Genomic DNA, 57671 nt, shown 5'->3' with positions numbered 1-57671 from the left:
CTGATCCTGAGTTTAGGACGGCTGGGTTTCTGCCGCCACTTCGTATGTACACCAGCAGTCTGCAAGTTACTTTTTAAACCAAAAAAATATCGTGATGAAAAAAGACATTAAATTATTTGTATTGACTTGGAGAATATCGTTTTTGGCAGGTATAGTTTCCTTTCTTATATCAGGATGCGACAGCTTTACCGAAGTTGATCTCCCTGACTCGCAACTTACAGCTAAGGCTGTTTATCAAGACCGAACCACTGCCAATGCGGCTATGGTAGATATTTATTCCAAAATTCGTGATGGCGGTTTGCTTACAGGATCTTTGTTAGGACTGTCAAGCCGATTGGGACTCTATGCTGATGAGCTTGATCTCTATGGAGGAGAAATCAATTTTTACAACAATGCTTTATTGCCTTCCGGGAGTGAGGTCAGTGAATTATGGAACAGCAGTTACAACCAGATATATGCTGCCAATGCTGTTATTGCCGGAGTAGAAAACTCAGTTTCGCTAAACACAACGGATAAAGACCAGCTGAAAGGGGAAGCGTTATTTGTGCGTGCACTGCTTCATTTTTATCTGACCAATTCCTTTGGATCTATTCCGTATATCGGCACAACCGATTATGAAGATAATAAAGGAGTGCACCGGATACCGGAAAATGAGGTATATGCTTTAATTAAGACTGATCTTGAAAACGCCATTGACTTGCTTCCGGAGGACTATATTACTGAAGAACGAGTTCGCCCCAACAAATGGACAGCCGAGGCTTTATTGGCAAGGGTAAACCTTTATATGGGTGCTTGGGATGAAGCTTCCAATGCTGCCTCTGCAGTGCTTAATGAGACAGGGCTTTATAGCTGGGAATCGGATCTAGACAAGGTGTTTTTAAAAGAAAGCACCACGACGATCTGGCAGTTAATGCCCAAAATTCCCGGTGACAATACCCTGGAGGCTGAGACTTTTAGTTTTTTCAGCGGGCCACCGCCATTGTCGGCATTATCAAGCTCACTGATGACATCCTTTACTGCAGGTGACCAAAGAAAAATGCAGTGGATAACGGCAGTTTCAGATGGAACGGATCTTTGGTATCATGCCAGCAAGTATAAAGCCGTGGGTAATACTGGGAGTTCGATGGAATACTCAATAGTGTTTCGTCTTGCCGAACAATATTTGATTCGGGCAGAAGCGCGGGCGCACCAAGGAGACTTGATTGGAGCCAAGGAAGATCTAAATAAAATCAGGAATGCAGCAGGACTGCCTAATACGGAATCTACAACTGCCGCTACTATTATTGATGCTGTAATTGCCGAAAGAAGGCTGGAACTATTTACTGAATTTGGACACCGTTTTTTTGACCTTAAGAGAATTGGAAAACTTGATGCTGTGCTCTCACCTGTAAAAGCAGGCTGGAATTCAACCGACCTTAATTTTCCGCTGCCTGAATCGGAATTGTTGTTAAATCCAAATCTGGCGCCGCAAAATGCCGGTTATTAAAATAAATGTCATGAAAAAAAGATTGATGGCTTATCCCTGTTTTAGCTTCTGGTTTTGCAGTATTTGTTTTTTATTGTGCTTTCCCCTAATGGGGAAGGCACAATCTAAAAGAGCCCTTACGGCTGCCGATTACCATTTATGGAGTACTTTACGAGCCAGAACTATTTCCGATAAGGGCCAGTGGGCAAGTTACCTGCTGCAGTATGAATCAAAGAAAGACACGCTTTTTATCAAAAGCACGACTAGCGGAAAAACCCATGCTTTTCCAAGTGGTATTGCTGGACAGTTTAATGGAGAGCAATGGTTTGGCTGTAAAATGCATGATACGCTCGCGCTGCAAAATTTAGTGACAGGCGAGCTGCATTACACTCCAAAAGTTACCCATTTTGCTTTTACCGCCAACAGAAGGTACCTGCTGCAATTTTTAAAGCAATCTGGGGACAATAGCCAACTGGTGATTAAAGACATGAAAAACAGAACCGTTGAACGCATTGCCGGCATAAGCAGCTGGAAACTGGATGCCACAGGGAATGCCTTGTTGTTTTGTAGTGATTCGGTAAAAAAGTATACCGTTGGTATGCTGCACCTTGGAAATACCATCGTGAAGCATACCATTGTTTCCGACAGCAGTATAGGGTTTCAAAACCTTAGCTGGAGGGGCAAAAGCATTGCTTTTATGCAAGCAGGCATTACCAATGCTAAGCTGTTTTATTATGATACCGGCGAAAAAAAGCTATTTGTTTTTGATACAGAGCATCGGGAAGATTTTCCAAAGGAGATGCAAATTGCAATGCGCAATAACCAAATTATGCTGTCCAAAGACGGTGAACGCCTCTTTTTTGAAGTGGAGGAAAATGCTGTGAAGCCGGAAACTACGAAAACGACTGTACAGATATGGAATGCAGCTGATAAGTTATTATATCCGAATAAGCATCTTTTTGGAACGCCAGCGCAACGGCAAAAATTAGCGGTGTGGTGGCCTAAAAGCAACCGCTTTATGCAAATCACAAACAGGAAACTTCCAGAGGGCGTTTTGAATGGTGACTTTACTTATGCCATAAGTTATGATCCGCTAGCTTATGAACCCCAGTCCAATTATGACGGAAAGCGTGATCTTTACATTACCGAACTGTTAACTGGCAAAACAAACTTGATGCTTGAAAAACAGAGTGGTGATGTTTTTACATTACTGATGTCTCCTCAAGGCAAGTATGTTTCGTATACAAAAGACAAGAATTGGTGGGTGTATGATATTGCCAGGCAAACCCATACCAACATTACTAAAAATTTACCTGTTTCTTTTTTTAATGAACGGCACGATAAGCCGAGTGATGCAATGGCTTATGGCAACCCGGGCTGGACCACCAATGACCAATCGATACTGCTGTATGACGAGTTTGATATTTGGGAGGTTTCCCCAGATGGTTTTACGAGAGTCCGATTGACCCACGGCAGAGAAAAGGGGATTAGTTTTAGAATAAAACCAATCAATCCCGAACAAGAATCCATAAATGAGCCACATGATCTGAGAACCGGAGAATTTGATTTGGATGATCAATGGATTCTGGAAGCAAATGAAAAAAGCACAGGCTCCAGCGGCTATTATTTATGGAAAAAAAGGGAAGGAGAAAAGGCTCTAGTTTGGGAAGCCAAGAAAACCAACCAGTTTATCAAGGCAGCTTATAGTGATGCTTTTTTGTATGTGGAGCAAAGTTATGAATGCGCACCGCGGCTGTTATTTAAACCGGATTTTAAAACAGCTGCCAGCGAAGTAATACAAAGTAATATGCAACAACAGCATTATTATTGGGGAAAAGCAGAGCAAATCCATTATACTGTTAACGAAAAAAAGTTATCTGGCGTGCTTATTTATCCAGCCCATTTTCAGATTGGAAAGCACTATCCGATGTTGGTCTCTATTTATCAGCGGCAATTTCAGTATTTTCATGATTATATTAATCCCAGCATATTTGAAGAGGGTGGGTTCAATATCTGCAATTTTTCCACACAGGGTTATTTTGTACTGTTACCTGATATTGTTTTCGATGTGGGGGAAGTGGGAAAATCTGCCACCTCGTGTGTCTTAGCCGCAACTGATGCTGTAATTGCAAAGGGTTTAGTTGACCCAAAGAAAATTGGACTGATTGGGCATTCCTTTGGAGGCTATGCAACCGGTTTTATCATTACTCAAACGGATCGATTTGCCACGGCAGTTGCCGGAGCGGCATGGACTGATTTGGTGAGCACTTATCTGTATATTGGGGGCAACTACCTTAAGCCTGATTTTTGGAGGTCGGAATACGACCAACTGCGGATAGGTAAATCATTGTTTGAAGACACTGACAGCTACTTAAGGAATTCATCGGTACTGCATGCCGCAAAGGTGAAAACGCCGTTATTGTCCTGGACAGGAGGGGAAGACCGGCATGTTAATTATTATCAAAGCATTGAATATTATCTTGCTTTGAGAAGGCTTGGAAAAACGCACACGATGCTTATCTATCCTGAGGAAGGTCATGCACTGTTGAAAGAACAGTATCAAATAGATCTAACGAAACGTATTCAAGAATGGTTTGGACATTATTTAAAAAATGAACCGTTGATGCCATGGATGACTGTAGCGCAATAGCATTGCCACAAGCTTATCCTCACCCCCCCAGCCCCTCTCCGAAGGAGAGGGGAGCCAGTGTCATTAAGTTAAGAGATTTATATTCACTATTGGTATAATTGCAGGTTATAGGGAGCCAGTGGACTAATTTACATTTGTGTTTTGTCTAAATTGAATGAGTTAAAAAAACAATGCCGTCTGGACATTATTCAGACGGCATTATCTTAAACTAGCTTTTAGCTATTCTGTATCTCTAAACAGCAGCGTTTCGCATGAATTACCCGATTTTGCATAGAGATTAGCGTCATCACTATCCGCCTTACAAATGTAAGTACCACTGTTGGAACACGTCTGTTCTGCCTGACATGGTATGGCTGCGACTATATGTCTGTAGCCCATTACCGGTGCGAATCTGCTTTCGCTTTTTTCCGCTGCATTAGTTGACAATGCTCCTGCCAATCCCACTGCAATCACAGCAATTGGCGTCACTAAATTTAAAAATGTTGTTTTCATTGTAGTAAAATTTAGAATTTATGATCTACTCTTTTTTACAGGTTTTCGATCTTATCCCTGCTACTTGGCCAATAGATTTTTATATGTATATAACCCTTTGTGTAATTATTTTTAACACATAGAAACATAGAATTTATAGTGTTTAAAAAAAGAGTTTGGTAGGCGTTTCACTTCTCTCATAGTCCATACTATGTAAAAAATAGTATTAGCCACAAATTGCACAAATTTTCACAAATTAATTTCCTTGATTAGTCCGTTGCTTTCTTGTATGTTATTTTATATCTTTTATACTGTTTTGATAATTTTTGGTAATTGATTTGCTTAGATTGTACCTAACGATGCGATTACCGATCAGTGCATACAATACAGAATCCTGTACGACAAAGCTTTTCATTTTGGCGTTCTCTTCATTGTAGATATAAAAGCTTAGGATATAGCTGTTTCCTGTAAGATCATACAGGTCTATTATGCTTGCCTGTTTCCATACTTTAATGTTTTCATAGCGCCCTGGTATTCCAGAATTGACAAAGAGCAGGTTGTTGAATACCGCACAGTCTTTATTGACCAACAGCGGCCGTTTTCCCATTTTCTTTTGGTTTCGGCTCTTAATAGAAACAATGTTGAGGTTAGCATGGCTGATTGTATCTATAGTGTTTCCCCTATAATCAATGGTTAAATTTGCATCAGCCACCGTGTACTGGTTGCGGTAGGCATATAAATAAACAAGCCGGTTGAGCTGTCTACTGTAGACCATCCTGCCGTCTGTATCAAAAAGTCCGTCCATTTGTTTTTGTAAAATTGCTGGATTAAGCTTTGTCTTGGCAGTATCACGCAAATCCAATGCAGCCATAATGCTTTCGCCACTGCCGCGCTTTTGTGTGCGTACCGCCAATATACCTGCATCCATAGGCTCTGCGAGTGAAAAGTATTCGCCTCCTTTTTTTACCAGTTTTGCTTTCCAGTCGCTGATATTTCCTTTGAATATGCAGGGGACAGTACCGTCGTACACATAGAAATAAGGTCCTGCCACTTTAATTTTTACTGATCTGAATGGAAGGTTTTTGTTGTCTAATTTTATTTGATACTGTGCTTTTGTTTGTAAGCTGGAATCCAGCACGGTTACTAATAATTGTGCGGTGGTATTACCGAGATATACCTTGTTTTGATTTGTACCAGCGATGTAATAGGAGTTTAATTGCAGATCGTATTCCCTTGCTTTTACTGCCGGGAAATGAGGAAAACGCCTTGTGAATTTATTGTGATAGCGGGTTATATTTTCGGACACCAAGAACAGTCCTACTATGATTGCTATACTGAATACAGCAGAAACCGTGAGTATAATGATTAGATTGCGAGGTTTTGAAATAATGCACCCCTTTGGTACCGATTTACTTAGTATCAGCATTCCAAGGATTGCCAAGATGATGAATACAATATTGAATAACAGATGTTCTTTCCATCCCAATTTTTCGAGGATACCACCACAGGAACAAGGAATAAATGAGCTGAAATTTAGAATAATGAAAATGTATGCTGTAAACAGTAGCATCATATTAAAAGAAGCAAAGAGTGCTACAAAGCGAAATCGCGGAAATACAAACAGTATTACGATTAACAATTCTATTATTGGAACTAAGTATGAAATATAAGCTGCAAAAGCACTGAGTAATGGAGATTGCCCAAGCTGTACCTGAAAATTTTCGAAATCAAGTATTTTGCTAACGGCAGCATACGTAAATAAGAGTATGTAGAGGTAGCAGATGAATTCTGCTATTTTGTTTTTTTGGGAAACAGGTAGTTTCATGGTTTGGTCTTTTGGTTTTGCGTTGTAAAGTTCTGTTTACTAAATTGATAGTTGTTTGCGTATTGGGAATTTTAGTATGCAAAAGGGGAGTGCTTCTTTTGTAGATTTTTAGATTGTTGGATTGTTGGAATTTTAAATTGTAAGTGTTTTTCACTTTAAGACATGGATAATAAGTGTTTTTCGCTAAAAACAAGTGTTTTTCACGGTATGAAAGTTTCTGAAGAAAGGGGTACTGATAGGATATGAAGCCTTAATCGAAGGGCATTTTTACTTTTAGCTACTTAATTTTTGTTTTAAGTGGTGTTCACTGAATCTTCGATTTGTCTTGATGTAAAAGAAACAAAATATTAAACGTTGAGGAACACAACATGTTTTTAGCTAAATAGGAGCATTTTTACTTTTTTCCTTGATGAAAAAAGTAACAAAAAAATATTCATGGGTTAGTATTGATTTTTGGTATTCGTGAATCTTCGATTTCAAGCCTACAATATTTTTAAAGATAAAATAATCAAACAGATTTATCTCACTTGGCTCTTATTTTTATTGGTGTTCGATGAACCTCACTTCATTCGGTTTGTCCTATCGTGGCCCCAGCCGCTCGTGTTTCACACTCGACTCGGGGGTCACTCCCTACGGCCAGCACGCAAATCTTTATCGTTATTTTGTCTTTAAAAATATAAGGGCGGGAAGAGGACGTTTTCATTAGTTTATTTTTGTTTTTATTGAAGGGCTCTTTTTCTTTTAGCTCACTTAATTTTTCTTTTAAGTGGTGTTCGCTGAATCTTCGATTTGTCTTGATTACTCACGAGTTAATGATTTATTGGTGTTCGTGAATCTATGATTTCAAAAGAAACAAAAAATATTCATGGGTTAATATTGTTTTTTTGGTATTCATGAATCTTCGATTTCAAGCCTAGAATATTTTTATTCCAAAAATCATTGTGCGGATTTATCTCACTTAGCTTTTATTTTTATTGGTGTTAGATGAACCTCACTTCATTCGGTTTGTTCTATCGTGACCCCAGCCGCTTCGCTAGGGGGTCACTCCCAGCGGCCAGCGCTCAAATCCTTACCGCGATTTTTTGGAATAAAAATATAAGGGCGACCAAAGAAGTTTTAATTATTTTATTTCTGCTGTTGATTTAATTTGGATCGTTTTATATTTTAAAAGGTATTATTATCCTCGATGTTCTCACGCTTCAATTCGCTTGGTGCATAATCAAATCGTTTTTTGAATGCTTTGTAGAAGTTGGTGTAGTCATTGTATCCGCTGATGAATGCGATTTCTTTGAGTGGGATGCTGGTTTGTAGGATTAGCAGGTGCGCTTTTTTTAGTCTTTCTTCTGTATAAAATTGATAGATACTGGTGTTGAAAAAATGTCTAAAGCTGTCTTTCAATTTGAATTCGTTTACATTGAACATTTTAGACAATTCGTTTGTGCTTGGTAAAGGATTTTCTAAGTTTTTTAAAATGTAGGTATGGACGTTTTGAATCAGGACTGCATCTGATTGGTTATGGTCTTTGTTTTTTGGTATGCTTGTTGCTTCTGGCAGGTTATCCTGAAGAATTGTTGTAATGGAGTTGATGATAATCCTATTGCTATACAGCAATCTTGAAACGGTACAGTAGGAGGGAACCAAGTGTTGGCTTTGTGTGATAAATATGAATTGGACGGTTGTGGGTGTTGTTTTAGTGGTTGATGCTTCGGCTTTGATGGTGTCCCATAATGGAATGGAGTGTTTTGCCAATATTTCGTGAAAGCCTAATTCTAAAAGTTTGTTTGGCTTGTGTTCTAGAAGGCTAGGTATATTTTCGCTGAAGCTCTTAATCGTGAAGTTTTTGTCGAGAATAATTGTGGACTGAACCAAACTTTGATACGTATAATGTGGTTTCATGTAGCCGCACTGAGAGACTACTAATTCCATTTTTTCGGCAAAGGTGTTGAGCATTGCTGCGAGTTCATCCAACGGATTATTTTCTGTTTTCCCTAGTATCCTGAATGTAAGATTGCCCGTTGCCATTTCGAACAGCATCTGGTAGATGTTTTTTACTTTTTGTTGGATTGGGCTGTTCATCTAGTTGCAGTGATGAGTATGTGTGAAGATGAACAAAATTATATTATATCCTTTTTGGAAACTAAAGGAGTGGTGTTGAATTCGGGAATTTATTAGTTTTTTTGAGGTATTTATTTATTTATGGTAGTTTGGCTTAATTTAAGTTGATATGAATTGCTTTTTTATTATAGTGACTTAATTGGGTAATTTTTTTTTTATTAGTTAAATAACTCATTTGTAGGGTTGTAATGTGTATTTTTTATTATTTGGTAGTCTTTTTGCTTATTTTTTTAATTAAAATATCACTAAAAGTGGGTATTGTGTAGGTGAAATAGAAAGCATATAATTGCAAATATTCTGTTAAAAATTAACAAGCTATTAACATAAAATTACAACTTCTAGTTTTAAAACAGGTTATGTCTATTTATTGCCCTCTAAATCTAATCTATGAAAAAAAAATTACTCCTACTATTACTTTTTTATTCTTGTTTTACCCAATCTCAAGATATCATTTGGGAAAAATCTTATGGCGGAATCCATGCCGATTACCTTTTTGATGCACAACCCACAGCTGATTATGGATTTATTTTAGCCGGAAGTTCCTTGTCTGATAAAACGGGAAACAAGAGCGAAGACAATCATGGCGACCTAGATTACTGGATTTGGAAAATGGACGAGAAAGGAGACCTCGACTGGCAGAAAAGCCTTGGAGGCAGTGGTTTCGATTTACTTCAAAGCATCAAAAACACGAAGGACGGCGGCTTTATTCTGGCTGGCACCTCAAACAGTCCTCAGACTTCAAAAGACGGTATTGGCAACAAAAAAGAAAACTGCAAAGGGATCACCGATTTTTGGGTCATAAAGCTCAATGCAAAAGGAGAAGAACAATGGCAAAAGACTATTGGAGGCAATGGTCAGGATGAACTGTTATGCGCTTTTCAAACGCTCGATGGCGGTTACATGCTCGGCGGTTCTTCCAGCAGTACATTAAGCCCTAAAACAGACATTACAGAAAAAGGAACAATTGATGTAAAACCTGACTTAACAGGTAAAACGGAAAAATGTAGAGGCAATATGGATTATTGGGTAGTAAAACTTGACAATACAGGAGTTGTACAATGGCAAAAAACATATGGTGGAGAATACGCAGACATACTTAGAAGTATGGAACAAACTACAGATGGAGGCTATATTTTAGGAGGGTACTCTAATTCGCCGCGTTCTGGAGATAAAACAGATGAAAACAACGGCATTGGGGATTATTGGATTTTAAAAATTGACAATCTCGGTGAAATAGAATGGCAAAAAACATATGGAGGAAATGGAGACAATCAGTTGTATGTGATCCATCAAACCCAGGATGGCGGCTATATAACTGGTGGGAATTCGAACAGTACCAGTGCACTTACTTTTTTGGGCGGCACTGTGAGCAACGGAACCGACTACTGGGTGATGAAAATGAATGAAAAAGGAGAAATAGTCTGGAGTAAAACCTACGATTTTGGCAAAGTCGATATTCTGACCTCACTGGTAGAAAATGACGATCATACCTTTTTGATTGGAGGGTATGCCCAAAGTGAAAGTACTCAAGGAACGAAAGGTGGTTTGCAATTATTGAAAGTGGTTGGGGACAAGGAAGGGATAAACGATTATATCGCCTTGAAGATTAGTGACTCAGGAGAAGAGCTCTGGAAAAAAACTGTAGGAAGTAAAGGAGAAGACATATTGCGAAAACTCATTGAGACCAGAGATGGCGGTTACTTGCTTGCGGGAACTTCAAATTCCAAATCCTCACAAGATAAAAATTCGGCTATTGGTGGAAATGATTTTTGGGTTGTAAAATTGAAAGACAAACAAAAACCGGAAGAGGTAAAAGTCAAAATCGAGGCCATACCCAATCCAGCAACCACTTTTACTAACATTATTGTAGGCTACGATTTTGAGAAAGGAACAGCATCTGTTTATGACCTTATGGGGAGACAGTTACAGCAATTTGAAATAAAAAGTCGAACAGTTCCTGTCGATTTAAGCAATTATCCGGAAGGAATTTATGTGGTGAGTATAAAGACCAATGTGCATACGGATGGGGTTAAAATAATTAAGAGAAGTAAAAAATAAATATATAGAATTGATGAGAATATTTTTTTTAATAATATGCGGATTGTGGAATTTTAGTCTGCTATCTCAAACTGGTGATCCAAATGGTTTTCAAACTCCTAATTTTAGTCCAAAATCGCCGGAGGCTGGTGCATTTCTTAGGTATGGTGAATACCCAGTTGATTTGTCAACAGGTCTAACTAATATAAGTTTACCAATACACACCATACAAGCTGGAAGTTTTGAATTACCAATCTCGTTAAATTATCATTCATCAGGTATAAAAGTCAGTGATGAAGCCACTTGGGTTGGATTGGGATGGAATTTGAATGCAGGTGCTCAGATAATATTAGATGTAAGAGATGCGCCTGATGAGTATAATCCCAGCTATGATATTTTGCCAAATTCAGACGATGTTAGAACTTATATGTCAAACAACCCTTTGGGATATTATCATAACTATTTTCAGAATTTAAAGCAGGAATCATGGGTTAGGGATATTTATAATTTTTCTTCACCAACTGCAAATGGAAAATTTGTCATTGATAATTTTTCGGCAAAAGAGATTACTGTTTATCCGCCTGATGCATTTAAGGTAGAACTTGAGGGAAGTGTTACAGCTAAAAGATTTAAAATAACGGATCAATATGGGAATATATATCATTTTGATACAACAAGTGAATATTCTCAAACACTACAACAGTATCAGCCACCAATGTATACCAGTGCTTGGTTTGTGGACAAGATCGAAACGCCTAAACATGATGTGATTGAATTTTTCTATATTGACGGTGGGGAGGTCACTCAATACAATTATGGAGAAACGATTAACCACACCAAAATATTGATACCGAATCATGCGTGTATTCCAGACGCGATTCCACATCAGGAAACTATTTCTCCAACAATAAATAGTACGAGCAGATTATTTACTGCAACTAAAAAAATTAATCAGATTGTGTTTAAAGAAGGGCGGATAGTATTCAATTCCGATTCTGGAAGGCTTGATTTTTATGACCCGAATAATATTACTACGTTAACCAATGGTCCAAAAAAATTAAACAGTATTGAAATCCAAAGAAGAAACGGAATCACCAATGAATTTACAACTTTAAAAAAAATTCAGTTTTATTATTCCTATTTTGATTCTAATACTTTTAGTGAAAGTTTTATGAATACGCATCGCCTAAAATTGGATAAAATATCAAATATATTGGGGATTGATGATGCTGAGGAAACGATATTTACTTATTCGGATGTGCAATTACCTAGTCAAAAATCTAATTCCGTTGATTACTGGGGGTATTATAATGGGATAGGAAATGGAAGTATGATTCCTAGGCAAGTTATAAGGTATTCACCTTGGGGAATTAGTACCAGTTATGAAAGTATTGGTAATGCCGATAGGCGAGTAAGTGTATCAAATATAGAAGCAGGTATCTTAAAAGAAATTAAGTATCCAACTAAAGGCAGAACAAGGTTTGAATATGAACCTAATATGTACTATGGAGTAGATAAAATGAATAAGTTTACGGAGCATATTGTAGATGGTAGTCACCTAGTTCAAGGGACAGGGGTTTCATTGCCTGTGGCCAATGAAGCAACAATTGATGAGTATACAACTTCATGTGAAATTGGCTGTATTCAATATCTTGTTTTACCATTTGTAGCTATAAATGCTGAAGCAATTCTTAATGTGCAAATTAGAAACTCTTCTCCCTCTGGTCAATATGATCCTACATTGACAAAAAATCAGTATGGAAGAGTAAGAATTTTTGATTCAACAGGCAACGTGTATGATTCTAACAAACAAACTTCAACGATTAATATTTTAAAAAATAATTTTATTATTAATGGTACGGGTTTTATTGTTATTGAGGCATATGGTCAGTATATGAGTGTTGTAGATACTCAATTAAAATATTACAACAACGACCCTAATCCAAAAAACAATTATGGTATGGGGTTGCGTATAAAGAGTATAACAAATCTGGATTATACGGATAAAATAATTACAAAAAAAGAATATGAATATACTAATAATCAAAATTTGAGTAGCGGTGTATTAATTAATGACGCTTTGTTAGCATATCAATCTAACAGTGTTAGTAATTATTTTGCTTCTTGTTGCTCTATATCTCCAGAACCGGGAGTAGGGGGGCCTTTTGGATGTGAGTGGGGGTCGAATGTAACAGCCTCTTATAATTCAAATTCCATAAATGGAATTGAAAGTAATAGTGTTGTTTACAGTGAAGTAAAAGAGAAAAACATTGATGAAAACAATGTGAACAACGGGTACTCCATTTATAGATTTAGTACCGATATGGACTTCCTGCATGACACTAGAGGGATTATCAAAATTGATTTGGGATATAAAAGAGGGAAACTGCTTTCAAAGGAAGTTTTCAAAGAAATTAGTTTAGGGAATTCAAGATTAGTTAATAAACTCACCAATGAATATAAAGAAGATAACAGGAAAATTTCTATAGTAAAAGGTTTTAAATTATTCCAGCACAGCTATCTAAGTTCTCCATTAGTTGATAATACTTTGCCAGTACCATTGAATACTATTTTTGAGCCAGTAGGTTATAATATACCCGTATCGTGGTTTTATCAAAAATCATCGGAGTCTACAGATTATTTTTATGACTCAAACAATGTTTTGACTGGATCAGTTACTAATAGAACGAATTATTTTTATGACAATCCTAATCACTTACAACTTACCAGAACTGAGACAACAATCAGTAATAATGAAATTTTAAAAACCCTAAAATTTTATCCAGATGATTTAGCTGGCAACCCATTGATGACTGTTTTGAAAGCTCAAAACCGAATTGGAGAAGTAATAAAAACGGAAACCTTCAAAGGCACAACTCCACTATCTGCTCAAAATAAAGTTTATAAAGACTGGGGAAATAATTTGATTGAACCTGAAATTATTCAGGTATCTAAAGGTTCTGGGGCTTTTGATAATAAATTACAATACAATTTCATTGACAATACTAATGGGGCGGTTTTGCAATATACTTTAGATAACAGCATCCCTGTATCCATTATCTGGGGTTACAATAAAACACAGCCCATCGCCAAAATAGAAAGTGCAACCTACGCCAGTATAACGCCCAGCCTAATTACTGCAGTGCAAACAGCATCTGATACAGGTACGGAAACCAGTTTATTAATAGCATTGACTAGTTTAAGGAATGCTTTGCCTGCTGCGATGGTCACTACTTATACCTACAAGACACTTGTAGGAGTAAGTACTATAACTGACCCTAAAGGAAATACTACTTATTATGAGTACGATGAAAACAACCGTTTGAGACTGGTTAAAGATGCTCAAGGGAATATACTGTCAGAAAACCAATATCATTATAAAAACTAACTAGAAAATGAAAAAAGTACTGTTTTGTTTTTTTTTAGTAGCCTTGTTTTCTAGCTATGCTACAAAGCTGCATAAATATAAAGAGATTTTGGTTGTTGAAATGGTGCCACCAACATATTGGTATCATGATAAAGATAGTGATGGTTTTGGAGCAAGTGCTATAGATGAAGCACCAATAAGGAGTTCGACACAACCAGTAGGTTATGTTAGTAATTCTAACGATATTGATGATAATAATCCCAATATTACTAATATTGCCCCGCAAACTTTTTATCGAGATTATGATTTAGATACTTTTGGTAATCCTAATACTAGTGTATACTACAGCATAAAACCCGCTGGTTATGTTAGTAATAGTGCAGACTGTAATGACAATGATTCTTCACTGAATCCTAATACGGTTTGGTATCGGGATGCGGATGGAGACGGTTATGGGACTAACAGCCAAACGGTAGCGCAATGTGCCCAGCCTGCTGGTTATGTTCGAAATGCAAATGATTACAATGACACAACAGTAAATATAAATAATATTGCACCTCAAACTTTTTATCAGGATGCCGATGGGGATACTTATGGAAATCCTAATGTAGCAATTTACTATAGCATAAAGCCAGGTGGCTATGTAACTAATAGCAGTGATTGTAACGATGCTGATGCATCGTTAAATCCAAATACTTTTTGGTTTCAAGATGCGGATGGGGATGGATTTGGAGATTACTCAGTAAGAATTGTGAGGTGTACACAGCCTGGTGGTTATGTGAGAAATGGTGAGGACTATAATGATACCTCTCCATATATTACCAATATCCCACCTCAAACGTTTTACAGGGATGCTGATGGAGATTCTTACGGGAGCTCAAGTGAAACAGTTCAATATAGTATAATGCCGGCGGGGTATGTAACCAATAATTGGGACTGTCACGATGGTGATTCCTCCTTGAATCCTAATACGGTCTGGTATCGTGATGCCGATGGAGACGGATATGGAAACGGCGGGGTAACAACAACTAGTTGTGCACAGCCGGGAGGTTATGTCCGCAATGCTTCGGATTGTCATGATGGCGATTCTTCTTTAAATCCGAATACGGTCTGGTATCGCGATGCCGATGGAGACGGATATGGAAACGTTGGGGTGACAGCAACTAGTTGTGGCCAGCCGGGAGGCTACATTCGCAATGCTGGCGATTATGACGATGGTACTGGAAATATTACCAATGTTTCCCCACAGTATTTTTATCATGATGCCGATGGTGACGGATACGGAAACCCATCCGTTTATGTGTATTACAGCTACCAGCCGGGAGGTTATGTAACCAATGGATGGGACTGTCATGATGCAGATTCCTCCTTGAATCCGACTACTATTTGGTATCGGGATGCCGATGGAGACGGATATGGAAATGGTGGAGTAACAACAACTAGTTGTAGCCAGCCGGGAGGTTATGTGCGCAATGCTTCGGATTGTCATGATGGAGATTCTTCTTTAAATCCGAATACGGTATGGTATCGGGATGCCGATGGTGATGGGTATGGGAATGCAAATCAAGCAGTGTCCCAATGCGCCCAACCAGAAGGGTATGTACGTAATGCTTCCGATTATAATGATGATACCGGAAACATTACCAACGTTGCGCCACAGTATTTTTATCAGGATGCTGATGGTGACGGATACGGGAATCCATCCGTTTATGTGTATTACAGTTACCAGCCGGGAGGTTATGTCAACAATGGATATGATTGTCACGATGGCGATTCTTCTTTAAATCCAAACACGGTATGGTATCGTGATGCGGATGGAGACGGATATGGAAATGCAAATCAAGCGGTAGCCCAATGCTCTCAGCCGGGCGGTTACATCCGCAGTGCTGGCGATTATGACGATGGTACCGGAAACATTACTAATATAGCCCCTCAGTATTTTTATCAGGATAACGATGGAGATGGTTATGGTAATCAGAATGTTAACGTCTATTATAGTGCAATGCCAGGAGGCTATGTTGCCAATTATGGTGATTGCAATGATGGGGATTCTACATTAAACCCGAATACGGTTTGGTATCGTGATGCCGATGGTGATGGGTATGGAAATGGTAATCAGACTGCATCCCAATGCTCTCAGCCGGGAGGTTATGTACGTAATGCTTCCGATTATAATGATGGTACCGAAAACATTACCAATATAGCCCCTCAGTATTTTTATCTGGATAACGATGGGGATGGCTATGGGAATCCGAATGTTAATGTCTATTACAGTGTAATGCCGGGAGGTTATGCTGTCAATAATGGTGATTGCCACGATGGAGATTCTACATTAAACCCGAATACAGTTTGGTATCGTGACGCCGATGGAGACGGGCATGGAAATGCTAATCAAACCGTATCACAATGTAGCCCGCCAGAAGGTTATATACGTAATTCAGGTGATTATGATGACACAACTGTAAATATCATCAATATTGCCCCTCAAACATTTTATCAAGATGCAGATGGTGATGCGTATGGGAATTCAAGTATTAGTGTATACTACAGTGTAAAACCTGCAAGTTATGTGACTAATAATTCGGATTATGATGACACGACTGTAAATATCATCAATATTGCTCCTCAAACATTTTATGAGGATTCTGATGGTGATACGTATGGGAATCCAAGTGTAAGTAAATATTATAGTGTAAAACCAGCGGGGTATGTTACCAATAGTTCAGACTATAATGATACCACTGTCAATATCAATAATATAGCTCCCCAATATTTTTATCAGGATAGTGATAGTGATACTTTTGGGAATGCGGTGGTAAGTTTGTATTATAGTGTTAATCCGGTAGGTTATGTTTCTAACAATACGGACTGTAATGATGCAGTTGCGACTATAAACCCCGATACAAAATGGTATGCGGATAATGATACAGATGGATTAGGTGATCCTTCGAGCTTTGTGCAGCAATGTACTGCACCAGCAGGGAATTATGTGGCAAATAATACCGATAATTGTCCACTTCTTACAGGAAGCGGCTCAGATTGTTCCAATATTGTAGCACCATCAGATTACAATTATATTATCACAAAAACATATAAAACAGCAACTCCCACTGTTTTAGATTCACCATCGGCCCAGCAGGTACAAACCAATATTACTTATTTTGACGGGTTAGGCAGGCCTATGCAGCAAATTGCCAACAAACAGTCAGCCTCGGGGAAAGATATTATAACACATATAGAGTATGATGGTTTTGGCAGACAAATCAAAGATTATTTGCCTTATGCGTCAGAATCTTCAACCAGTATCGCATACGAAGAAAATGCCGAGGATGGGACAATAAATTTTTACAATATCGATAAATATGGGAATACATCTAACCCTTTTTCGGAGAAAAAGTTAGAAGCTTCTCCGCTCAATAGAGTGTTGAAACAAGCTGCTCCAGGTACTGATTGGGCTATGGATGCAGGACACGAGATAAAACTAGACTATCAAACCAATACTGATACGGAGGTAAAATTATACAAAGCAACCACCACTTGGGATGCTGGATTAGGTTTGTATGATATTTCTTTTTCGGATAATGGGAATTATGAAGCGAACCAGCTGTATAAAACCATTACCTATGATGAGAATTCTGGAGCTAGTCCAAGCGAATCTTCCGGGTCAACAGTAGAGTTTAAAAACAAAGAAGGGCAGGTTGTTTTGAAACGCACGTATGATGCAGGAATTAAACATGATACATATTATGTGTATGACAACTATGGAAATCTTACTTATGTCTTGCCTCCTTTATTTACTAATGGGACAGGGCAATTGGATGGGTTGTGTTACCAATACAAATACGACAACCGCAATCGTCTGGCGGAGAAAAAACTGCCAGGTAAACAGTGGGAGTTTATAGTGTATGACAAACTCGATCGCCCTGTGGCTACCGGACCTGCAGCATCTCCATTTAATGATGATACGGCCGTGGGCTGGTTGATTACTAAATACGATGCTTTTAGCCGACCAATTTATACAGGTTGGTACAATTTAGGGGCCAATTCATCAACTAGAAAATCAATGCAGGATACGCAAAATAATGCATTGGTTTTGTTTGAGACTAAACAGACTTCGGGAGCTATTGACGGCATTCCCGCTTATTATACTAATGCCATTGCGCCGTCAAACATCAAGCTTCTTACAGTAAATTATTATGATAATTATGAGTTTCCAAATGCTCCCGATATTCCTAGGGCGGTAGAAGGACAAACTATATTGGCAAACACGAAGACACTTGCTACAGGATCCTGGACAAGAGCTGTTATGGCATCAGCTTCCATTGTAGGAGAAACATCTGCTATTTTTTATGATGCTAAAGCAAGACCTATCCGAAATGCCCTGACAAATTATTTAGGAGGCTATACTACTACAGACAGTAAACTGGATTCGTTTTCAGGGCAATTGCAGTATACGATAAGCAAACACAAACGCACTACTGCTGATACGGAGCTTGTTGTGAAAGAGACTTTTACCTATTCACCCCAAGATCGCCTGCTTACACACACCCATCAAATAAATGGAGGAGCCGAACAGTTATTGGCGGATAATACCTATGATGAATTGGGGCAGTTGATTAGTAAAAAAGTGGGAAATACCAGCAGTATGCCTTTACAAAAAGTAGATTACGCTTATAATATAAGAGGCTGGATGACCAGTATCAACAATGATCCCACCAACAACTTGATCTTGAATACTACCGAAAAAGATTTGTTTGGGTTTAAGATCAATTACAACACGGTTGAACAAAGTACAGTTGCAGCAAAAGCACTTTACAATGGTAATATATCTGAGACGGCTTGGATAACAGGTTCGGATGTTGCAGGAATAGTTCGTTGGTATGGTTATAAATACGATCAATTGAACCGATTGACAGACGCAGTTTATCAGACTCCTTCTCTTGCTGAGAATACAAATTATTATGGAGAGAATTTAATGTATGACAAAAATGGGAACATCATCCATATTGTGCGTAATAATAAAGCAGGACTCTCAACACTTCCGTATAAAGGTATTATGGATGATTTGACGTATGAATATCATTCGGAAAATCTAAATCAGCTTGTTAAGGTAACAGAAAGTCTCAGCGGTAACAATGATGCAGGATTTAAAGACGGTAATACCACAGGTGAAGATTATGGCTATGATGCCAATGGTAATATGAGTAGTGACAAAAATAAAAATATTACCGAAATACATTATAACCATCTGAATTTGCCGACCAAAATAACTTTTGGTACGACAGGAGCAATTGAGTATATTTACAACTCAACAGGGCAAAAACTGGAAAAAATTGTAACTCAAGGTACAACAGTAACCAGTACTAATTATTTGGGCGGTTATCAATACACCAAACCATATTTAGGAACTTGGGCTTTACAATTTTTCCCAACGGCTGAGGGGTATTTTAATCAAAAACAGGGAAGTGCGAATGGTGTTGGGGATTATGTTTTTCAATATAAAGACCATTTAGGAAACGTAAGATTGAGTTATAGTGATGCCGATAAAAACGGATCTATTGCGACAACAGAAATTGTAGAGGAGAGTAATTATTATCCTTTTGGATTAAAGCATGAAGGATACAATCCACCAAACGGAGGAGGAAATAGTGAAGCTCAAAAGTATAAATTCAACGGAAAAGAGTTGCAAGACGAGCTGGGGCTTAACATGTACGACTATGGAGCAAGAAATTATGACCCTGCACTTGGACGTTGGATGAATATTGACCCGATGGCAGAAGAAGGTCGTAGATGGTCACCGTATAATTACGCTCTTAATAACCCCGTTTATTTTATTGACCCAGATGGAATGCTGTCACAATCATTTATCGATAAAATGATGAGTTCTGCTAGTGGCACTACTTGGACAAATAATGATGATGGCACATTTTCAAGTAATACTGGAGAAACTACAAGTGATGGAGAAACTCATGACGGTATAGACCCACCAGGCACTAAAAAAGTTGGGGATATGTCCCCAGAAGAAAAAAATGAATATTGGAGAAAATATAACGAAAGCTTAATACCTTTTTCAAGAGATTTAATTGATTATGCTTTAATTGGTCATACTATTGGTGGACTATCGGAGTTATTTGCATTTAAATGGGGTTCACTTCCAGCATTGTTTTCGAAATCAGGTATTAAAATTGAGGAAACGGTATTAAAAAAATTCGTTAGTCATGCATTTGCAAAAGGGCGACATAATGATTTAGAAATGACAGTAGAAAAAATAGTTGATAAAACATCCGAAACGGTAGTTAAAAATTTTTCAAGACTTAAGGCAGGAGATAATACTTTACATATAACTATAAATAATATTCCTAAAACAATAATGGTAAATGTGAATAACGGAGCAGTTAGGTCAATAAATATGTATTCAGGTGTTTCAAATAGAGTCACACAAGGAGTCGTAATAAATTTAGGAAAAGTAAAATGGTAATTTATGAAGATTGAAAATAAAATTTTGGATGAGTTAAATAGCTCTAGTTTAAATAATATAAATTCACTTTATATATTGAATTCACATATTGAAAATTTAAATTTTGATTTTTTCGAATCAAATTTTGAGATTATTATTGAAAACTGCATAATAAATAAATTGTCAGTTCATACCTGTTGGTTTGAGCAAGGGGTAACTTTCAAAAACAATCATGTAATGAATTATGTAGATTTTCAAATGGGGGGACACAATAAAAAGATTATAAATGTAACAGGAAATATTTTCCATGATTTTGTAAGTTTTTTTGATTGTCATTTTGAAGACCAACTAATAATAGAAAAAAATATTTTTTTACGAGGTAGCAATTTATTAGGAAATAAGAATGAAGGATTTGCAAATACCTTTGAATCTGAAGTAATTATCAATAATAATATTGGAAATCTCGATTTAGATGGTTTGGGAAGGTAATGTTTCAGAGTTAGTGATATGTAATTTTATATTTCTAACATATTAAAAAGAATAATTATTGAAAATAAATTAAAAAGGATGGGCGGTATTGCTCATCCTTTTTGTTTTAATATTGGGGTAGAGTATTAAAGTGGTGTACCAAAACAGCTAGTTATTCAGTCAAATGCTCCAGTATTTGTTCCTGGGTCTCAAAAGTCATCCACAAATCAGTTAATACCCCACCTCCTCCCTGTATCGGCTATTTCAATACTAGATTCCTCGATTTAGTTCCTCAGATTACCTCCCCGACCATGCGAAATGTACACATATTCAATCCGCACGTACTGTGTGATAAATGAAATTTCTCCCAATTTTTGAAATTCAACTGACCAGTGTCTCATTTTGGAACACTTATTTTCCCAGTCAAAAAAATATTTTGAAAAAAAAGTGCCATAAAGCTACACTTTTCAAAGTTTGTTAGTATTTATTGTAAAGATGCTTGACTAACTCCCTTGTATGGAGTTCCTGTATCTACCAATAACGAGATATTAATCAACTAACAAAATGAAATATGAAGATTTAAAGAAATTTATAATAAGCACAAAAGCAAGCAAAAGCACTATCTACAGATTCTACAAAAAGAATGAAGACTTATTCCTAGAAACTAAAAAACCAAATGGAAAGCGACTATTTCCAACAGACCACGCCAGATATTTTGACAGCGAAATCATGTTCGATGAGAACAAAATCCTCAGACAGGAAAACCAAAGCATGAGAAAACTTATCGACTGTCTAGCGGATAAAGAGAGTTTACAGCATATCTTTTGGCAGATGGATGTTTAGGTATGGTTAGGGGGAATGGTTTAGGAGTGTGAGTTTAGTTTAGGATTAGGTGTGTTAGGATAGTAGTTTAGTTGAGGAGATGGAGTTTATTCTTTTAACAGCTAAATGGAAAATCAGTTTGTTTAACAAATTATATGCTTTTGCGTATAATTTATAGCATTTGCTTAAAATCGATGCAAAAGCATATAATTAGGAAGAAATTAGTTAATTTTTTAAAAGAGAAAAGAAAATTTACGACAGAGAAATTAAGAACCTTGTTTTATTTCAAAACGAACTTTTTTGTGCATTGTCATTTCAGGACTAGATATTCCTAATCGTCAGTCGCTATTTAATGGATTAGATGCAAAATGGATCAGGGATCAAGTGCCAAATCCCAAATTATTTACCACACTACCAAATCCATGGATAATTGATGTGCCAAAACAACATGAATTTCAAAAGTTATATGTTCACCTTTGTTTAATGAAATACCTTTTAAATATTATTATGCAGCCATAAAATTCACTTATGGAATAGCTTTATGAATTGTTTGAAAAGTATCCTAATGTTGATCCCAATGCTTTGGGAATGAAAATCAATTGGTATAATGAGCCTCTATAGGCAATTAAATAGAATATAAACACTTGTATTTATTTAAATTCTGTTTTTACAAACATATACTTGGTGTGTTTTGGGATGTTATATGTTTCCCATTGATATTTATGAGATGCAATTCTGCTTAATAAGGTTTTTAGATTAACTGGCAGTCGTTCGAGGTCTCACGACCTCGAAGAGCGGGTACGAGAGGGGGACTACAGCGGGTTCAAAATTAATTCGATATCTTGTTTCGAAAGCGGTTTATGATAAAATTTCTTAATCACAGGATATGATTGCGCTTTTAGCATGTCGCTTTCATCTGTTGAGGATGTGACAATGTATAGTTGAAATTTGGTAAAAGAATTAAGATTTATTTTTTCCAGATTGTCTAAAAATCCCCATCCATTTAATACAGGCATATTAATGTCTAAAAGTACAACAACATCATCGATTGTCTTTCGTAGTGTTTCTAATACCGACAAACCAACTTCTCCGTTATCACATTGATGACAATTAACTGAACTGTCCATATTATGAATCATTTTTTGTATAATCATCCTGACAATTGGATCATCATCTACTATAAGTATTGTTTTGTTCATTTCTTCAAGTTAAGTGTTGTGCTTTGTCGACCATATCCTTTATAATTTCATCCAATTCATTTGCGGAATCTCTCAAATGTTTTAGCCACATTAAAGTATCATCCAGACTTTTATTATTATCCTCAATAACATTCATAATCCCCAACATTCTTGCGAGAGGGGCCCGCACAATATGCGACTGAGTCCAAGCAATATTTTTAAGTTTTTCATTCTGTATTTCAATTTGGCTCACATATCTACTTCTGCTTATTTCAAAATTCTTTCGCTCCGTGATATCATTCATGGCTCCTACCATACGGATAGGATTTCCTTTTTTATCTCTGATTACAATTCCTCTGTCAATAACATCGGCAAAAGTACCGTCATTTTTTTGATAACGATACTCGGCAATCCAGTCAGATTGGTCGGGTTTTTCGAGTGCTCCATAAATACTTTGCAATACCCATTCCCGATCCTCAGGGTGAATGTGATTGGTCCAGGTTTCCAAAGTTGGAGTTGTTTTTTCAAATTCGTATCCAAAAAGATTTTTTAAACCAGCCCCCCAATATAGGGTGTTTTCTAAGATATTCCAATCCCATATTGCATCATTGGTCGCTTCTGCAACTTTTTCAAAGCGTTCATTGGATTGAAGCAGGCGTATATCCGACTCTTTTCTCAGCGTAATATCTTTAAAATATACAGATAGTCCGGTGGTTGAAGGATATACCGTCACCTCTAGCCATACATTCAACGCAGGGTAAAACTCTTCAAAAGTCAAATTTTCTTGAGTTTCCATGGCTTTATGATATTGTCGGTAAAAGTCGGTCTCAATGGCGTCAGGATATTCATCCCAAAGGTTTTTGCCAATCAGGGTATCCCTTTTTCTATGCAATACCTTCTCTGTTTCTTTATTTAAATAGGTTACTACCCAATCTTTGTTAACATAGAAAAAAGCATCTCCGATACTTTCCAGAATGTTGATTTTTTCCTGATAAGCTTTTTCAAGTTCTTCTGCGGCATGCTTTCGTTCATCAATATTCTTGAAGTAGGCAGATACCCCGCCCTGCGATGGATAGGTATTTATTTCATACCATTTTCCATCTCCCGGGTAATAATATTCAAAGGATTCTTTTCTCTTTGATCGGGCGACCCTTTGATAAATTTTCCGAATAGGAGTATCTGCACTTGCTGGAAATAATTCCCAAATATTCTTGCCCAAAACTTCATCAGCCTTCTTTAAGAGTAAATTCTCGGCTTCCTTGTTGAAATAAGTAAATTTCCAGTTTTTGTCAACGGTATAAAAAGCATCAGATATACTTCCCAAAATCTCCCGAATCTGAAGCTCCAGCATTTTGGAAACATGAATGTCCTGAAAACTGCCATACATCCGCTGGCATTTCCCTTCAACCATTTCTACATTACCAATAACCCGAACCCATCGTTCTTTCTTCTTTTTAGTGACTATAACGGCTTCAAAGTCAAATGCTGCACCAGTTTCAATACAATTTTGTAAAATTTCATTTACCAATGACCGAAAATCTTCCCTATAAAAACTAAGAGATGTTCCTAAATCAGGGATGAAAGTTTTCGGGTTTGTTTCGTGGAGTTCGTGTACAATATTTGACCAGTAAATTTTGTCAGCTACCACATCAAATTCCCAACTTCCAATTCTAGCCAGTTTTGATGCCTGCTGGTAAAAGTAGCTGTTGAAGTCTTCTTTTTTCTCTTTCATTTTTCAATTATTTTCCCTGTGCTTTATATACTTTCTGCCAACGTTTCGCCAATAGGCTCTGTTTCGTCTAATAGAAATAATTCTTTCGATTATTACGAAACGCAAGTTAAGAAAATAAACGTTCCCGAAACGAAAAGTTAGCAATGGCGATTATTGGCTGTTAGCGGTTCGGGTATTGTGATTTTCATTAAGCTAATTGCCCAAATCCGTTGTAGTAGCGGAAATAACATTGCATTCTGAAAATATTCTGGGAAAAAGTCAGGAGACTTTTATTACGCTTATGGCTTTCAAGAACTTAAAAAAAAAACACAAAGGCATGAGACTTCGTGGAGCCATAGCTTTTTAAACAATGAAAATTTCTCCAAAATGCTGATGGAATTGATTTCTTGCATATTACTTTTTATTTTAAGATAGTTATCTATTTTTTATTGTCACTTTACAATGACCAATAGCACCTTGCTTTACTTAATGCTATTCACTTGTTCAAAAAGATCTGTTATAACATGTTGCTTCGAATCTGGAGCTGCTTCACGAAAATACTTAATTAAGTCCACGGTAGTTGCATAGCGATTGGGTTTTTGGGAATTATTGAAAGAATGCCAGTCTTTCAGAAAATGCTGTAATGCCTTGTTTACATTTTCTTCTCCAATCTGTTTCTGTAATTCATACATAGAGAGTGCTCCTTTGTTGTAGTAGATGTGTTCTTCATTTTCAACTAATGCCAATGGTAGTTCCTTCTTGCTCGACTTTAAGTTAGCTTCTGTGTATTCATCCAATTGAAACTTCAAAAACTGCTCCACTTTTTCATCCGGGTATTTTTCTTTAAGCACCATTATGGCAGAATACTGCGCCAGTGTTTCTAAAATCATATTTTGTCCCTGTACGTTTGCAGCTTCCAATTGTAGACCCCACCATTGGTGAGCTACCTCATGGGCCGTAATATAAAATGCCATATCCACATCTTTTTTATCATTAATGTTCATTACAAAACCAATAGCCTCCGAAAAAGGAATAATACCTGGCAGTGATTGTGCAAATGTTCGATACCTTGGAAACTCCACAATACGGAGCTGTTTGTATTGGTAAGGACTGAAATGTTTGCTGTAATAATTCAAGGACATTTTCATAGATTCCATCATACGCGTGAGGTTGTATTCATGTCCTTTTTGGTAATAAATCTCTAAATCAACATGCTCCTTTGAAGTATTGCCTGATGGAATACAGGTGTTTCTCATTACCTCATACTGGCCTGATACAATAGGATAAAAGTGGATAATCCGCTGATTGGTTTTGTAATGAAAATAATTGCGGCCACTTGTATTCCATGTCGCCACTAAATCGCCAGAAGTGAGTGCTGTTTGTGGTGCTTCTGTACTGATTACTATATCTAAGGTAATGCCATGCGAATCACTTCCGCTGCGTGCATTCACCAGTTCTCTTACATCATCACGCTTGGATTTTTGCGGTCGTGGAGCCAGCTTAAAATCTTTTCGATCTTCCTCATCCTGCAGTTCATATTTTTTTTGATAACCAAAAGTCGGTAATACCGCATTGTCAAAAAAAGTGCCGTTATAAACGACATCTATATCAGAATTGTCCGTTTCAAAACCTTTTGGACGTAAGGTTTGTTTAAAATTCATTTTCAGTGTATCACCGGGAGCTAACGATTGGCTCAATTGGTAAATGGTATAATGATATTTTTTATACCTGTTGTTTGTTCTTGCGTTACGATCAAAGGTTACATCCGTTAATTCCACGTTTGACTCTAATAGTTTTTGTACATGAATTTCCCGAATGGGTACTTGTGATGTATTGGTAACAATATAGTAACCTGTTATTTCATAGGCTCTTTGTGATGGTAACAGGTTGATTTTCAGATTGACATCTGTAATTTTAGGCTGTGGAATATATTCAAACTGCTTTAACGTCTTTTCGTAACCAGTTCTAAAATCATCTTGCTCACCTTTAGTCCAAAATTCATTTAGCACATTGGTGTTGTAAAAAATATAACTTCCTATACTGATAAAGAGCGTCAGGCAAACTAAACTGAAAATTCTCAACGGTTTCCCCATTTGCTTTAGTCCGCTCGTCCCTCGTTTTCTCAATCCCGTTTCGGTTCCCTTTACCATTAAAACACTAGCGAAGATCAAGAGCAGTAAACCAAACAGTACCCAATAGATTTTTACCCAGAGATAAGCGTTAAGAAAGTGTCCAAAACCATTCATATCCGAGTATGGAGTCAATGCCTGTCCACCAAAGTTAAGTAAGGCATGTTCCAAACCAAATATGCCAATGGCTACGTTGATGATAGCGAATGCTATGGTCGCGAGCATCCCGATAAACTTGTTTCCGGTAAGTGCTTGAAAGAACATGGATGCAAATGTGTACAAGGCCAAAAATGGAAATAACTCTAAAAAAAATCCGAAGAAATAGACGTCCAACTCGTATCTATAGTAGCCGTTCAATGTTTGAAAAAGAATGCCAGCAGCAATGAGCGAAAGCATCACAATGGCATAGATGAACAGTAATGCCAGAAATCTGCTGCTCACATTAACAAAACTAGAGAGGGGAGAGGCATCGTGAATGAGGTCAAGCTTTACATCCCTTTCCTTCCACATAATCTCACCGGAATAAAAAACTAAAATTATCATGAAGAAGTAAATGGACATCTCGCGCAATTCTTCGATAATGAAATACGTGGTAGGATAACTATCTACTCCATAGGAGGTGCCTAAGCTCACCGAATTGACAAGAATAATAATAAAGCAACAAAGGATAATTGCCCAGAAGGAAATGAGCTTGAGAATGGACACGCTATGAAACCAGGTATTAAGCAATAGCTGTGCGAATTGCGCCTTAATATGAAAGACAGGTGTAACAGAGGGTAGGCTTTTAGTGAAAGTATCCGGTAATGTTTTAGCTTTTTGTTTCTGCTTTTTATTGAAAGTCTTTTGATTTATTACCATCAGCTGAAACTTGATGTATCCAATCGTCAGCACCGAAATGCCCAAAGTTATCCAGAAGAGTTTGTTAAGCAGCATAATACCCGACACAGGAATAAGGAGAGAGTTTCTATCCATTACCGTCCAACCTTTGGTTGCTTTAGTTAATGTAGTGAGCGAAAAGGGATCCAATAACGCCTGAAACGTTTCATCCGTAATGCCTTTAGTAATCATAAACAAAACAAAAATGACCACGCCTTGAGTGTATACAACCATCAAATTTTTGCTGAGCGCACCAGTCACAAAAAATACTGAAGCACCAAAAAACAAGGTGGGTAAAACCACCCAAAGAAAGGGCTGGAGATAATTAATAAATTGAAAGGACATAAATTCACTTTGATCATTCCAGGGCATAAATTTTCCTGTCATCATTCCCCAGAGCACACCACTGAAAATAAAGAGTAACACAGCAAAGGATCCCAAGAAACGGCCTAATAAGTAATTCTTCTTGGAGATAGGGTTGACATAGATAAGTGATGTAACGTCATATTGAAAATCACGAAGTACAGAAACGCCCATAATCATAGACGCAATAATCATGGACAATCCCGTAATGGCACCCATGGCTTTAGCAATTACAAGCGGCGAATTCTTCTTGACTAATCCTAAATCTATTCCTTGAAAGATAAATTCAACGCCTACGACCGAGAATAAAAATAGAAGCAGAAAAAAGAGATACGTTTCAGGTCGTTTCAATCGGTATTTAATTTCGAATAGGAAAAATTCGTATAGCATGTGGTAAGAATTAAGAATTAAGAATTAAGAATTAAGAATTAAGAATTAAGAATTTGAGACATGTAAACATCTTCCAGATTAGCTTCAATAAGTTTGAACGTTGAACCGGGGGGTGTGTCACTGATTACATGAACAATTTGTTTTCCTAAATACAGGCGATCACTAATGACCTGATATTCGTTTTTGTATTGTTCCAATTCGTTTTTGTGTATCGTCTTCTCATACAATCGCCCCTGCAGGGTTTCTATGATTTGGATGGGATTTCCCTGAATAACCACTTTGCCTTTGTTAATGATGGCCATCTTGGTGCATAATTCTTTTACATCATCAACTATATGTGTTGAGAGAATTACGATGGTTTGTTCTCCCACTTCACTTAATAGATTATAAAAGCGGTTGCGTTCCACAGGATCTAGTCCTGCTGTTGGTTCATCTACAATTAGCAACTTAGGGTTGTTCAGTAATGCCTGAGCAATGCCAAAGCGTTGTTTCATTCCTCCAGAAAACTCACCCAATTTTTGCTTTCGAACTTCATAGAGGTTTACCTTATGAAGAAGTGCATGCACAATTTCTTTACGCTCTATTCGATTCATAATTCCTTTCAAAACCGCCAAATGGTTCAATAACATCTCAGCAGATAGTGCTGGATATACACCAAATTGTTGAGGTAGATAACCCAGTACTTTTTTCAATTCATTCTTGTTTTCTAAAATATTGAGACTTCCTAAATGAATACTTCCGGAATCCACTTCCTGTAAGGTCGCTATAGTACGCATGAGAGTTGATTTGCCTGCGCCATTTGGTCCCAGTAGACCAAACATCCCTACGGGTATTTGTAATGATACGTTTTGAAGTGCTTTAACTCCGTTGCTGTATGTTTTAGAAAGGTCAGATATGATTAGATTGTCCATGATTAATTATTTTTAAGCCAATATTATGCGGAATTAAATGAATAAAAAAAGAACTGGGACAGATATATAAAGGGCAGGTTTGAATGGTTGCGATCGTGTGACAAAAGCACTTGATATCTATAAACAGTACGTTCATCACACCTACAGATAAATCTGTAACAACCATTCTATAGGGCTTGAATTTTTGTGTAATTTTGTATGATGACTTTATGGCAAAAACTATTCAATAAGCAATTTCTTAAAAGGCTGGTGCCTTACTTTTTCATCGTGTCCACCATGTTAATTGTGGTTTTTAATGATTTTTTTGGAAAAGAAGAAGATTATCACATTTTCATTCTACTATTTTTCATTTCGATGATAGTCTGGATGATACGCTGGTTAATTATTCAGATTAAATTCATACTTCGACTAAAAAAAGATAAGACACAAGCTGAATTAATGCATCTGAAAAGTCAGGTTAATCCGCACTTTTTTTTCAATACCTTGAATAATTTGTATGGATTGGTAGAACTAGACACAGCTAAAGCACAGCAGTTAATTCTCAAATTATCTGACATGATGCGGTATAGTATTTATGAAGGACAAAATGATTGGGTTACCTTAGCGGATGAAATCACTTATCTTGAAAACTACATGGATTTGCATAAAATGCGATACCATAAGGAGATTACTATTCGCTTTGATGTAGATGCAGAAGATCGGAGTATAAAAATCATGCCATTGCTATTTATTATTATGGTTGAAAACGCTTTTAAGCATGGGGTAGAAAAACTAAGAAAAGATGCATTTGTTTACATTCGCTTAAAGGCTACATTGCAGCATGTTGATTTTGAAATTGAAAATAATTTTGATGCCGATGAGCAATCAGGTAATCAAGGCATTGGCTTGAATAATCTGAAAAAAAGACTAGAATTGGTTTATTTGAACAAACATGAATTAGAAATAACTACTAACCATGCAGCTATTTATAAAATTCGATTAAGACTTACTTTATGAGTATTAGATACATTATAGTGGATGACGAATCGGTGGCACACGACATCATCAAAAAATATTGTTCGCTGTTGCCCAATATGCAATTGATGCAAGACTGCTACGATGCCATTGAAGCCATTGAATACCTCAATAATAATACGGTGGATTTAATTTTTCTGGATCTGAATATGCCTAAATTGCAAGGATTTGAATTTCTAAAAACACTTCCCAATTTGCCAAAGGTAATTGTTACTACTGCTTATAAAGAGCATGCCTTAGAAGGTTATGAATTAAACATTGTTGATTACTTACTTAAACCCTTTTCATTCGAACGTTTTTTGAAAGCAATCAACAAGGCACGTACAGATACTCCTAAAATTGCATCTAACTCGCAAAATGTAGTTGCCGACGAAAAGCAGGAAAGGTTTTTTCTTCGTTCAGATAACAAATACACACAAATTGTACTTGATGATCTTTTGTTTGTAGAGTCTTCGGGCAACTATATTAAAATTGTGCTAAAAGAAGAAATCATTACCACGCGTGGAAAATTATCTTCAATGATGGAACTCATGCCCATTGACAGTTTTATTCAAGTACATCGTTCGTTTATCGTAGCACACAAGCACATCAAACGCATAGAAGGAAATCAGATATTTCTTGAAAATTACACAGTGCCTATTGGAAAATTATTTAAGGTACAGTTAGATCGACTTTTAAAATAGGAGCATTAAGTTTCTGATTAGTTATTTTGATAGCTCAATTCACAATTTTCATTCTCAAACAATGCCTGTTCACGTTTTCGTGAACATTAAAAATAAGTGAGCAAAAGCCTTGTTGTCCACAACTTGATTCTTTTTTCTTAACCGATTCACAAACTCATTAAACTATGAGCAAAATCAAATATACTTGATATTAGCATTCTTAAAAACAACGATTGAAGTCACTCTTTTATAAATATATATATATTAAAATAAGTTATGTAAAGTGTTTATTTTTAATGATTTAACACGTTGGCTTACTGCTTTAGATCAACAAAGACTGTCTCGATATAATCACGGGCAATCAAGCGGTATCTCTTCTGTCGTTCTCTTTGTTCCGTTCAGCAGCTCCAGTCGGTCGTTGGCAGAAAAGCCTCCTTCCTCCATTCCGAAAACACTACTTAGCACAATAAAACAGCAGTTATTTTTATTGCTCCGCTTCGTTTCTCCGCTTCACAAGATTATGTGCAAAAGTTGGGGATTATGCAAAAAGATTGGATAATCTGAACAAGAAAAAATCTATATTTCTCACTCCTTTAAATTGACTTCTAAAAGCTTTTATTTTTGCATTGAAAGGTTCGGCAGAAGCATTCGTGTTTCTATTATCAAAATAGTTTAAATTGATTAATAATTAATTTGTTTTAAATTCAAACAGGGTTTGCTTTTAATTAAAAAAGCAAACCCTGTTTTTAGATTTATAATTTTTTGGATTGTCACTAAATCATAGTGTCTTAGAATTTTATTACTCTATCAGTATTTTTTGAATTCGGGTACTTATGGTATTTGTTGTTTTGAGGAAATAAATCCCTTTGTTTAAATTGGGTACTCGCATTGTAGCAAAATTGTCTAGATTGTTTAATTGAGAGTAAACTACCTGACCCTCTAAATTAACAATCACAACATCAAATGGTAAAGTTTCTTTAGATCTTATATTTAATATTGCACCTGATTTTACAGGATTTGGATAGACAATAAAATTTTCTTCTGATGAAACATTTTTGGAAGTATCAGTATTTAGAGTTGAAGTTTTAGTTTTTTTAGACGAAAGTGTTGTTGTAGATGCAGCTGATGTTAAATAAAATTCAACATCATCATAATCAAGAAATTTATTGGCACCTCCTGAGTATTGATAAAAACCTAGTTGACAACTGTTGTTAGTCACCATAATATTATTGATTTGTACCTCTGTCCAAGTGGAAATATTTGTATTTAAAGGGTATTCTATCGGACCTCCTCCATAATTTTTTGCATACATAACAGCTGTGCTTTGTCCGCCAGAACTGCGAACCCAAGCTTTCATAGTATAATTTCCATTTACGATTCCACTAAGAGATTGAAAAACCGAAACTTCAAATGCTGTATTTCCCCATTGAATTCCCTTGTAGTTTGGAGAATGAGGTGAAGCAGAAGAAGTTTGTGCATTTGCAACTCCTGGTCCATATTCTGTCCAGCCAGTTGGGGTTTGTGTTGCAGTTGTATTTGCTTCAAAATTTCCATTTACTAATTTATTTACTCCTACTAAGTTCTGCACAGATACGTTACATGTTGCGGTTTTGCCGTCAGATGCAGTTGCCGTTATTGTTGCTGAACCTATACTTACGGCTGTTACAATTCCTAAATTATTAACTGTTGCCACAGCACTATTGCTTGAAGTCCAAATTACATTTTGATTGGTTGCATTAGTTGGTGTAAAAATAGTGTTGATTGTTCTGCTGCTGGAAACTGGCATAGTTATATTAGTATTTGAAAGCCCCAATCCAGTTAGTGCAACCGGAGACAGATAAAATTCAACATCATCATAATCCAGCCATTTATTTGCTGAACCAGTTAATTGATAAAAACCAACTTCTATGGTGTTATTTGTGACTTTGATATTGTTGATTTGTACTTGTGTCCAGTTTGGAATACTTGTGGCTACAGAGTAATTCTGGTCAGCGCCGCCATATCCTTTTGCGTACATAGTAGCATAAGTTTGCCCGCCAGAGCTGCGTACCCACGCTTTCATGGTGTAATTCCCATTTGCTAATCCTGTTAATGTCTGAGAAACAGCAACTTCAAAATTAGTTGACCCCCATTGAATTCCTTTGTAAGCTGGCGAGTGAGGTGTAGAGGCAGAAGTTTGCGCATTGGCTACGCTTCCCCATTCAGTCCATCCTGTTGGTGTCTGGGTAGCAGTTGTGTTAGTATCAAAATTACCGTTAACAAGCTTGTTGATATTTGCAAAGTCCTGAACCGATACGGTACAGGTCGCAGTTCTCGCATCGGAGGTTGTTGCTGTTATCGTTGTGGAACCAACACCTGTTCCTGTCACAAGACCCCATTTGTTTACTATAGCCACTGCTGTATTGCTTGAAGTCCAAGTTACCACTTGATTTGTAGCATTAGCTGGTAAAAAGTTGGTGTTGATAACCTGTTTGCTGCCAAGATTTAAATTAATAGTATTTGGAGATATTGAAAATCCTGTGATGGCTACCGGAGTTGTGTTCGTGTCTTTATAAACCCTAATATAATCACAATACATGGTTGCTGGTAAAACAGTTGTTGCATCAGGAGATCCTGGCCATGTTCCTCCAATAGGAAGATTTATCAAGATATATTGAGGCAGATGATATTCAGATGTGTAATTGTATCCATCAGTAATTTTGAATTGTTTATATTCTACACCATCGACAAACCATTTAATGTAGTTTGCATCCCAAGTAATGGAGTACGTATGCCATTGGGTTACATCAACCGTACAAGTAGTTCCGTCTTTAATGTGTAATTCATTAGCGCCAGCCCAGTGTGTAGTTCCATGAACTACAGATTCACTGTTTACATGCTCAAAGATGTCAATTTCTCCACATTTTGGCCAGCCTATTTGAGGGAAGTTTGAACCCAGAGTCCAGAAGCAGGCCCATAGTCCTTTTCCGTTTGGCATTTTGAATCGGCCTTCTATCTTGCCGTATGTCCATGATGCTTTATTTAAGGTGATCACACTTCCAGATGTGTATTGTTTCCCGCCTACATTTTCTTTGATTACGGTTATTTCTAGGTTTCCGTTGTTCTGTTTTACATTGTTGGTACTATTGGTATAATATTGAAGTTCGCTGTTTCTAATGTTGGCACCCAATTCATATCCCCATTTAGAAGAGTCGGGTGCTCCGGTGCCGGAAAATTCGTCAGACCAAACTAACTGATAATTTTGTGCATTAGCATTGAGGCTAAAAAGTAAAAATAGTAACGATGTGTAAAAGAATGTTTTTGTAAACATTATGGGTAGTAATTTTTTCATGATGTAATTGTTGGTTTTTGATTTATAATAAAATTTATGGTTGGTTTCTTTTAATAGATTTAATTTGAGATAGATAAACAATAGTGTCCAGCATTAATCATCATTATTATTAATTAGCTGCTGTGATTATTTTAGAAAAAATCATACTTAAATAGAGATTTTAAGTCCGGATTAGAACTTTCGTAAGTATCCGATTTTTTGGTTTAAATTGTTTAAAAACAGCAAAATATCATTTATTTTCATGTCAATAATACTAAAAGTAATCTTAACTCCAATAGTAATTTGTGAAAATAATAGCTTTTTTTTGCGCAAACGATAGTATTATTTGTGCAAAATTATTAATTTAGCATAATGAAGAAGAAAATGATTACAATTAAAGATGTTGCTGAGAAAACAGGATTTTCTATTTCAACTATTTCAAGAGCTCTAAAAGATCACTCCGATATTACCGAAAAGACAAAATTGATTGTGAGGGATTCTGCCAGAGAACTGGGATATCAGCCCAATATTTTTGCGCAAAATTTTAAAAATAACAGGAGCAGTATAATAGGGGTGTTAGTGCCTGATATTGAGCGTGGTTATTATTCTTCTATCATCAGCGGAATGCAGGAAAGAGCCATTGAGCAAAAATATTTCATTGTGACCTGTCAGTCCAAAGATTCTTTTATTGACGAGATAAAAGGTATTCAGACCCTTATTGGACTTAATGTTGACGGTATCGCTATAGTGCATTCGAAAGAAACCAGTAATTTTATCGAGCACAATAACATTATTAAAAACAATATACCGTTATTGGCAATTGATAGAGAGCTAACAGGTTTAGATACCCATTTTGTTTCTAATGACCAGTTTGTTGCCGGATTTATGATTGGCGAACATTTGGCAAAAGAAGGTTATAATAACATTGCGATTATAGGAGGACCCGAGCATCTCATTATGAGTCAGCAGCGCATTAATGGCTGTATTGCAGGAATAAGATCGGTAGGAAAACAAATAAAAGCAGAAAATATTTTTTATTGTGATCTGCAAAGAGAACGAGAGATTTTTGTAGTGTCAGAATTATTGAATAAAGCCGAAAAGCCAGATGCAATTTTTTGTATTTATGATAGAGGAGCAATAGAGATTATTCATTATTTGAATCAGAGAAACGTTTCCGTTCCACAAACGGTAGCTATTGCGGGCTGCGGAAATGATTTTTTCTCGCAATATTTATGCCCGTCTTTAACCACTGTAGATTTGAGTCCCCATAAACTTGGAGAACTTGCTTCTGAAATTTTAATTAATGATATTGTGTCAGGCGGTACTGGTCAAAAAGTAAAAAATGTTTTGAGACCCAAACTGCTTGTTAGGGATTCAACTCAAAAGTTGATTTAACCTTTTGTTTAAATTTATTTACTTTGCTTCCGTTTCTTTTTTATACTTGACTCTCTTATTAATAATTCCCCGTCGATCGTTTGTATTTGAGTTTCATTATCAGAATCATTTTTATATTCCTGAAGAAATAACTGCATGGTGGTTTCACCTATTTTTGAGGTTTGTATATTGTAGGTCGTAAGGGATGGTTCTATTAATTCACCCATTAAATCATTCCCGAAGCCAACTACTGCAATTTCATCAGGTACTTTAACTTTGCGTTTTTTAAGGTGTTTGATTGCAAATATTGCAGAGCGATCCGAAATGCAGAAAATGGCATCTGGCCGTTCGTTAAGGTTTAGCCAATCATCAACTACAGCGTTAATACTTGTGCTAGAATAATCAGTATAAGCAATCAGTTCTTTGTCTATATCCATTTTATTTTTTTTCAAAATGTTAAGGTAGCCCAGTAGTCGCTCTTCTGTAATTGACAAAGATTTAGGCCCTAATATGATACCAATTTTTTTGCACCCTTGATCTAGGAGATGTTCCGTTATTTTTTCGGCACCTTCTGTATTTTTGGCTAATACTTTTGATATTTTATTTGATGGACTAATTCTGTAAAAATTTACTATAGAGATTCCTTTTTTGCAATAATTGTCAATATAATCAAAGGCTGTAGTTGTTGCTGAGTGGCAAATTAGCAGTCCGTCCACTCGGCTGTCAATCAGTACTTGTACATTCTCAATCTCCGTTTCATAATCTTCATTAGAGAGGCATATAATTACCTTGAAACCGAATTTTGAAGCTACTTTTTGAATTCCTCCCAACATTGATGAGAAGAAAGTAGATTCTAGATCTGGAATAATTACCCCGATAGTTTGGGTTTGCTTGTTGGCAAAATTCCGAGCCATTAAATTTGGGCGGTACTCCATTTCTAATGCAACTTGTTTTACCGCTTTTATGGTAACAGCGCTTATATCTGGGTGGTCTCGTAATGCCCTGCTAACGGTAGTAGCAGAGATACCCATAGCTTTTCCGATATCCAAAATAGTAGTTTGATAATTCTTACGGGTCTTGTTTTTTGCCTTTCTGTTCTCATGGTTTAATGTGAAGTTATAATTGCATTCTTTGCAGTAATAACGCTGCTTTTGTCTGATGAAACCTGACTTTAAAACTGTTTCTACTTTACTGCATTTTGGACATTTAACTCTAGGCATGGCTATGATTCTTTTAGTTTGATTGTCAAAGGTAAAAAATATATATCTATCGAAACCGATAGTGCAAACGTTTGAGATAGAGAAAACGTTGTAATTGCATTTTTGAGCGTTGTGCAAATCTAGTAATAAGTATACATTTGGGACAATATTTTAATGTTATAAGCTTATAAAACTATATTATAATTTACTAATCAATCTAAACCGAAATTTATTATGTACAAATTATTGCTTAATCTTCGATGCATTATGTGTGTTATAGGGCTGCTGCTTTGCCTAAGCACTTATGCTCAAAATTCAACAATCAGCGGGATTGTTAAAGATGAATCTGGGAAACCAATTCCTGGTGCCACATTGCAAATAAGCGGGACAACTGCTGCTACTTCTAGCGATTTTGATGGAAGCTTCAAAATCTTGGCAGCTAAAGGAAATGTTATCATTGCCTCTTTTATGGGATACGATACCAAGAATGTAACAATTTCAGATCAAACTACTCTTAATATTGTGTTGAAAACCTCAAACAAGGAATTGCAAGAGGTAATTGTTATAGGATACGGTTCTGCCAAAAAGAAGGATTTAACAGGTGCAATAGCAACGGTCAAGTCTCAGGAAATAGCTGGGCGCAGAACAGTTCAGGTTTCTGATGCTTTACAAGGTGCTATGGCTGGAGTTACTGTAACAAGAAATGGAGCGGCACCAGGCAGCCAGTCTAAAATACGTTTTCGTGGAGTAACAACATTGGGGGATACAGGAGGAAATGATCCTTTAATTATTGTTGATGGAGTGCCTTCCGGAAATATTGATTATCTAAATCCTGATGATATAGAATCAATAACAGCTTTAAAAGATGCTGCTTCTACCGCTATTTATGGTTCTAGGGCTGCTGCAGGGGTATTGTTGGTAACCACTAAAAGGGCAAAAACAGGAAAAACTAGTTTTGATTATAGTTATGAGTATGCTCAAGCTTCGCCTGTAAACCAACCTGGCACGACGGGTGCAGTTAGGTATATGCAGTTATATAATGAGTATCTTTCTAATGATGGAGCTGCTCCATTATATTCTCAGGCAACTATTAATAATTATATGGCCAATAATGCAAGTACACCTGATTTGTATCCAGATACGGATTGGCAGTCTTCAATCATTAAAAATAATGCCCCAAGAATAATTCATAATCTAGCGTTTTCATCCGGTGCTGAAAACATTAAAACCAGAGCTACTTTCGGATACTCTTCCAGTGAAGCACTCTATGATAACCGTGGTTTTAAAAAATTAAACGCAGGAGTTTACAATGATTTTAAATTCAACAGTAAGCTGACAGCAAGTTTTGATGTCAGTGCAGTGAGAACAGAAAGTAAAGATGTCAATATCTTTAATAATAACATTTTTCTGGATGCTAGAATTATGCCTCCAATCTTTGATGATTATTATTCTGACGGAAGATTTGCACTTGGCAAGGACGGTCGAAATGCATTGGCACAAATCAGTGAAGGAGGTTTTAAAAAGGATATCGTAAGTAACCTAACGGGTAGAATCGCAGTAAATTTTAAGCCTCTCAAAGGATTGACATTAACTGGTCAGGCAGCGCCAACTTTAATTTACTCATCCAGTAAGCAATTTATTAAGGTTGTTGAATTTACAGATGTTTTAGATCCATCAAAAAAAGTTGCAGTAGGACAGCAGCCGGCTTCTTCTTCATTGAGAGAAGAAAGACCTTATTATTACAGGTTTAATGGACAGTTTGTTGCTAACTATGCCAATAGTTTTAGTAATAATCATAATGTTGAGGCTACTGTTGGTTATGAAAATAACTATTCCTACAATGAAACTATAACCGCTTCTCGCGCAACATATACTTTGTCAAATTATCCTTATTTGGATGTTGGGCTTCCAACATTTAGAGATAATGGAGGTTCAGCTTATGAAACAGCATTAAGTTCTTATTTTGGTAGAGCATCCTACAATTTTAAAAACAGATATTATTTGCAGGCTGGCGGTCGTTATGACGGATCCTCAAGGTTTAATGAGGATCAAAGATGGGCTTTCTTTCCGTCTCTGGGTGCTGGATGGGCTGTTTCAGAAGAGCCATTTTTTAAATCGGTTAAAGAGTGGGGAGTCGATTTCCTGAAATTTAGAGGTTCTTGGGGACAGTCAGGTAATGAACGCATTGGGAATTATCCTTATCAGGCGAGCATTAATTTATATAATTCGCTATTCTATCAAAACGGTGCTGTTGTTGCTCCTACCTCAGGTTCTCAGGTTAATTATGCTGTTAATGACATTACATGGGAAACCCAGGAAAGTACAGATATAGGTTTGGATGCAACATTCCTAAAAAATAGGTTAACTGTAAGTGGTGATGTGTTTTACAAACAAACTAAGGATATTTTGCTTAAATTAAACGTTCCTCTTTATCTTGGATATGAAGCACCTTTTCAAAATGCGGGTAAAGTTAGTTCTAAAGGTTTTGAAGCGACGGTTAATTGGTCAGACAGCATTGGAGAAGACTGGAAATATAGTTTAGGTGCAAATATAGCCGATGCTAAAACAAATGTTGATGATTTGAAAGGAACTTCGATACTTGGGGATACATCAAATATTGAAGGAGAGGAATTTGCTGCTTGGTATGGATATAAATCAAACGGAATATTTCAAACAGCCGCAGAAGTTGCTAGTTCTCCGGTAACAAATGCCAGTACCAAACCTGGAGATGTTAAATACGTTGATATTGATGGAGACGGTAAAGTAACTCCTGATAAGGACAGGGTTATTTTGGGAGGATCATTGCCACGATATACATTTGGATTCAATGGTAGGGTGACTTACAAAACAATGGATTTTTCTTTTGTAGCTTATGGTGTAGGCAAACAACAGGTAAGGTTAAGTAATTATGCTGTACAGCCATTTCAGGAAACATTTGGTAATGTTCCAACGCTGATTGATGGTAATTTTTGGAGCACTAGTAACACTCCAGAGCAAAATGCTGCCTCAGAATATCCAAGATTGTCTAATGCAAGCAGTGGAAATAACTATGCAATGTCTGATTTTTGGTTGGTTGATGGTAGTTATTTAAGAATTAAGAATATCACATTTGGATATAATTTTACTAAAAAAATTACTGACCAGTTAGGAATACAAGGACTTCGTTTGTATGTGGCCTGTAATGATGTATTTACCTTTAGTAAATTTCCGGAGGGTTCAGATCCAGAAGTAGATGCTATTTCTTATCCAATTGTTAAAACCTTTATGACAGGTTTAAATGTTAAATTTTAAAAAATAATTATTATGAAAATTTCAATATATTTAAGTGCATTATGTCTGCTTCTTTTTGCCGGCTGTCAAGAATTAGATTATAATCCTCTATCGGATCCATCCAGTGGTAATTTTTACTCTAACGAAACCGAACTTACCATAGCGGTAAATGATTTGTATCGCTTTTCGTTTATCGCAAATGATAAAGAAGAGTACAGTGATAATTTTTTATACAGAGCCAATCCTAATGCTGTGATAAGCGGTACGATGAACAGTGGTGATCCAGATGCCCAAAAATTGTGGGCTGATGCCTATAAAATAATTACTAGAGCCAACACCATAATTGCCAGCATGAGCAGAGCTTCAGAAAACACCTCGGCTGCAGCCTTGGCTTCGTTTGAAGCACAAGCTAAATTAGCACGAGCCTATCAGTATTCAAGGCTTATTACTCATTTTGGTGATGTGCCTTTAATTAAGGAACCAATTACTTTAAGTGAATCCTATTCTTATACCAGATCTGATAAAAATATTGTACTGGAATTTATTTTTGAAGATTTAGATTTTGCTGCCGCAAACCTGCCAGCTTCTTACAGTGCAAGTGCAATACAGCGTTTTACAAGTGGTACTGCATTGGCTGTTAAAGCAAGAACAGCTTTATATATGGGAAAATATGATATTGCCAAAGCAGCTGCCAAGGCAGTTATAGCTTCAAATGCTTATACGTTGTATCCAAGCTATCGCGATTTATTTTTAAAAGCGGGAGAACAATGCAAAGAAAATATTCTAACAGTCGTTAGGGACCAAGCTAATGGTGTTGTTTCAGATGGGTTTATTGCCCCAGATCATATCGCTCGAAACGCTGGTGGATTTGCTGCTAAATTCCCAACTTGGGAATTAGTGGACTCCTACGAGTGTACTGATGGACTGCCAGTTGATAAATCTCCATTATATAATCCACAAAAACCTTTTGCAAACAGGGATCCACGTATGGCACAAACTATTGTTCCCTTTAGTTCTATCTGGCTTGGTTACATCTATCAGCCACATCCGGACTCACTGACTGTTAGAAGAATTAGTGACAATGCTATGGTAAAAAACAACGATAATCGTGCAAATGCAATTAATGCTAGTTTTTCAGGTTTTTTATGGAAAAAAGGAATAGATCAATCTTGGGCTGATAGAAAATTAGAAGACAATGATTTAAAAATTATCCGTTATGCCGAAATGTTTTTGATATATGCTGAGGCTGATGTTGAAATGAATACAATTGATGCGACTACTTTACTTTACCTCAATACCGTTAGAGCAAGAGCCTATGGGAAAACAGTAGGACAGACTACGCTTTATCCAGCTGTTACAACAACAAATCAGGCAGATTTACGAACCATTGTTCGCCGAGAACGTCGCGTTGAATTTGCATTTGAGGGATTACGATACATGGATCTAATCCGATGGAGAATTGCAGAAAAAGCATTAAACAAACCTGGTGTTGGTATACCTGATCCAGTTCCTGCCAATAATATCCATAAGGCAAAATTTCCTTTTGCAGGTGCACCCGTAATAGATGCAGATGGTATTCCGGATTACACGCCATACATTGCCACAGGGGCGGCTAAAAATTTTACAACCAGAAAATTTGATGCCAGTAAACAATATCTATGGCCAATTCCAGCAATTGAAAGAACTGTTAATCCAAATCTGACACAAAACCCTAATTACTAAATTAGATTATACTATTTACATAATATATGGAATTAACTGATTATATAATACTTATTCTATATGCTGCCGGTATTTTACTTATCGGTGGCATATTGTCAAAGCGGAATAAAACTTCAGATGATATGTTTGCTGTAAGAAAGCAATCTCCCTGGTGGCTTTCGGGATTATCTGCTTTTATGAGTGCATTTTCTGCAGGGACATTTGTGGTGTGGGGCGGTATTGCATACAAACAAGGTTTGGTGGCTGTCAGTATTCTGATGTGTTCGGGAATTGCATCATTTTTGGTGGGGAAATTTTTTGCTAAAAAATGGGCTTCACTTAATATAAGTACAGTAGGAGAGTATGTGTCAATTCGTTTTGGCCAGGGAGCTGTGCAGTTTTATACTTGGGTCGGCATGCTTTTTAAAATTATTGCCATGGGTGTAGCATTATACTCATTTGCGGTAGTGGTATCGTCACTTATACCTTTATCGGCAGATAATTGGTTGGCTGATCCAGTTACCCATAAGTTATCAATTCCATATACTATTATTATTTCGGGCTTTTTGATGCTGATGTACGCTGTAAGCGGCGGTTTGTGGGCAGTTTTAATTATTGATGCTGTTCAATTTGTTGTATTAACGATGACCGTTTTGTTTGTAGTGCCGCTAAGTATTCAAAAAGTGGGAGGCGTGACAAGTCTTATTGATCATTTGCCTGAAACATTTCTTTCTCCGGTCTCCGGCAATTTTACATGGCTGTTCCTAATCGGCTGGGTTATCGTGCATACTTTTAAATTAGGAGGAGAATGGGTGTTTGTGCAGCGTTTCTTAGCAGTCAGCAGTCCTGAAAATGCCCGTAAATCATCCAATTTGTTTGGGTGGCTTTATATAATAAGTCCTATTATCTGGATGCTTCCGCCTATTATCTATCGCGTTTCCCACCCTGATGCTGCTCCGGAACAAGCTTATATTCTTGCTTGTGCATGGGTATTGCCGCCAGGATTGATGGGATTGCTGGTAGCAGCTATGTTTTCATCGGCAGCAAGTTACATTGACGGTGAAATAAACGTATACGCAGCAGCAATCACCAATAGTGTCTATAAAGATATTATAGCCCCTAATGCGAGTGAAAAAAGTGTGGTATTTGTAGGGAGATTGAGTTCGCTGGTAATAGGTCTTCTTATCATGGCAATCGCTGTCTGTGTTCCTTATTTTGGCGGTGCAGAGCAAATTATATTAACCGTTACGGGCTTACTCGTTGTTGCGATGGTGTTGCCCATGTTGTGGGGATTGTATTTTGGAAAAATAAAACAAAGTTCTATTTGGTGGTCTACGGGAATAACAGTTATGGTTTCTCTTTTTCTGAAAATGGCAATATCCATAAAATCGGATAACTTCATAATGAGTCTGTATTATGCAAACAGTCAGCTTTTTGAAGTGGCTGTTGGTGTTTTTGTACCGTTAATTGTCTTAGCCGTTATGGAGTTTGGTTCTAAAACGGTTGATCCAGGATTTAAGGAGATTCAGGAAAAATTAAACAGTAAACAAGCTATTTCAAATTCGGAAGAGGATCATCAATTAGCCATTTTTCCAGCTCGCTTATTAGGTTTCAGCATCGGAGTATTGGCTGTTATTATGTTTGGACTGATGTTGTTTACCACCGATTCTTCTCGTACTCTCATTGGAGTGTTTTCAGCAGTTTTATTTATACTCAGTACAATTATTTTACTTTCATTAAAAGTAAAAAAATCAAAAAAAATTATATCTACAAATTCAATTTAAATGCAAAATTTAGAAGAAAAATACAATATAGTAGTTGTTGGCGGCGGATTGGCAGGTTTTTGTGCAGCCATTGCAGCAGCTCGTTTAGGCAGTAAAACTTGCATAGTTCATAATCGTCCCGTTTTTGGAGGCAACAGCTCTTCCGAAATACGCGTAACTCCACATGGAGCCTGTGCTTTTCATGCATATGCTAGAGAAACCGGAATTATTTCAGAATTACTTATAGCAGAAAGAGCAGTAAATCACGAAGAAATTTTTGAGAATGGCTGGACTAATAGTATTTGGGATTTAACCATGTATAATCTTGCTCAGTCCACTCCCAATCTTACCATCAAAGTAAACACCGATGTGTATGAAATTATTAAAGAAGATAGACTGATTAAAGCAGTAAAAGCAAGAATTCAAAATTCAGAAACTGATGTGCTGCTATATGCAGATACTTTCATTGATGCTTCTGGAGATGGAATAGTTGCCGATTTGGCTGGCTGTGAATACCGTTTGGGAAGTGAAGCGAAAAGTGAATTTAACGAACCTCATGCTCCAGATGTTGCTAGTAAAGATGTGATGGGAAGTTCTATCCATTTTAAAACAAAATATATTGGGAAGCCTTGTGACTATAAAGCTCCTGAATGGGCAATAAGTTATGACGATGCCAGTTTTTTTTACAAACAGGGTAGACCGCCTAAGCAAAAAAGAGGTGGGTATTGGTGGATTGAGATTGGTGTTCCTTACAATACCATTACTGATAATGAAACCATAAGACATGAACTTACCCGTCACGCATTAGGAGTATGGGATTGGATGAAAAATAAAGATCCTAAAATGATGGAGCTTACCAAAGAGTATGCTTTGGACTGGGTAGGGCAGGTGCCTGGAAAGAGAGAAAGCCGTCGTATTATGGGACAGTATTTAATGACCGAACATGACCCGCAGAATTGTACGGTTTTTAATGATGAAATTGCATTTGGCGGATGGTTTATTGATCTCCATACACCAGGTGGTTTGTTAGCAGCTAACAGCGAACCGTCCAGTAATGAAAATTACTCGACATTTTCTGAATATGCAGTCAAAAGTTATGCAGGACCTTATGGAATTCCATTAAGGAGTCTTATCGCCAAAGACATGGACAATTTAATGATGGCAGGCAGAAATGTCAGTGTAACTCATGCAGCTTTGGGAACGGTAAGGGTAATGAATACGACTGCATTGATGGGACAGGCTGCAGGAACTGCCGCCGCACTTTCGTTGCAAAGAAACTTGCCAGTAACAGAAGCCCCTGCTAAGATTATTGAAGAAATTCAGCAGCAGCTGCTTAGAGATGGTTGTTTCCTGCCAAATTACAGTAATAAAGATGAAAAAGACATTGCACTTCAGGCTAAGATTACCGCCAGCAGCGAAGCTCTTTTATACGGAGCAGGCCCCGAGAGCAAAGGAGCACATGAGGGATTAAAAATTTGGGAAGACCAGCCGCAGTATGAGATTGAAAAGATGGAATGCCGAAAAGGCCAGCTTATTGCCATTGGCTCTTCATTCATAAATAAAATTGAGGTTTGTATTCGCAATAATTCAGATAGTGAACAGAATTTCACCGTACAGCTTAGGAAAAGTGAGCATATTTGGGATTATAGTGTTGATAAAGGGGAGGTTTTATCAGAAGCAGAATTAAGTATCTTACCCGGTACACACTGGGTAGCGTGGCCTGTTGATCTAAAAAATGCACCAGTAGGAGAGTTTGTTCGTTTGGACATTTTGCCAAATGCGGCATTAGAATGGCTTTGTGCTGGAAAAATTGAATCCGGTCACATGGCCATGTACCAGATAAGTGCAGAAAAAATGCGCCGATTTGGAAACGGGCAGACTTTAAGTTTTAGAATAGAACCTGCTCAGCCTTGTTTTAGCCCTCAAAATGTAATCAGCGGTGTCACAAGACCGCATAAATTTACTAATCTTTGGAAATCTGACCCAAATCTCCCATTATCCCAATTTTTGCAGTTAAGCTGGGAAAAAAGTAAGGTAATCAAAGGAATTGAACTGACTTTTCCAGGACATCTACTTAGGGAATATCATGCTTATGATCCATTTTACCGTGATCCGCAATGTCCAAAAGACTATGAAATATTGGCTTTAAAAGACAATAAATGGGAGAAAGTTTTAGAAGTTACAGAAAACTACCAGAGACAGGTAAAGCATAGTTTTGAGGGTATTGAAACCACAGAACTTAGAATACAGGTAAATGCTACCAATGGAGATCCTTCTGCTCAGATATATGAAATAAGATGTTATGAATAATATATTGAATAATAGAAAATCAGTTTTAGCCTGTCTTTTAATGGTCAGTGTTTCTCTGTTTGCACAGCAACAGGAGGGGAAATACACCATTCGTTTGGATAAGCCGGAACAAACCATTTGGGGTTTAGGAATCGAAATACAAAATGATGCCATTGGTTCTGGAAACATCGGCTTGCCCAATGAAGTGATTGCCATTCCCAATAATTTGGAAAAATCCGAAAGGAAACGGCTTTATAAAGATATGCTGAAAGGTTTTCGCTATTGCCGATTGGCGATGGGACTTTATTTCAGGGGTTTGGACAAAGAAGGAAAGCGTTTTCAAGAGAGATATCCGAATCAGCTCAATGATTTAAAGGAACTGATGAAAGGTTCAAAAATGGAAGGCATATCCTTGGAGTATTGGTCGGTTGCGCCTTTTTGGAAATCCAATAATGCTTTTATTGGCGGAACATTGAAAAGTACTGATGCTGCATTTTTAAATGATTTTGGAGATGCTTTGGTAGATGATGCCAAATTTTTGGATAGTAATGGTTTAAAAGTAAGAATGTGGGGACTGCAAAATGAAGCTGGACAGCATGTTAAGCCAAAAGGGTACATCGCTCCACCTCAAAAACCAGTGGATCCTAATGATAAAATGGCCAATCAGTCATTTTCAACTACTGAATATTTTGATGCAGAAGTTTACTTGAAAGCATTTAAGGCAGTTGCTCCAAAAATAAAAAGTGCTTTTCCTGAGGCAATCATAATGGCTGATAGCTGGGATGGACACCTCGGACTTATAGCAGAGGAAATTAAAAAGGACAGTGTAGCATTGAAACATGTGGATGCATGGGTTTTACACCGCATCGGTGCTGATTCGAATATCCTTATTGATGATGCTGTAAAATACAACAGCAATACTGATGGCAAATATGTTTTTACCAACGAGTTTGAGTATTTTAATTATACTAAAAATGATGAAATAAACGATGGGAATTTTGTTAATACTGCCCAAACCATAATGAATTGGATGACGTTTACCAATTCCCCTACTTGGTTTTGGTTGCACGCACTAAAACCCACTTATAATGAAGAAGCGCAAAGTTTTGCACTTGGAATTTGGCGCCCCTACAACGATGATAATTTCAATCATTTTAAAAATATCCAAAAAGGCCATTGGGACTATGTTCCTAGGAATTTTAATGCCATTGCAGGATTTTTAAAATACATGCCTTGGGACTCCAAAAGATACCATATTGACGAAGGCACGGTTTTGAAAGATAACCGCATAATGGCTTATAAAACTCCGAAAGGCAAATTAGTAATTGTTTTGACTAATCGTTCTGGTAAACCCTTTCAGTTTAATGTAGTGCCAAACACTAAAGGGAACTTTAAAGGATATCGCTATACGCCATACCAGAAAGATGTATCGATAGGGAAACAATCGGGTGAAAAATTTAATGCTCTTGTTCCTAATCATGCTGTAGAGTTTTGGGTTGAACAATAATCGGAGGTACTTTAAATGAGTTTCAATTAAAAAGGAGCAAAATTTACTTAAGAATTTTAATATCATTCAAATATGTATATAAAAAGAAATATTAGATTGTCATTAATTGTGATTGTGGCTTTGATTATTCCTTGCGGTATAACAGCTCAATCCAAAAGTGACGCAATTTATCTCAATAAAAATGCTTCTATAGAACAACGGGTAGAAGATTTGTTAAGCCGAATGACATTAGAAGAAAAAGCAGGTCAGCTTAACCAGTTAAATTATGGAATGTTTACTGGTCCTGATAATAAGGCTGATGGAGAACAGGAGAAACTTGATCTTGTCAAACAAGGTAAAGTAGGTTCATTACTCAATACTCTTGGGGTTTCAAAAATCAAGAAAGTACAGCAGATAGCCGTAGAACAAAGCCGGTTGAAAATTCCATTACTGTTTGGTTTTGATGTAATTCATGGTTATAAAACTTTATTCCCAATTCCGCTTGCTGAAGCGTGCAGCTGGGATATGGATCAGGTAAATAAAAATTCCAGAATAGCTGCAAAAGAAGCTGCTGCATCAGGACTTAACTGGATTTTTGCACCTATGTGTGATGTTTCTAACGATCCCAGATGGGGTCGTGTAATGGAAGGAGCGGGAGAGGATCCTTATTACGGTTCTGTTATTGGAGCAGCTAGAGTTAAAGGTTTTCAAGGGAATCTTGATAGTGTTTTTGATGTTTTGGCATGCGTTAAGCATTTCGCCGCTTATGGCGCAGTTGAAGCCGGCAGGGAATATAATAATGTTGATGTTTCCAGAGTAGCGTTTTACAACAAATATCTGCCTCCTTATGATGCAGCAGTGAGGGCAGGAGCAGCAACAGTTATGACCTCATTTAATGTTTTTGACGGTGTACCTGCAAGCGGTAGTACATTTTTGCTTACCGATATTCTAAAAAACAGATTAGATTTTAAAGGGTTTGTCGTGAGTGATTGGAATGCATTTGCAGAAATGATTGCCCATGGTTATGCAATGGATAAAAAAGACGCTGTATATAAAGCAATAAAAGCGGGCAGTATGATGGATATGGAAAGCAGAACTGCCATAAATTACCTGCCAGAACTTGTAAAAGAAGGTAAGCTGAGTTTAGACCAAGTCGATAAAGCAGTTGGTGCGATATTGTACTATAAGTTTAAACTCGGACTGTTTGAAAACCCTTATCGTTTTTTGGACACAAAGCGTGAAACAGAAAATATATTCACTACCGAAAACAGAAAGATTGCTAAAGAAGCAGCCGAAAAAAGCATTCTGCTTCTTAAAAACAGTCAGCAGATTTTGCCTCTTAAAAACCCAAATCAAAAAGTGGCTTTGATTGGTTATTATGCTAACAGTAAATCGGATATGGTTGATATGTGGAAAGCTACTGCAGATGCACAGGATTGTGTTACTATTTACGAGGGGTTAAAAAAGCAGTTCTCAAATTTAACTTTTTCTGAAGGCTATAACAAAGATAATTCTACAACAGAAGCTTTAATTAACGAGGCTGTAAAAAATGCTGCAGCTGCAGAATTGGTTATTGTTAATATTGGCATAACCAGCAATTTGTCCGGCGAAGATAAGTCTTTGGCTGATATTAACATTCCTGAAGGACAAATACAGCTGCTGAAAGCGTTAAAGAAGACCGGAAAGCCAATTGTAACTCTTGTATCTTCAGGAAGGCCAATGATTCTGACTGAAGTAGAGGGTTTGAGTGATGCGCTTGTTCAATGCTGGGTTTTAGGAACCGAGACCGGTAACGCAATTGCTGAGGTAATTTTAGGAAAGTATAATCCATCAGCAAAAACGGTAATGAGTTTTCCTTATGCTTTAGGTCAGATTCCGGTTTATTACAATCATTTTAATACTGGCCGTCCAGCTCCTGAACCAAATGCGAAAGACAAACCAGCCGATTTTTATTCCAGATTCCATGATATTCCAAACGAACCTTTGTATCCATTTGGTTACGGTTTGAGCTATACTGCTTTTGAATACAGTAATATTAGTTTATCATCCAAAACTTTGGATACAAATAATTCTTTATCTGTAACGGTTGAACTTAATAATACGGGTAAATATGATGGAGAGGAAGTGGTACAGCTTTATATTCAGGATGTAACTGCATCAATTGTAAGGCCGGTAAAAGAACTTAAAGGGTTTAAAAAAATTATGCTTAAAGCGGGAGAGAAAACAATCGTGAGCTTTAAAATATCTTCAAATGATCTTGCATTTTTTGATCATGAAGGAAAATCCATTATTGAGAATGGGAAATTTAATGTTTTTGTAGGAGGCAATTCACGTGATGTGTTGTCTTCATCATTTGAACTTGTACAATAGTTTAGTTTTATAAAATTAAAATTTTTATCATGAGATTCATTATTGGCTTTGTTTTTTCTTTCGTCAGTTTGTTGGGTTTTTCTCAATCGAATGCTGTTTTAAATTCCCGGGAAAAACTTTCATTAGACGAAGGCTGGAGGTTTCATTTAGGTGATATCCCTTTTCCGGAGGTTAAAGGACATGAGAACAGTTATTTTAATGCCAAAGCCGGAAAGGCAGGCGGTGCTGCTGGGACAGATTATGACGATACCGATTGGAGGATTCTTAATCTGCCTCATGACTGGGCAGTGGAAGGCGGTTTTGATCCTAATGAGAATCTGGCACAAGGATATCGCAAGCGTGGAATAGGATGGTATCGCCGCAGTTTTAAGATAGACCCAAAAGACAGAGGAAAAAACTTGGAGCTTCAATTCGATGGTGTAGCCACTCATTGTACAGTTTGGTTTAACGGAATTGCAGTACACCGCAACTGGTCTGGTTATTCTTCTTTTTATATTGATATTACCGCCATGGCTAAATACGGAGATGAGCTGAATAACATTTCGATTCGTGTTGATGCGATAGATCAGGAAGGATGGTGGTATGAAGGTGCAGGGATTTACCGTCATACATGGCTGGTCAAACGTTCACCATTACATATTGTGACAGATGGAGTATTTGCGCATCCTGTTAAAAGCGCATCTGGGGAGTGGGAAATACCTATTGAAGTAAGCTTGCAGAATACAGGAAACACAAGTGCTGATGCTACTGTATCCTCTACACTTATCGATCAAAATGGTAACATAGTAGTAAGCGCAGAAACATCTGCTAAAGTGGGAGTACTGGATAAAAATACAGCACATTTATTGCTTAAAACAAGTAACCCTAAATTATGGTCTCCAGATGAACCAGTTTTGTATAAGGTTCATACAGTGGTGAAACAAAATGGTCTTCCTGTTGATACTTTAACTACCAAATGCGGATTTAGAACTATTCGTTTTACTGCAGATTCTGGCTTTTATTTGAATGACAAACCTCTTAAGCTATTGGGTGTCTGCAACCATCAGGATCATGCTGGTGTAGGAGTTGCGGTTCCAAATTCTTTATGGGATTTTAGATTGAAAAAATTGAAAGAAATGGGTGCTAATGCATACCGCTGTGCCCATAATCCACCTTCAGCCGAGTTTTTAGATGCCTGCGACAGAATGGGGATTTTAGTGATGGATGAAAACAGGAATTTCAATTCTTCTCCTGAATACATTAATCAGTTAACTTGGATGGTGCGTCGGGATAGAAATCATCCCAGTATTATTTTATGGTCTGTTTTTAATGAAGAACCAATGCAGGGAACAGAAATTGGTTACCAAATGGTACGCCGCATGAGTGCCGAAGTTAAGAAATTAGATACTACCCGGCCTGTAACTGCTGCCGCAAACGGAGGACTTTTTGAGCCTGTCAATGTTTCCCAAGCCGTAGATGTGGTTGGATTTAATTATCAAGTGAATAATTACGATCGTTTTCATAAAGAACATCCAGAGATGTTACTTACCAGTTCAGAAGATGCATCAGCAATTATGGTTAGGGGCAATTATACAACTGATGCTGCAAAACATACCTTAGATGCTTATGATACTCAAAAACCGAGCTGGGGATCTACACATCGAGAGGCGTGGAAAGCTGTCGCAGAGCGTCCTTATTTAGCAGGCTGTTTTGTTTGGACTGGTTTTGATTACCATGGTGAACCGACTCCTTATGACTGGCCAACGGCTGGTTCTAATTTTGGTATTTTGGATTTATGCGGATTCCCCAAAACGGCTTTTTACATACATCAGGCACAATGGGTTAAGGATAAACCAATACTTCAATTAGTACCGCATTGGAATTGGGATGGCCAAAACGGAAAACCAATTAAGGTAATGGCAATGAGTAATGCAGATGAGGTGAAATTGTTATTGAATGGGAAAGAAGTAGGTAAACAAAAAGTAGATAAATATGAAATGAACAGTTGGGAGGTTCCTTATCAGCCAGGAAAATTGGAGGCAATAGGTTATGTTAAAGGAAAAGAAGTCTCGCATTTTAGTGTGGAAACTACAGGAGAACCAGTACAAATCAGATTAACACCAGACCGTAATAAAATCAGCGGAGATGGATGGGATGCTGTTCCGGTTACCGTGGAAGCTTTAGATTCGAATGGAAGACCAATGCAAACAGCAAATTTACCGATAGAATTTGAACTGCAAGGAGGCGGAAACATAATTGGTTTGGGCAACGGTGATCCCAATTCACATGAAATGGAAAAAGGAAATAAACGCAGTCTATTTAATGGACTGGCTCAGGTTATTTTACAAAGTGCTAAGGGAAGCAGTGGTCAATTAATTTTGAAAGCAAGATCTCCGGGTTTAAATTCTACTACTCTAAGCATTGAAGTTGTCGAAGCAAAAAACATACCCTCAGTTCCAGTTGAAGAGCCTTACTTGGTATTGGATAAATGGCTGATTTCACCTGTAAGCAAAGTGAAACCAGATCCCAATCAAGTAATTGAGGGTAATGATATGAATAGTTGGCAGTCGGTAAAACCAGGTCATATGCAGACTTTTTCAGAAGGTAACTACGTAGTGTACCGTACCAATTTCAAACCATATTTAGCACAGCAAAATAATGGGGGTAAAATTATTTTAAAAGCATTAAAAGGTAAAGCTGAAGTTTGGTTAGATAAAAAATTACTGGCTGTAAAGAGTACGGAAAGCTCTAGTGATTTTGTAGTGCAAATGCCTGCTGGTAAAGGCGAACGAGAAATTAGGGTATTAATTGAAACCGAAAAGGGTAATAAAGCAGGTTTAGGTGGTTTAATTACAGTTGAGTAGCCAGCCAAATAGTTTAAATTTTGCGGGCTGTTTTAAAGCTTAATCGCGTAGAATATCACAAACAAAGAATTTAAAACACTAACTACGATAGATTGGTTATCTACTTCCATAATAAGTGTAGCGTTTTTTATTAAATGGATTAGTTAGTAACCCCGGAAGTAAAATGACTTTCGGGGTTTTTCTATTGTAACCGAATCAATTTTGTATCAATATAACTTATTTCACAAACCCGAGGCACTTGGAATCCAAATTAAATAAATGGATTGACTGGTAATTTGAATTAGTTATTCAATTTAATGAACCCACCATCAATTGGATAATCGCAACCGGTAATGAAACCAGCTTCGTCGCTGCATAAAAACAAAGCCAAAGCGGCTACCTCTTCAGGTTTTGCCATGCGGCCTATAGGTTGTGATTTTGATAATTTTTCAAACATTTCGGCTTCTTGACCTGGATAGTTTTTAGAAATGAACCCATCCACAAAAGGAGTGTGTACTCGTGCTGGAGAAATCGAATTACAACGGATGTTTTCGCCCATATAATCTTTGGCAACGGATAAAGTCATTGCCATTACTGCTCCTTTTGCAGTAGAATAAGCAAATCGATCTGGAATACCAACCCAAGCAGCAATAGAAGCCATGTTCAAAATAACTCCACCTCCAGAAGTTTTTAGATGTGGCACTGCAGAATGCAAACAATTGTAAACGCCTTTTACATTTACGCTCATGATGCGATCAAAGTCGGCTTCTGGAGTAGTTTCTACTTTTCCCACATGGGCAATTCCGGCATTGTTAACCAAAATATCTATAGCTCCTATTGTCTCGAATGTTGCAGATACCTCTTGCTGATTGGCCACATTGCAGGCATGCGAAAATACTTTTCCACCAGATAGTTTTATTTCTTCTACCGCTGATTGGGCACTTTCCTGAGTCAATTCAACAATATGGACTTCGGCACCTTGCTTGGCGAATAAAACCGAAATGGCTTTTCCTATTCCGCTGCCGCCTCCCGTAACTACTGCCTTTTTATTTTGTAATGAAAACATATATTATATTTTTAGATTTTTTAATAATTGGCTAAATGCATAATTCACTCCCAGTTTCTTTCTTTTGGATAGGAGGGAAGAGTTTTTATAACGATACACCGCGTTTCCACGGAATAAAATCATCTTGGTTCAATTGCACTGCTTTAGGAATAATTTCTCCACTGGCAGCTTTAATACAATACTCCAAAATATCTTCGCCCATTTGCTCAATGGTTTTTTCACCACTGATTACCGGCCCACAGTCGATATCGATAATATCGCTCATTTTTTTAGCCAAAATGGAATTGGTCGCTACCTTTATCACTGGACAAACCGGGTTGCCTGTTGGTGTCCCCAAACCTGTGGTAAACAATATTAATGTTGCTCCAGATGCGGCTTTGCCAGTTGTTGCTTCTACATCATTTCCTGGGGTACAAACTAAACTTAGACCTGCTTTTGTTGCTGGTTCGGTATAATCCAATACATCGACTACAGGTGCTGTTCCCCCTTTTTTGGCCGCACCGGCACTTTTTATCGCATCGGTTATTAGACCGTCCTTGATATTTCCAGGTGAAGGATTCATATGAAAACCCGAACCCACTTTATGAGCTAGAGCATCGTAGGATTGCATCAAATCTATGAATTTTTTAGCCGAAGTTTCAGTTGTACAACGGTCAATCAGATTTTGCTCTACTCCACATAATTCTGGGAACTCAGCCAATAGAACTTTAGCACCCAAAGCCACTAATAAATCTGAAGTATATCCTACTGCTGGATTTGCTGAAACGCCACTAAAACCATCACTTCCACCACATTTTACACCAACACACAATTCACTTAAAGGTGCTTCTGTTCTTTCATATTGATTGATTTCTATTAAGCCCTCAAAGGTTTTTTTAATTGCATTGGCTACTAATGCTTCTTCGCTTTCGGTTTGTTGCTGTTCAAAAATAAACAACGGCTTATCGAATGCTGGATTTTGTTTTTTTACATCATTTACAAAATCTTGTACTTGCAAATGCTGGCATCCCAAACTCAATAGCGTAATACCTCCCACATTTGGATGGTTGGCATATGATGCTAGTAAAGAACTCAGCGTTGCCGAATCCTGTCGTGTTCCGCCACAGCCTCCTTGGTGGTTAAGGAATTTTATTCCATCCACATTTTTGAATACTCTGTTTATAACATTGGTTGGCATTAGCTGTAAATCGACTGCATTAATATCTTCTCCACTTTGATAGCTTTTCAGCAACTGATGTGTGAATTGCGTGTATTTATCGCTTACAGAATAGCCCAATTCATTGTGCAAAGCTTCTTTTATGACATCCAAATTTCTGTTTTCACAAAAAACTGTTGGTACAAACAACCAGTAATTTGCTGTTCCTACACGACCGTCTTTTCTTTTATAGCCTTTAAATGTTTTGTCTTTGTATTTAGAAACATCTGGGGCTTGCCAGGAAAAGTCGGTAAGACGATATCCGTAAGGTTCGGCTGCATGCTTTAGATTTTCGGTGGTCATTAAGCTTCCTTTGGCCACATCGGATTGTATTTTTCCTACCAAAACACCGTACATAATCACTTCATCACCTTTGCTTAAATCAGAGGTATAAAATTTATGTTTTGCTTTAATGTTGTCTTGAAGAATATATGTTTGTCCTTCAAAAATAATACTTTCTCCTTTTGATAAATCGATCAAAGCCACCAGTGCATTATCGCTCGGGTGCATTTTCACTACTAATCTTTTCATTTCCATAATTATATTAAGTAGAATTTATGCTTCGTTTGTTTTATGTCCATTAAATGCAAACAGTAGTACCACTGAAAAACAAGCCAATGGAACGATATAACCGTTTTGGATACTTCCTGTAGCATCCGAAATCAATCCTAAAACAGGAGGCAATAATGCTCCTCCCACGATTGACATTACAATTAATGATGATCCTATTTTAGTATTATGTCCGAGTCCTTCAATTCCCATGGAAAATATAGTAGGGAACATAATGCTCATAAAAAATGCGATTGCTATTAACGTATACACTACAACCATTCCTGTACCCATTATAGCCAAAACAGAAAGTAAAATATTGATTATTGAATAAATGATCAATAATTTTCTTGGCTGTACATATTGCATGAAAAATGTTCCTGCAAAACGGCCTAACATGAATGTTAGACCAAAAAAACCTAAATATTTGGCCGCTGTATCTTCGTCAAGACCCGCAGATGTTGTTGCCATTTTTATAAAAAAACTAGCCACACAAACTTGCGCTCCTACATAAAAAAATTGTGCCAGAATTCCCCATCGTAATCGCATCGACTTTAGGGCACCTGAAAAACTTGCACCATCTATTCCGTCTTTGTCTTCGTCTTTTACATCGGGCATATTAGTAAAATAAAAGACTACTGCCACAGCCAAAATAATCAAACCCAAAACTAAATAAGGCATTTTGACACTCGCGGCTTCTTCCAAAAGATAAGTGTGTAATTCCGAAGGATTCATAGCGTCCATTTGTTCTTGCGTAAGATTTTTTCCGGACAAAATCATAGGACCTATATATGCTGGAGCAATAAAAGCGGCAAGCCCATTAAAGGATTGCGAAAAATTTAATCTTTTGGTGGCCGTTTCAGAAGGTCCTAATATAGTAACATAAGGATTGGCTGCGGTTTCCAAAAAAGTAAGTCCGCAGGCGATAATAAACAAGGCTCCCAGAAAATAAATATATTGTAACGAATTGGCTGCCGGAACAAATAAAATTGAACCAATACCAAATAAAACCAATCCTATCATAATACCCGATTTGTATCCATACTTTCGCATGATATAGCCCGCCGGCAATGCCATAACAAAATAGGCTATAAAAACCGATGAATCGATCAAAGAAGATTGCAAGTCCGTAAGGTTAAAGGCTTTTCGTAAATGAGGAATAAGGATTGGATCCAAATTGTGTACAAATCCCCAGAAAAAAAATAAGCTGGTTACCAACACAAAGGGAAATAACCACTTTTTATTTTCTTTAGAATCAATGTTCTTTTGAACATCAGAAGGAGGTGATAATGCCATACGTATTTTATTAATTTTTTACTGTTTTAGAAATCGAAAGGTATAATTCCTAATGTAAATTTATTAATTCAATATTATCCTAGATTAACTATTTATTATCTCAGTAAATTTAAATAAAAAGATTTCCTGGTATAACTTATTGTATAGCTGTTGTTTAGTTTGAAGATTATTCGATAGAAATTAATTTTCTGCGTTTTTGCGGTATTCTTTCGGAGTGGTTTCCGTCAGTTTTTTGAAAAGTTTATTGAAATTGGAAACGGTTTTGTATCCACATTCATATGCAATTTCAGACATTCCCATGTCGGATTCAATCAGAAATTTACAGGCATTGGAAACCCGAATCTCATTGAGGTATTCGACAAAATGCTTTTGGGTTTTCGACTTGAACATTCTGCAAAAAGAGGTTGGAGTCAGATTGGCAATTTTGGCAATTTCATCCAATGAGATATCTTGTTTGAAATTGTTTTTTACATATTCAAAAACATCCGAAAGGCGATCATTTTTTGCACTGTCATTCACTGGAGTGTAAGCTTCGTTATTTACAAACGAAATATCGCTGCTTTCAGAAAGCATTGATAAAATCTCAAAAAGTCCAATAATGATTTCGAAGTTTTTTTTGTGAACCAGTTTCTCTAATTTTTTAGCAATCAGTTCATTTGTTTTTCCGGTAATAGATAAACCTCTGCCAGCTCTATTAAAGAGATTGTTTATTTTTTGCGTTTCTTTTAATTCATAAAAAATTGGACCGAAGATATCTTTGTTAAAATAAACAACAATGGCTTCGGCTTTTAATGTATTAATTCCTTTATAATAAATTTCGTCATTTAGCCATACATGAGGAATATCTGAGCCAAGGAATACCATGTCACCCGATACAAATTGTTCTACCGAATTTCCAACAATTCGCTTACCGTAACTTTCTTTGATATAGACTAATTCGAGTTCAGGATGTGAATGAAAAGGAGATTGAAAAAAGGATTCCTCACGGGAAATAACAGAAATATAGCTATTTAGGTAAGATGAAATTTTTGTTTTTTCAATTTTCATTATTCGTTTTTTTTGAGCAAAGA

General features: G+C 37.0%; 32 protein-coding genes (1 of these 32 running past the window's edge). 18 read left to right on the top strand and 14 right to left on the bottom strand.

Features of this window, described 5'->3' with window-relative positions; all coding sequences use genetic code 11:
• The 3 genes in view from B0E44_RS04525 to B0E44_RS04515 are tightly spaced (at most 17 nt apart) and all read left to right on the top strand, a layout consistent with a single transcriptional unit that may run on beyond the window.
• Nucleotides 1-77, top strand: the end of a protein-coding gene (locus tag B0E44_RS04525) for a SusC/RagA family TonB-linked outer membrane protein (RefSeq protein WP_077371012.1). It extends 2959 nt beyond the left edge of the window; the window shows 77 of its 3036 coding nt (coding positions 2960-3036); its start codon lies beyond the left edge, outside the window; the stop codon is at nt 75-77.
• 17 nt (nt 78-94) lie between these two features.
• On the top strand, nt 95-1486 hold the full coding sequence (locus tag B0E44_RS04520; RefSeq protein WP_077371011.1) for a RagB/SusD family nutrient uptake outer membrane protein: 1392 nt from the start codon (nt 95-97) through the stop codon (nt 1484-1486).
• A 10-nt stretch (nt 1487-1496) separates the two neighbouring features.
• Complete coding sequence (locus B0E44_RS04515) at nt 1497-4115, top strand: S9 family peptidase (RefSeq protein ID WP_165688767.1); 2619 nt, start codon at nt 1497-1499, stop codon at nt 4113-4115.
• A gap of 219 nt (nt 4116-4334) precedes the next feature.
• Here B0E44_RS04515 and B0E44_RS04510 read toward each other — a convergent pair whose 3' ends face one another.
• From B0E44_RS04510 to B0E44_RS04500, 3 genes are all read right to left on the bottom strand, one after another.
• Nucleotides 4335-4607, bottom strand: a complete 273-nt coding sequence (locus tag B0E44_RS04510; RefSeq protein ID WP_077371009.1) for a DUF6520 family protein — start codon at nt 4605-4607, stop codon at nt 4335-4337.
• 271 nt (nt 4608-4878) lie between these two features.
• Entirely contained in the window at nt 4879-6411 is a 1533-nt protein-coding gene (locus B0E44_RS04505; RefSeq protein ID WP_077371008.1) for a MauE/DoxX family redox-associated membrane protein, read from the bottom strand.
• A 1164-nt stretch (nt 6412-7575) separates the two neighbouring features.
• Nucleotides 7576-8487: a helix-turn-helix domain-containing protein gene (locus B0E44_RS04500; RefSeq protein WP_077371007.1), complete on the bottom strand. Its 912-nt coding sequence runs from the start codon at nt 8485-8487 to the stop codon at nt 7576-7578.
• Nucleotides 8488-8913: 426 nt separating this feature from the next.
• Here B0E44_RS04500 and B0E44_RS04495 point away from each other — a divergent pair, with 426 nt between their 5' ends.
• From B0E44_RS04495 to B0E44_RS04475, 5 genes are all read left to right on the top strand, one after another.
• A complete protein-coding gene (locus tag B0E44_RS04495; protein ID WP_077371006.1) occupies nt 8914-10584 on the top strand; it encodes a T9SS type A sorting domain-containing protein in 1671 nt (556 codons plus the stop codon).
• A 13-nt stretch (nt 10585-10597) separates the two neighbouring features.
• Nucleotides 10598-13951: an RHS repeat domain-containing protein gene (locus B0E44_RS04490; protein ID WP_124019277.1), complete on the top strand. Its 3354-nt coding sequence runs from the start codon at nt 10598-10600 to the stop codon at nt 13949-13951.
• A gap of 7 nt (nt 13952-13958) precedes the next feature.
• Nucleotides 13959-20408 (top strand): RHS repeat-associated core domain-containing protein, encoded by a 6450-nt coding sequence (locus B0E44_RS04485; RefSeq protein WP_254423246.1) that lies wholly within the window; start codon nt 13959-13961, stop codon nt 20406-20408.
• A 3-nt stretch (nt 20409-20411) separates the two neighbouring features.
• A complete protein-coding gene (locus B0E44_RS04480; protein ID WP_077371004.1) occupies nt 20412-20876 on the top strand; it encodes a hypothetical protein in 465 nt (154 codons plus the stop codon).
• A gap of 543 nt (nt 20877-21419) precedes the next feature.
• Nucleotides 21420-21698 (top strand): hypothetical protein, encoded by a 279-nt coding sequence (locus B0E44_RS04475; RefSeq protein WP_254423245.1) that lies wholly within the window; start codon nt 21420-21422, stop codon nt 21696-21698.
• Nucleotides 21699-22489: 791 nt separating this feature from the next.
• On the opposite strand, the gene B0E44_RS04470 is transcribed toward B0E44_RS04475, so the two are convergent.
• From B0E44_RS04470 to B0E44_RS04455, 4 genes are all read right to left on the bottom strand, one after another.
• Nucleotides 22490-22876 (bottom strand): response regulator, encoded by a 387-nt coding sequence (locus tag B0E44_RS04470; protein WP_077371003.1) that lies wholly within the window; start codon nt 22874-22876, stop codon nt 22490-22492.
• Between the two features lie 4 nt (nt 22877-22880).
• Entirely contained in the window at nt 22881-24587 is a 1707-nt protein-coding gene (locus B0E44_RS04465; RefSeq protein WP_077371002.1) for a PAS domain S-box protein, read from the bottom strand.
• 461 nt (nt 24588-25048) lie between these two features.
• Nucleotides 25049-27328: a M1 family aminopeptidase gene (locus tag B0E44_RS04460; RefSeq protein ID WP_254423244.1), complete on the bottom strand. Its 2280-nt coding sequence runs from the start codon at nt 27326-27328 to the stop codon at nt 25049-25051.
• Nucleotides 27329-28362: 1034 nt separating this feature from the next.
• Nucleotides 28363-29235, bottom strand: coding sequence for an ABC transporter ATP-binding protein (locus tag B0E44_RS04455; RefSeq protein ID WP_077371000.1), 873 nt, complete (start codon nt 29233-29235; stop codon nt 28363-28365).
• A 276-nt stretch (nt 29236-29511) separates the two neighbouring features.
• On the opposite strand from B0E44_RS04455, the gene B0E44_RS04450 reads away from it, so the two are divergent.
• Entirely contained in the window at nt 29512-30231 is a 720-nt protein-coding gene (locus B0E44_RS04450; protein ID WP_254423254.1) for a sensor histidine kinase, read from the top strand.
• Nucleotides 30228-30932 (top strand): LytTR family DNA-binding domain-containing protein, encoded by a 705-nt coding sequence (locus B0E44_RS04445; protein WP_077370998.1) that lies wholly within the window; start codon nt 30228-30230, stop codon nt 30930-30932. The genes B0E44_RS04450 and B0E44_RS04445 overlap by 4 nt, the downstream gene beginning before the upstream one ends.
• A gap of 517 nt (nt 30933-31449) precedes the next feature.
• Here the strand turns inward: B0E44_RS04445 and B0E44_RS04440 are convergent.
• Both B0E44_RS04440 and B0E44_RS04435 read right to left on the bottom strand, forming a co-directional pair.
• Nucleotides 31450-31593 carry a transposase gene (locus B0E44_RS04440; RefSeq protein ID WP_254423253.1) on the bottom strand — a complete coding sequence of 48 codons (144 nt, stop codon included), beginning with the start codon at nt 31591-31593 and terminating at the stop codon, nt 31450-31452.
• Nucleotides 31594-31710: 117 nt separating this feature from the next.
• On the bottom strand, nt 31711-34242 hold the full coding sequence (locus tag B0E44_RS04435) for an Ig-like domain-containing protein (protein ID WP_077370997.1): 2532 nt from the start codon (nt 34240-34242) through the stop codon (nt 31711-31713).
• A 363-nt stretch (nt 34243-34605) separates the two neighbouring features.
• Between B0E44_RS04435 and B0E44_RS04430 the strand changes: the two genes are divergently transcribed.
• Nucleotides 34606-35616 (top strand): LacI family DNA-binding transcriptional regulator, encoded by a 1011-nt coding sequence (locus B0E44_RS04430; RefSeq protein ID WP_165688766.1) that lies wholly within the window; start codon nt 34606-34608, stop codon nt 35614-35616.
• Between the two features lie 14 nt (nt 35617-35630).
• Here the strand turns inward: B0E44_RS04430 and B0E44_RS04425 are convergent, their stop codons facing one another.
• Nucleotides 35631-36815, bottom strand: a complete 1185-nt coding sequence (locus tag B0E44_RS04425) for a LacI family DNA-binding transcriptional regulator (protein WP_077370995.1) — start codon at nt 36813-36815, stop codon at nt 35631-35633.
• A gap of 213 nt (nt 36816-37028) precedes the next feature.
• On the opposite strand from B0E44_RS04425, the gene B0E44_RS04420 reads away from it, so the two are divergent.
• The 7 genes from B0E44_RS04420 to galA all read left to right on the top strand — a co-directional run bounded on the left by B0E44_RS04420 (nt 37029) and on the right by galA (nt 52516).
• A complete protein-coding gene (locus B0E44_RS04420) occupies nt 37029-40085 on the top strand; it encodes a TonB-dependent receptor (protein WP_077370994.1) in 3057 nt (1018 codons plus the stop codon).
• 12 nt (nt 40086-40097) lie between these two features.
• Nucleotides 40098-41786: a RagB/SusD family nutrient uptake outer membrane protein gene (locus B0E44_RS04415; RefSeq protein WP_077370993.1), complete on the top strand. Its 1689-nt coding sequence runs from the start codon at nt 40098-40100 to the stop codon at nt 41784-41786.
• A gap of 122 nt (nt 41787-41908) precedes the next feature.
• Nucleotides 41909-43549, top strand: a complete 1641-nt coding sequence (locus B0E44_RS04410) for a Na+:solute symporter (RefSeq protein ID WP_165688765.1) — start codon at nt 41909-41911, stop codon at nt 43547-43549.
• Entirely contained in the window at nt 43550-45838 is a 2289-nt protein-coding gene (locus B0E44_RS04405; RefSeq protein ID WP_077370991.1) for an FAD-dependent oxidoreductase, read from the top strand.
• Entirely contained in the window at nt 45831-47324 is a 1494-nt protein-coding gene (locus tag B0E44_RS04400; RefSeq protein WP_077370990.1) for a glycoside hydrolase family 30 beta sandwich domain-containing protein, read from the top strand. Before B0E44_RS04405 ends, B0E44_RS04400 begins: the two co-directional genes overlap by 8 nt.
• 72 nt (nt 47325-47396) lie before the next feature.
• The gene (locus B0E44_RS04395) at nt 47397-49673 is read left to right on the top strand and encodes a glycoside hydrolase family 3 N-terminal domain-containing protein (protein ID WP_124019276.1); all 2277 of its coding nucleotides are present in this window, start codon (nt 47397-47399) and stop codon (nt 49671-49673) included.
• A gap of 29 nt (nt 49674-49702) precedes the next feature.
• Nucleotides 49703-52516 (top strand): beta-galactosidase GalA, encoded by a 2814-nt coding sequence (galA, locus tag B0E44_RS04390; RefSeq protein ID WP_077370989.1) that lies wholly within the window; start codon nt 49703-49705, stop codon nt 52514-52516.
• Between the two features lie 280 nt (nt 52517-52796).
• Here galA and B0E44_RS04385 read toward each other — a convergent pair whose 3' ends face one another.
• The 4 genes from B0E44_RS04385 to B0E44_RS04370 form a co-directional block, all read right to left on the bottom strand.
• The gene (locus tag B0E44_RS04385) at nt 52797-53561 is read right to left on the bottom strand and encodes an SDR family NAD(P)-dependent oxidoreductase (protein ID WP_077370988.1); all 765 of its coding nucleotides are present in this window, start codon (nt 53559-53561) and stop codon (nt 52797-52799) included.
• A gap of 85 nt (nt 53562-53646) precedes the next feature.
• The gene (locus B0E44_RS04380) at nt 53647-55287 is read right to left on the bottom strand and encodes a UxaA family hydrolase (RefSeq protein WP_077371116.1); all 1641 of its coding nucleotides are present in this window, start codon (nt 55285-55287) and stop codon (nt 53647-53649) included.
• Between the two features lie 24 nt (nt 55288-55311).
• Nucleotides 55312-56601, bottom strand: a complete 1290-nt coding sequence (gene fucP, locus B0E44_RS04375) for an L-fucose:H+ symporter permease (RefSeq protein WP_077370987.1) — start codon at nt 56599-56601, stop codon at nt 55312-55314.
• Nucleotides 56602-56781: 180 nt separating this feature from the next.
• Nucleotides 56782-57671: AraC family transcriptional regulator (locus B0E44_RS04370; protein WP_077370986.1), on the bottom strand; the 890-nt coding region annotated here is incomplete at its 5' end.

It is taken from the genome of Flavobacterium sp. A45, assembly GCF_002001005.1.
Classification (GTDB): Bacteria; Bacteroidota; Bacteroidia; order Flavobacteriales; family Flavobacteriaceae; genus Flavobacterium.
The sequence above is the reverse complement of the archived record's forward strand: the minus strand, read 5'-3'. Positions and strand labels throughout refer to the sequence as shown.

Excerpts from the sequence above, each read along its gene's own strand:
- B0E44_RS04520 (WP_077371011.1), top strand. The coding sequence starts at position 95 with ATGAAAAAAGACATTAAATTATTTGTATTGACTTGGAGAATATCGTTT.
- B0E44_RS04515 (WP_165688767.1), top strand. The coding sequence starts at position 1,497 with ATGAAAAAAAGATTGATGGCTTATCCCTGTTTTAGCTTCTGGTTTTGC.
- B0E44_RS04510 (WP_077371009.1), bottom strand. The coding sequence starts at position 4,607 with ATGAAAACAACATTTTTAAATTTAGTGACGCCAATTGCTGTGATTGCA.
- B0E44_RS04505 (WP_077371008.1), bottom strand. The coding sequence starts at position 6,411 with ATGAAACTACCTGTTTCCCAAAAAAACAAAATAGCAGAATTCATCTGC.
- B0E44_RS04500 (WP_077371007.1), bottom strand. The coding sequence starts at position 8,487 with ATGAACAGCCCAATCCAACAAAAAGTAAAAAACATCTACCAGATGCTG.
- B0E44_RS04495 (WP_077371006.1), top strand. The coding sequence starts at position 8,914 with ATGAAAAAAAAATTACTCCTACTATTACTTTTTTATTCTTGTTTTACC.
- B0E44_RS04490 (WP_124019277.1), top strand. The coding sequence starts at position 10,598 with ATGAGAATATTTTTTTTAATAATATGCGGATTGTGGAATTTTAGTCTG.
- B0E44_RS04485 (WP_254423246.1), top strand. The coding sequence starts at position 13,959 with ATGAAAAAAGTACTGTTTTGTTTTTTTTTAGTAGCCTTGTTTTCTAGC.
- B0E44_RS04480 (WP_077371004.1), top strand. The coding sequence starts at position 20,412 with ATGAAGATTGAAAATAAAATTTTGGATGAGTTAAATAGCTCTAGTTTA.
- B0E44_RS04475 (WP_254423245.1), top strand. The coding sequence starts at position 21,420 with ATGAAATATGAAGATTTAAAGAAATTTATAATAAGCACAAAAGCAAGC.
- B0E44_RS04470 (WP_077371003.1), bottom strand. The coding sequence starts at position 22,876 with ATGAACAAAACAATACTTATAGTAGATGATGATCCAATTGTCAGGATG.
- B0E44_RS04465 (WP_077371002.1), bottom strand. The coding sequence starts at position 24,587 with ATGAAAGAGAAAAAAGAAGACTTCAACAGCTACTTTTACCAGCAGGCA.
- B0E44_RS04455 (WP_077371000.1), bottom strand. The coding sequence starts at position 29,235 with ATGGACAATCTAATCATATCTGACCTTTCTAAAACATACAGCAACGGA.
- B0E44_RS04450 (WP_254423254.1), top strand. The coding sequence starts at position 29,512 with ATGTTAATTGTGGTTTTTAATGATTTTTTTGGAAAAGAAGAAGATTAT.
- B0E44_RS04445 (WP_077370998.1), top strand. The coding sequence starts at position 30,228 with ATGAGTATTAGATACATTATAGTGGATGACGAATCGGTGGCACACGAC.
- B0E44_RS04435 (WP_077370997.1), bottom strand. The coding sequence starts at position 34,242 with ATGAAAAAATTACTACCCATAATGTTTACAAAAACATTCTTTTACACA.
- B0E44_RS04430 (WP_165688766.1), top strand. The coding sequence starts at position 34,606 with ATGATTACAATTAAAGATGTTGCTGAGAAAACAGGATTTTCTATTTCA.
- B0E44_RS04425 (WP_077370995.1), bottom strand. The coding sequence starts at position 36,815 with ATGCCTAGAGTTAAATGTCCAAAATGCAGTAAAGTAGAAACAGTTTTA.
- B0E44_RS04420 (WP_077370994.1), top strand. The coding sequence starts at position 37,029 with ATGTACAAATTATTGCTTAATCTTCGATGCATTATGTGTGTTATAGGG.
- B0E44_RS04415 (WP_077370993.1), top strand. The coding sequence starts at position 40,098 with ATGAAAATTTCAATATATTTAAGTGCATTATGTCTGCTTCTTTTTGCC.
- B0E44_RS04410 (WP_165688765.1), top strand. The coding sequence starts at position 41,909 with ATGTTTGCTGTAAGAAAGCAATCTCCCTGGTGGCTTTCGGGATTATCT.
- B0E44_RS04405 (WP_077370991.1), top strand. The coding sequence starts at position 43,550 with ATGCAAAATTTAGAAGAAAAATACAATATAGTAGTTGTTGGCGGCGGA.
- B0E44_RS04400 (WP_077370990.1), top strand. The coding sequence starts at position 45,831 with ATGAATAATATATTGAATAATAGAAAATCAGTTTTAGCCTGTCTTTTA.
- B0E44_RS04395 (WP_124019276.1), top strand. The coding sequence starts at position 47,397 with ATGTATATAAAAAGAAATATTAGATTGTCATTAATTGTGATTGTGGCT.
- galA (WP_077370989.1), top strand. The coding sequence starts at position 49,703 with ATGAGATTCATTATTGGCTTTGTTTTTTCTTTCGTCAGTTTGTTGGGT.
- B0E44_RS04385 (WP_077370988.1), bottom strand. The coding sequence starts at position 53,561 with ATGTTTTCATTACAAAATAAAAAGGCAGTAGTTACGGGAGGCGGCAGC.
- B0E44_RS04380 (WP_077371116.1), bottom strand. The coding sequence starts at position 55,287 with ATGAAAAGATTAGTAGTGAAAATGCACCCGAGCGATAATGCACTGGTG.
- fucP (WP_077370987.1), bottom strand. The coding sequence starts at position 56,601 with ATGGCATTATCACCTCCTTCTGATGTTCAAAAGAACATTGATTCTAAA.